This window comes from Mycolicibacterium arcueilense (assembly GCF_058536225.1).
In genome coordinates this window covers 1-54,756 of sequence record NZ_JBZTYL010000011.1, presented here as the reverse complement: position 1 = coordinate 54,756, position 54,756 = coordinate 1, and the positions used below count along the sequence as shown (strand labels likewise).

At 65.8% G+C, this 54,756-nt stretch carries 59 protein-coding genes and 1 pseudogene (1 of these 60 only partly in view); 31 read left to right on the top strand and 29 right to left on the bottom strand.

What is annotated here, in order from left to right:
* On the bottom strand, nt 1-226 hold the 5' end (the start) of the coding sequence (locus tag AC4LGL_RS16810) for an alpha/beta hydrolase (protein WP_491839768.1). The gene continues 572 nt to the left of window position 1, outside the view; 226 of the gene's 798 nt are visible here — the first part of the coding sequence; the start codon lies at nt 224-226; the stop codon falls past the left edge of the window.
* A gap of 124 nt (nt 227-350) precedes the next feature.
* On the opposite strand from AC4LGL_RS16810, the gene AC4LGL_RS16805 reads away from it, so the two are divergent.
* Nucleotides 351-809 (top strand): lipoprotein LpqH, encoded by a 459-nt coding sequence (locus tag AC4LGL_RS16805; RefSeq protein WP_491839767.1) that lies wholly within the window; start codon nt 351-353, stop codon nt 807-809.
* An 83-nt stretch (nt 810-892) separates the two neighbouring features.
* The gene (locus AC4LGL_RS16800) at nt 893-2,317 is read left to right on the top strand and encodes a serine/threonine-protein kinase (protein ID WP_491839766.1); all 1,425 of its coding nucleotides are present in this window, start codon (nt 893-895) and stop codon (nt 2,315-2,317) included.
* Here the strand turns inward: AC4LGL_RS16800 and AC4LGL_RS16795 are convergent.
* Nucleotides 2,305-3,150, bottom strand: a complete 846-nt coding sequence (locus AC4LGL_RS16795) for a serine hydrolase (protein ID WP_491839765.1) — start codon at nt 3,148-3,150, stop codon at nt 2,305-2,307. The genes AC4LGL_RS16800 and AC4LGL_RS16795 overlap by 13 nt on opposite strands.
* A 5-nt stretch (nt 3,151-3,155) precedes the next feature.
* The gene (locus AC4LGL_RS16790; protein ID WP_491839764.1) at nt 3,156-4,289 is read right to left on the bottom strand and encodes an AfsR/SARP family transcriptional regulator; all 1,134 of its coding nucleotides are present in this window, start codon (nt 4,287-4,289) and stop codon (nt 3,156-3,158) included.
* Between the two features lie 110 nt (nt 4,290-4,399).
* On the opposite strand from AC4LGL_RS16790, the gene AC4LGL_RS16785 reads away from it, so the two are divergent.
* From AC4LGL_RS16785 to AC4LGL_RS16775, 3 genes are read left to right on the top strand one after another with little or no spacing between them, the layout of a single operon-like run.
* Entirely contained in the window at nt 4,400-6,328 is a 1,929-nt protein-coding gene (locus AC4LGL_RS16785; RefSeq protein ID WP_491839763.1) for a methyltransferase domain-containing protein, read from the top strand.
* Entirely contained in the window at nt 6,325-7,113 is a 789-nt protein-coding gene (locus AC4LGL_RS16780) for a glutamate racemase (RefSeq protein ID WP_491839762.1), read from the top strand. The genes AC4LGL_RS16785 and AC4LGL_RS16780 overlap by 4 nt, the downstream gene beginning before the upstream one ends.
* Before the next feature lie 35 nt (nt 7,114-7,148).
* Nucleotides 7,149-7,592 (top strand): DUF6636 domain-containing protein, encoded by a 444-nt coding sequence (locus tag AC4LGL_RS16775; RefSeq protein WP_491839761.1) that lies wholly within the window; start codon nt 7,149-7,151, stop codon nt 7,590-7,592.
* Here AC4LGL_RS16775 and AC4LGL_RS16770 read toward each other — a convergent pair.
* Both AC4LGL_RS16770 and AC4LGL_RS16765 read right to left on the bottom strand, forming a co-directional pair.
* Nucleotides 7,589-8,317, bottom strand: coding sequence for a hypothetical protein (locus AC4LGL_RS16770; protein WP_491839760.1), 729 nt, complete (start codon nt 8,315-8,317; stop codon nt 7,589-7,591). The genes AC4LGL_RS16775 and AC4LGL_RS16770 overlap by 4 nt on opposite strands.
* Nucleotides 8,318-8,328: 11 nt before the next feature.
* Complete coding sequence (locus AC4LGL_RS16765; protein ID WP_491839759.1) at nt 8,329-10,470, bottom strand: M64 family metallopeptidase; 2,142 nt, start codon at nt 10,468-10,470, stop codon at nt 8,329-8,331.
* 174 nt (nt 10,471-10,644) lie between these two features.
* On the opposite strand from AC4LGL_RS16765, the gene AC4LGL_RS16760 reads away from it, so the two are divergent.
* Nucleotides 10,645-12,507 carry a hypothetical protein gene (locus AC4LGL_RS16760; RefSeq protein WP_491839758.1) on the top strand — a complete coding sequence of 621 codons (1,863 nt, stop codon included), beginning with the start codon at nt 10,645-10,647 and terminating at the stop codon, nt 12,505-12,507.
* Between the two features lie 6 nt (nt 12,508-12,513).
* Here AC4LGL_RS16760 and AC4LGL_RS16755 read toward each other — a convergent pair whose 3' ends face one another.
* From AC4LGL_RS16755 to AC4LGL_RS16745, 3 genes are all read right to left on the bottom strand, one after another.
* Nucleotides 12,514-13,299, bottom strand: coding sequence for a hypothetical protein (locus AC4LGL_RS16755; RefSeq protein ID WP_491839757.1), 786 nt, complete (start codon nt 13,297-13,299; stop codon nt 12,514-12,516).
* A 317-nt stretch (nt 13,300-13,616) separates the two neighbouring features.
* Nucleotides 13,617-14,537: a hypothetical protein gene (locus AC4LGL_RS16750; RefSeq protein ID WP_491839756.1), complete on the bottom strand. Its 921-nt coding sequence runs from the start codon at nt 14,535-14,537 to the stop codon at nt 13,617-13,619.
* A 113-nt stretch (nt 14,538-14,650) separates the two neighbouring features.
* The gene (locus tag AC4LGL_RS16745) at nt 14,651-14,956 is read right to left on the bottom strand and encodes a hypothetical protein (RefSeq protein ID WP_491839755.1); all 306 of its coding nucleotides are present in this window, start codon (nt 14,954-14,956) and stop codon (nt 14,651-14,653) included.
* Nucleotides 14,957-15,194: 238 nt separating this feature from the next.
* Between AC4LGL_RS16745 and AC4LGL_RS16740 the strand changes: the two genes are divergently transcribed.
* Nucleotides 15,195-16,337, top strand: coding sequence for a zinc-binding dehydrogenase (locus tag AC4LGL_RS16740; RefSeq protein WP_491839754.1), 1,143 nt, complete (start codon nt 15,195-15,197; stop codon nt 16,335-16,337).
* On the opposite strand, the gene AC4LGL_RS16735 is transcribed toward AC4LGL_RS16740, so the two are convergent.
* The gene (locus AC4LGL_RS16735; RefSeq protein ID WP_491839753.1) at nt 16,328-17,536 is read right to left on the bottom strand and encodes an alpha/beta hydrolase family protein; all 1,209 of its coding nucleotides are present in this window, start codon (nt 17,534-17,536) and stop codon (nt 16,328-16,330) included. The two genes, AC4LGL_RS16740 and AC4LGL_RS16735, sit on opposite strands and share 10 nt — an antisense overlap.
* A gap of 93 nt (nt 17,537-17,629) precedes the next feature.
* On the opposite strand from AC4LGL_RS16735, the gene AC4LGL_RS16730 reads away from it, so the two are divergent.
* Nucleotides 17,630-18,244 (top strand): TetR/AcrR family transcriptional regulator, encoded by a 615-nt coding sequence (locus tag AC4LGL_RS16730; RefSeq protein ID WP_491839752.1) that lies wholly within the window; start codon nt 17,630-17,632, stop codon nt 18,242-18,244.
* Nucleotides 18,245-18,253: 9 nt separating this feature from the next.
* Here the strand turns inward: AC4LGL_RS16730 and AC4LGL_RS16725 are convergent, their stop codons facing one another.
* Complete coding sequence (locus AC4LGL_RS16725; protein WP_491839751.1) at nt 18,254-18,562, bottom strand: GNAT family N-acetyltransferase; 309 nt, start codon at nt 18,560-18,562, stop codon at nt 18,254-18,256.
* 102 nt (nt 18,563-18,664) lie between these two features.
* On the opposite strand from AC4LGL_RS16725, the gene AC4LGL_RS16720 reads away from it, so the two are divergent.
* A complete protein-coding gene (locus tag AC4LGL_RS16720; protein WP_491839750.1) occupies nt 18,665-19,279 on the top strand; it encodes an LGFP repeat-containing protein in 615 nt (204 codons plus the stop codon).
* A 17-nt stretch (nt 19,280-19,296) separates the two neighbouring features.
* On the opposite strand, the gene AC4LGL_RS16715 is transcribed toward AC4LGL_RS16720, so the two are convergent.
* Nucleotides 19,297-20,136 (bottom strand): glycoside hydrolase family 16 protein, encoded by an 840-nt coding sequence (locus AC4LGL_RS16715; RefSeq protein WP_064879518.1) that lies wholly within the window; start codon nt 20,134-20,136, stop codon nt 19,297-19,299.
* Between the two features lie 320 nt (nt 20,137-20,456).
* Here AC4LGL_RS16715 and AC4LGL_RS16710 point away from each other — a divergent pair, with 320 nt between their 5' ends.
* The 5 genes from AC4LGL_RS16710 to AC4LGL_RS16690 all read left to right on the top strand — a co-directional run bounded on the left by AC4LGL_RS16710 (nt 20,457) and on the right by AC4LGL_RS16690 (nt 25,708).
* Nucleotides 20,457-21,713, top strand: coding sequence for an RNA-guided endonuclease InsQ/TnpB family protein (locus tag AC4LGL_RS16710; protein ID WP_491839749.1), 1,257 nt, complete (start codon nt 20,457-20,459; stop codon nt 21,711-21,713).
* A 120-nt stretch (nt 21,714-21,833) separates the two neighbouring features.
* Nucleotides 21,834-22,088 (top strand): hypothetical protein, encoded by a 255-nt coding sequence (locus AC4LGL_RS16705; RefSeq protein WP_491839748.1) that lies wholly within the window; start codon nt 21,834-21,836, stop codon nt 22,086-22,088.
* Nucleotides 22,089-22,245: 157 nt separating this feature from the next.
* Nucleotides 22,246-22,668 carry a hypothetical protein gene (locus AC4LGL_RS16700; RefSeq protein ID WP_491839747.1) on the top strand — a complete coding sequence of 141 codons (423 nt, stop codon included), beginning with the start codon at nt 22,246-22,248 and terminating at the stop codon, nt 22,666-22,668.
* A 59-nt stretch (nt 22,669-22,727) separates the two neighbouring features.
* Nucleotides 22,728-23,405 carry a YczE/YyaS/YitT family protein gene (locus tag AC4LGL_RS16695; RefSeq protein ID WP_491839746.1) on the top strand — a complete coding sequence of 226 codons (678 nt, stop codon included), beginning with the start codon at nt 22,728-22,730 and terminating at the stop codon, nt 23,403-23,405.
* Between the two features lie 38 nt (nt 23,406-23,443).
* Entirely contained in the window at nt 23,444-25,708 is a 2,265-nt protein-coding gene (locus AC4LGL_RS16690) for a winged helix-turn-helix domain-containing protein (RefSeq protein ID WP_491839745.1), read from the top strand.
* Here AC4LGL_RS16690 and AC4LGL_RS16685 read toward each other — a convergent pair.
* The 11 genes and pseudogenes from AC4LGL_RS16685 to AC4LGL_RS16635 all read right to left on the bottom strand — a co-directional run bounded on the left by AC4LGL_RS16685 (nt 25,638) and on the right by AC4LGL_RS16635 (nt 34,037).
* Nucleotides 25,638-26,468, bottom strand: a complete 831-nt coding sequence (locus AC4LGL_RS16685; RefSeq protein WP_491839744.1) for a bile acid:sodium symporter family protein — start codon at nt 26,466-26,468, stop codon at nt 25,638-25,640. The two genes, AC4LGL_RS16690 and AC4LGL_RS16685, sit on opposite strands and share 71 nt — an antisense overlap.
* Nucleotides 26,469-26,479: 11 nt before the next feature.
* On the bottom strand, nt 26,480-27,496 hold the full coding sequence (locus AC4LGL_RS16680; protein WP_491839743.1) for a hypothetical protein: 1,017 nt from the start codon (nt 27,494-27,496) through the stop codon (nt 26,480-26,482).
* A complete protein-coding gene (locus tag AC4LGL_RS16675; RefSeq protein ID WP_491839742.1) occupies nt 27,493-28,839 on the bottom strand; it encodes a Dyp-type peroxidase in 1,347 nt (448 codons plus the stop codon). Before AC4LGL_RS16675 ends, AC4LGL_RS16680 begins: the two co-directional genes overlap by 4 nt.
* A gap of 2 nt (nt 28,840-28,841) precedes the next feature.
* Complete coding sequence (locus AC4LGL_RS16670) at nt 28,842-29,405, bottom strand: hypothetical protein (RefSeq protein WP_491839741.1); 564 nt, start codon at nt 29,403-29,405, stop codon at nt 28,842-28,844.
* 175 nt (nt 29,406-29,580) lie between these two features.
* Nucleotides 29,581-29,871: a cupin domain-containing protein gene (locus tag AC4LGL_RS16665; RefSeq protein WP_491839740.1), complete on the bottom strand. Its 291-nt coding sequence runs from the start codon at nt 29,869-29,871 to the stop codon at nt 29,581-29,583.
* A gap of 8 nt (nt 29,872-29,879) precedes the next feature.
* On the bottom strand, nt 29,880-30,182 hold the full coding sequence (locus AC4LGL_RS16660; protein ID WP_491839739.1) for a hypothetical protein: 303 nt from the start codon (nt 30,180-30,182) through the stop codon (nt 29,880-29,882).
* A 29-nt stretch (nt 30,183-30,211) separates the two neighbouring features.
* On the bottom strand, nt 30,212-31,573 hold the full coding sequence (locus AC4LGL_RS16655; RefSeq protein WP_491839738.1) for a cytochrome P450: 1,362 nt from the start codon (nt 31,571-31,573) through the stop codon (nt 30,212-30,214).
* Nucleotides 31,574-31,651: 78 nt separating this feature from the next.
* Entirely contained in the window at nt 31,652-32,074 is a 423-nt protein-coding gene (locus AC4LGL_RS16650; protein WP_491839737.1) for a YybH family protein, read from the bottom strand.
* 42 nt (nt 32,075-32,116) lie between these two features.
* Nucleotides 32,117-32,518 (bottom strand): annotated as a pseudogene (locus AC4LGL_RS16645) (arsenate reductase ArsC); the annotation flags it as partial.
* A gap of 14 nt (nt 32,519-32,532) precedes the next feature.
* Nucleotides 32,533-33,609, bottom strand: a complete 1,077-nt coding sequence (gene arsB / locus AC4LGL_RS16640) for an ACR3 family arsenite efflux transporter (RefSeq protein WP_491839736.1) — start codon at nt 33,607-33,609, stop codon at nt 32,533-32,535.
* Nucleotides 33,606-34,037: an ArsI/CadI family heavy metal resistance metalloenzyme gene (locus tag AC4LGL_RS16635; protein WP_491839735.1), complete on the bottom strand. Its 432-nt coding sequence runs from the start codon at nt 34,035-34,037 to the stop codon at nt 33,606-33,608. The genes arsB and AC4LGL_RS16635 overlap by 4 nt, the downstream gene beginning before the upstream one ends.
* 100 nt (nt 34,038-34,137) lie before the next feature.
* Between AC4LGL_RS16635 and AC4LGL_RS16630 the strand changes: the two genes are divergently transcribed.
* On the top strand, nt 34,138-34,497 hold the full coding sequence (locus AC4LGL_RS16630) for an Rv2640c family ArsR-like transcriptional regulator (RefSeq protein ID WP_135361842.1): 360 nt from the start codon (nt 34,138-34,140) through the stop codon (nt 34,495-34,497).
* A 37-nt stretch (nt 34,498-34,534) separates the two neighbouring features.
* On the opposite strand, the gene AC4LGL_RS16625 is transcribed toward AC4LGL_RS16630, so the two are convergent.
* Nucleotides 34,535-34,828: a DUF4193 domain-containing protein gene (locus tag AC4LGL_RS16625; protein WP_064931836.1), complete on the bottom strand. Its 294-nt coding sequence runs from the start codon at nt 34,826-34,828 to the stop codon at nt 34,535-34,537.
* A 158-nt stretch (nt 34,829-34,986) separates the two neighbouring features.
* Between AC4LGL_RS16625 and AC4LGL_RS16620 the strand changes: the two genes are divergently transcribed.
* Together AC4LGL_RS16620 and AC4LGL_RS16615 are read left to right on the top strand one after the other, a co-directional pair.
* Entirely contained in the window at nt 34,987-35,301 is a 315-nt protein-coding gene (locus AC4LGL_RS16620; protein ID WP_236734649.1) for a hypothetical protein, read from the top strand.
* 72 nt (nt 35,302-35,373) lie between these two features.
* A complete protein-coding gene (locus AC4LGL_RS16615) occupies nt 35,374-36,303 on the top strand; it encodes a TauD/TfdA dioxygenase family protein (RefSeq protein ID WP_491839925.1) in 930 nt (309 codons plus the stop codon).
* Nucleotides 36,304-36,316: 13 nt separating this feature from the next.
* Here the strand turns inward: AC4LGL_RS16615 and AC4LGL_RS16610 are convergent, their stop codons facing one another.
* Nucleotides 36,317-36,601 carry a hypothetical protein gene (locus AC4LGL_RS16610; protein ID WP_491839734.1) on the bottom strand — a complete coding sequence of 95 codons (285 nt, stop codon included), beginning with the start codon at nt 36,599-36,601 and terminating at the stop codon, nt 36,317-36,319.
* Nucleotides 36,602-37,077: 476 nt separating this feature from the next.
* Here AC4LGL_RS16610 and AC4LGL_RS16605 point away from each other — a divergent pair, with 476 nt between their 5' ends.
* Both AC4LGL_RS16605 and AC4LGL_RS16600 read left to right on the top strand, forming a co-directional pair.
* Nucleotides 37,078-38,562 (top strand): amino acid ABC transporter substrate-binding protein/permease, encoded by a 1,485-nt coding sequence (locus AC4LGL_RS16605; RefSeq protein ID WP_491839733.1) that lies wholly within the window; start codon nt 37,078-37,080, stop codon nt 38,560-38,562.
* Nucleotides 38,559-39,332 carry an amino acid ABC transporter ATP-binding protein gene (locus tag AC4LGL_RS16600; RefSeq protein ID WP_491839732.1) on the top strand — a complete coding sequence of 258 codons (774 nt, stop codon included), beginning with the start codon at nt 38,559-38,561 and terminating at the stop codon, nt 39,330-39,332. The genes AC4LGL_RS16605 and AC4LGL_RS16600 overlap by 4 nt, the downstream gene beginning before the upstream one ends.
* A gap of 1 nt (nt 39,333) precedes the next feature.
* Here the strand turns inward: AC4LGL_RS16600 and AC4LGL_RS16595 are convergent, their stop codons facing one another.
* Entirely contained in the window at nt 39,334-39,936 is a 603-nt protein-coding gene (locus AC4LGL_RS16595) for a TetR/AcrR family transcriptional regulator (RefSeq protein ID WP_491839731.1), read from the bottom strand.
* Nucleotides 39,937-40,041: 105 nt separating this feature from the next.
* Between AC4LGL_RS16595 and AC4LGL_RS16590 the strand changes: the two genes are divergently transcribed.
* On the top strand, nt 40,042-40,929 hold the full coding sequence (locus tag AC4LGL_RS16590; protein WP_491839730.1) for an alpha/beta fold hydrolase: 888 nt from the start codon (nt 40,042-40,044) through the stop codon (nt 40,927-40,929).
* On the opposite strand, the gene AC4LGL_RS16585 is transcribed toward AC4LGL_RS16590, so the two are convergent.
* On the bottom strand, nt 40,902-41,606 hold the full coding sequence (locus AC4LGL_RS16585; RefSeq protein ID WP_491839729.1) for a DUF3060 domain-containing protein: 705 nt from the start codon (nt 41,604-41,606) through the stop codon (nt 40,902-40,904). The two genes, AC4LGL_RS16590 and AC4LGL_RS16585, sit on opposite strands and share 28 nt — an antisense overlap.
* A gap of 243 nt (nt 41,607-41,849) precedes the next feature.
* Here AC4LGL_RS16585 and AC4LGL_RS16580 point away from each other — a divergent pair, with 243 nt between their 5' ends.
* The 7 genes from AC4LGL_RS16580 to AC4LGL_RS16550 all read left to right on the top strand — a co-directional run bounded on the left by AC4LGL_RS16580 (nt 41,850) and on the right by AC4LGL_RS16550 (nt 47,860).
* Nucleotides 41,850-42,689 carry a peptidoglycan recognition protein family protein gene (locus AC4LGL_RS16580; protein WP_491839728.1) on the top strand — a complete coding sequence of 280 codons (840 nt, stop codon included), beginning with the start codon at nt 41,850-41,852 and terminating at the stop codon, nt 42,687-42,689.
* Between the two features lie 111 nt (nt 42,690-42,800).
* Complete coding sequence (locus AC4LGL_RS16575) at nt 42,801-43,256, top strand: MTB12 C-terminal domain-containing protein (RefSeq protein ID WP_491839727.1); 456 nt, start codon at nt 42,801-42,803, stop codon at nt 43,254-43,256.
* Between the two features lie 7 nt (nt 43,257-43,263).
* Nucleotides 43,264-43,977, top strand: a complete 714-nt coding sequence (locus AC4LGL_RS16570; RefSeq protein ID WP_491839726.1) for an ABC transporter ATP-binding protein — start codon at nt 43,264-43,266, stop codon at nt 43,975-43,977.
* Nucleotides 43,974-44,762: an ABC transporter permease gene (locus AC4LGL_RS16565; RefSeq protein WP_491839725.1), complete on the top strand. Its 789-nt coding sequence runs from the start codon at nt 43,974-43,976 to the stop codon at nt 44,760-44,762. Before AC4LGL_RS16570 ends, AC4LGL_RS16565 begins: the two co-directional genes overlap by 4 nt.
* Nucleotides 44,759-45,571 carry a methyltransferase domain-containing protein gene (locus AC4LGL_RS16560; protein ID WP_491839724.1) on the top strand — a complete coding sequence of 271 codons (813 nt, stop codon included), beginning with the start codon at nt 44,759-44,761 and terminating at the stop codon, nt 45,569-45,571. The genes AC4LGL_RS16565 and AC4LGL_RS16560 overlap by 4 nt, the downstream gene beginning before the upstream one ends.
* A gap of 74 nt (nt 45,572-45,645) precedes the next feature.
* Nucleotides 45,646-46,320: a helix-turn-helix transcriptional regulator gene (locus AC4LGL_RS16555; protein ID WP_491839723.1), complete on the top strand. Its 675-nt coding sequence runs from the start codon at nt 45,646-45,648 to the stop codon at nt 46,318-46,320.
* 448 nt (nt 46,321-46,768) lie between these two features.
* On the top strand, nt 46,769-47,860 hold the full coding sequence (locus AC4LGL_RS16550; RefSeq protein ID WP_491839722.1) for an MmpL3/TtfA transport complex stabilizer: 1,092 nt from the start codon (nt 46,769-46,771) through the stop codon (nt 47,858-47,860).
* A 1-nt stretch (nt 47,861) separates the two neighbouring features.
* Here AC4LGL_RS16550 and AC4LGL_RS16545 read toward each other — a convergent pair whose 3' ends face one another.
* On the bottom strand, nt 47,862-48,557 hold the full coding sequence (locus tag AC4LGL_RS16545) for a response regulator (protein WP_491839721.1): 696 nt from the start codon (nt 48,555-48,557) through the stop codon (nt 47,862-47,864).
* Between the two features lie 31 nt (nt 48,558-48,588).
* Nucleotides 48,589-50,145 (bottom strand): sensor histidine kinase, encoded by a 1,557-nt coding sequence (locus tag AC4LGL_RS16540; RefSeq protein WP_491839720.1) that lies wholly within the window; start codon nt 50,143-50,145, stop codon nt 48,589-48,591.
* A 184-nt stretch (nt 50,146-50,329) separates the two neighbouring features.
* On the opposite strand from AC4LGL_RS16540, the gene AC4LGL_RS16535 reads away from it, so the two are divergent.
* From AC4LGL_RS16535 to AC4LGL_RS16525, 3 genes are all read left to right on the top strand, one after another.
* Nucleotides 50,330-50,596 carry a hypothetical protein gene (locus AC4LGL_RS16535; protein WP_491839719.1) on the top strand — a complete coding sequence of 89 codons (267 nt, stop codon included), beginning with the start codon at nt 50,330-50,332 and terminating at the stop codon, nt 50,594-50,596.
* 148 nt (nt 50,597-50,744) lie between these two features.
* Nucleotides 50,745-52,106 (top strand): cation:dicarboxylate symporter family transporter, encoded by a 1,362-nt coding sequence (locus tag AC4LGL_RS16530; RefSeq protein ID WP_491839718.1) that lies wholly within the window; start codon nt 50,745-50,747, stop codon nt 52,104-52,106.
* 129 nt (nt 52,107-52,235) lie between these two features.
* Nucleotides 52,236-52,550 (top strand): hypothetical protein, encoded by a 315-nt coding sequence (locus AC4LGL_RS16525; protein ID WP_491839717.1) that lies wholly within the window; start codon nt 52,236-52,238, stop codon nt 52,548-52,550.
* Between the two features lie 3 nt (nt 52,551-52,553).
* Here the strand turns inward: AC4LGL_RS16525 and AC4LGL_RS16520 are convergent, their stop codons facing one another.
* Nucleotides 52,554-52,865, bottom strand: a complete 312-nt coding sequence (locus AC4LGL_RS16520; protein WP_088305606.1) for a hypothetical protein — start codon at nt 52,863-52,865, stop codon at nt 52,554-52,556.
* A 108-nt stretch (nt 52,866-52,973) separates the two neighbouring features.
* Here AC4LGL_RS16520 and AC4LGL_RS16515 point away from each other — a divergent pair, with 108 nt between their 5' ends.
* Nucleotides 52,974-54,596: a long-chain fatty acid--CoA ligase gene (locus tag AC4LGL_RS16515; protein ID WP_491839716.1), complete on the top strand. Its 1,623-nt coding sequence runs from the start codon at nt 52,974-52,976 to the stop codon at nt 54,594-54,596.
* The last annotated feature ends 160 nt before the right edge of the window (nt 54,597-54,756 follow it).

Here is a 54,756-nt window from a genome sequence, read left to right as displayed (position 1 = left end):
GGACGTCGTCGGCATAATCGGAAATCGAACAGGAATTGAGAGGCTTGGACAGGCTGCTGGCCCCGTGGCCACGAAGGCTCAGCGCGACGGCGCGGTAACCCCTGTCGGCAAAGTAGTCCAGGAAATGCTCGTCCCAGCACCACGCTGCGCTACACGCACCGTGAACGAAGAGCAGCGGCACGGGATGCGCTTCCGTGGTTGACCCTCTGTCGATCACTTCGATCATGCGGCATCCCATCGCCCAGGTAGCGCCATCGGCGGGGTCAGTTTCTCAAGCGCGGTGTGCCATACCGGCTGAAATCGGCAGATTCATCCAGCGCGCTCGCTCGTGACCCGTTCATACTGCACAGATGCGTGCCCGGGTCGGTATCGCAGCGCCGACGGCCGCGATCGCACTCTTGGCCGGGTGTGCGCCTGGAGCAGGGCTGTCCGACGTGAAGATCGTGATCGACGGCGACGTCCACACCCTGGCCGCGCAGGTCACCTGCACCAGATTCCCTGACGGCAACCTGCTGATCTACGCCTCGCCGTCGGCGACGAATCACCGACAAAGCGTCCGGGTGATGCTGGCGACGACACACCGCCTGGTCGTCACGGCGGCGGGATTCCATATCCCCGAGGGCAGTGGATTCACCAAGGACTCTCAAGAGATGACGGCCATCAAGGTCGACGACGTCTACACGATCAGTGGCCGGATGCCTGCCGGGGAAGGGCCGGGGTGGCGCCAGGTCAAGATCGAGATAGCCTGCCCGGGGTACCAACAGCCGAAAGGTCGACCCGACACCGTGCCGGCGATCGGGAGCCCTTGACCAGACATGGTCGGCAATCATCTGCATCCCGTGCCCTCACAGGCGATACTGCGTCTATAGCGAACGATCAGGGGAGATTGGAAGTGGATTCGCGCGTCGGTACGACGTTCGGCAAGTACTCGATCACGCGCCTGCTGGGTAGAGGCGGGATGGGGGAGGTGTACGAGGCCTTCGATGCGGACAAGAACCGGACCGTGGCCTTGAAGATCCTTGCCGATCAGTACTCCAACGACGCCATCTTCCGTACCCGCTTCCAGCGGGAATCGCATGCGGCGGCGGTCTTGCAGGAACCGCACGTCATCCCGATCCATGACTGGGGCGAGATCGACGGCAGCCTCTACATCGACATGCGGTTGGTGCAGGGTGCGACGCTGTCGGACCTGATCTCCGATGGTCCGCTGGAACCGGCGCGGGTGGTGGCCATCATCAGCCAGATCGCCGCGGCCTTGGACGCGGCGCACGCGGCGGGGTTGATCCACCGCGACATCAAGCCGCAGAACATCATCGTCACGCCGGCCGATTTCGCCTACCTCGTCGACTTCGGCATCGCCGAGAGCCAGGGCGACAGTCGGCTGACCACCGAGGGATCGCGTATCGGCACCATGAATTACATGGCGCCCGAACGGTTCACGGGCCAGACGGTGACGCCGGCGGTCGACTCCTACTCGCTGGCCTGTGTGTTGTACGAGGCGTTGACCGGTCACCCCCCGTTCGCCGGCGACAACCTGGAAAATCTGCTCGCAGCACACATTTCCGCACCGCCTCCGCGTGCGAGCGTCACGAATCCCACGGTGCCCTCGACTCTCGACGATGTGGTGGCCCGGGGTATGGCCAAGGACCCCGACGACCGGTACGGATCCGCGGGCGCGTTGGGCCGGGCGGCCCAACGCGCGCTGCAGGCCGGCTCGGCGCCGACGACCCTGCCGCATCAGGCGTCGACGCTTGCCGCCCCCACGGTCGGTCCACCGCCGGTCCAACGTGCGGAGCCCGCCCATTCCGAGCCGCGCCGTCGGGGCTGGGTGCTGCCAACCGTCATCGCCGTGGCGGCCGCGCTGATTCTCGGCGGCCTCGGCGTCGTGATCGGCATGCTTGCCACCGACGCCGGCCAGCCTGCGGACACCCCGCCGTCCGCGTCTGGCAAGGATGCGGGGCAGGACGGAGGTACGCTGCCGCCGCTGGTCACCGGTCCCGATCAGAGCAGCCTGCACCAGACGTGCGACGACGGTTTCGCAGCCACCACGGCCAGCGGGTTCGGCAGCCGCGCTGGACGCGGAACACCGGAAACCTCATGCCTTTTCACCAACAGCGTGCTGACGTCGTACTGGGCCGAATACGGCAACGCGAGCCCGCTGCCGCGCGCGGTGTCGGCCCCAGGTGCCGTGGACTGCGGCCGGGTACCCGGGGCACTGTGCGACGGCTCCAATTTCCTGATGCACTGCCAGCAGTCCCCGGGCGACAACTGGATCACCTGCACGGGCGGCAAGAACGCCCGCGTCTATCTCTGGTGAGCCGGGCAGTCACCGGCGGGCAGCGCCCCCAGCCGTTGTTGCAGCCAGTTGGCCATCGTGGTGAGCGCGGCGGTGCCGTCCTCGAATTTCCCGGAGAACGGCAGGGCGGCGAGCGCCACGGCCACCGTCCCGGACGGGGTGGTCAGCACCCCGATCTGACGCACCAGGTAGCCGCCGGTGGGTGTGGGGCCCCAGCCGCCCTTGAACCGGCTGCCGCCGATGGTGCCGAGGCCCCATCGTTGATCGGCCTCGACCCGGCCCATCAGGTCGAACACCGGAGCATTTGCCTTGTCGCACACTGCCACCGAGATGAACCGTGCCTGATCCTCCAGTGGCCAGTCGGTCTGCCCTGACGCGCTGAACTCGGGCCGTACTCGTTGTGATTGGACGATCGTCGGGTCACCGGTCTGCCGCAGGACCGCTTCGACTTTATTGGCAGCTTCGGCGGGGGTGCCCAGGCTCTCCCAGATCGTTTCGGCTGCCGCATTGTCGGATTGGGTGATGGCGGCCGTCATCGCTTCTGTGATCTGTGGCGGCACCTGTGCGCGCAGCGCGGCGATGATCAACGGCACCTTGATGGTCGACCAGGCGGGACCGCTCTGCCACTGCCCCAATGACATTGGTTCCTGCCCCGGCCCGACACCGCTGAGCGCGATCCCCGCCGTGGCGTGCAGGTCACCTTCCAATTGGGCGAACTCCGCCGCCAGCGGCGCGATGGGGGAGGAGTCCCGCGGGTGCGGCCGCCCGCCGAGCTGGGTCCCGATGATGACTCCCGCGGCGAGCGCGATCGCCGCGAAGACCGCGATCAGTGCCCACAACCGGCCGCTGCGCATCGATGTCACGGTGCAGCGCTTTGAAGTTCGAAGGTGAACTTGCGTCCGCCGATGCGGATGGGGTCGCCATCGCCGACGGTGGCGCTGGGGTGGATGCGTTCCTGCCGCACCTGCACACCATTGGCCGACTGCAGGTCGGTGATGACGAAACTGCTTCCGGTGTCGATGATCACGGCATGGTGGCGGCTGATCTCGGCGTCGTCGAGCACGATGTCGTTGTCGGGCAACCGGCCGATCCGGGTGACGTTCGGCTTCAACGGGTATCGGTGTCCGGCGGCATCACGCAGCGCGGCAGATGTCGCACCTCGGCTGGTGGCGGTGCGTCCGGCACTGACGGTACGTGCCGCGGTGGCCATGGCGACCTGCCGGATGTCGAGGCGCTCCTGACGCAGGATCCGCGCATGCAGAGCGCTGAGCGTGGGCCCGGGGTCGATGCCGAGTTCCTCGGCCAGTACCGATTTGACGCGCCGGTAGGCTTCCAGCGCATCGGACTGTCGCTCCGCTTGGTAGTAGGCGGTGATCAGTTGAGCCCATAAGGGTTCGCGGTACGGATGCCTGGCGACGAGGTCTTCGAGGTCGGCGATGACGGTTGCGGCGCGCCCGCAGGCGATCTCGGCCTCGGCGCGACTGGTGTGTACCAGCACGTGGTCCTCGGTCAGGGCCGCGGCAAAGGTGTCGGCGAATCGGAATCCGCGGAGATCCTCGAGGACGTCGCCGCGCCATTGCGCCAGAGCCGCGGCCAGGTGTGTGCCGGCTGACTCGAACCGTCCGGCCGCGGCGGCGTTGATCCCCGCGGACTTCTCGGCGATGAACCGGTCCAGATCGCAACTGCCGGCGGCCACGTTGAGCCGATAACCGGGAGCCGCTTTGACGAGCGCCGCGGGCGCCTCCGGCTCACCAACCCCGAGCAGACGGCGCAAATTGGACACGTGGGTGTGGATTGTGGCGCGGGCCGCGGGTACCGGTTCCCCGTCCCAGACGGCGTCGATCAGCGATTCGGTGCTGACCGCCCGATTGCGATTGATGAGCAGGAATGCCAACACCGCACGCTGTTTGGGCGTACCCAGCGCGACAGTCGCGTGGTCCACGGTGACCTGCAGCGGGCCCAACAGGCCGAACCCGACACGAGGTTCACCCATCGCTTGCCTTCCCGGTGTTCGGCGCGGTCCGCATCCCATTGTGACGCCAGGCGGCGCTACCGCAAGGATCCGTTGAGAATCCTGCAAGGTGTCGGCGTCATCGTTTCGGCATGACCACGATTTCGCACCTCCCCGCCCGGTACGACGACGCTGCCGGGCTGGATTCGCTGCTCGACGACTTGGCCGGCGTCGCGGTCAGGGGCGAGGTCCCGGGGCCGGACCTGCTGACCAGGGTCGCCGATGTGCGGCCGGCGTTGGCCGCGATGGCGGCCGTCCCCAACGATGGTGAGCCCTACTCCCGGACGATCCTGCGCGTCGATGACGCGGTCGAGATCATGCTGGCCCGGTGGCGACCCGGACGACGCTGCGCACCCCACGACCATGGCGGGGCAGGCGGTTTCGTCATCGTCCTGCAGGGCCGGTTCGAGGAGCGGCGGTTCGACTGGGACGGTCCACGGCTGTCCGTCGTCAGCAGTACCGAGCACCACACCGGCGACGTCACGAGCATCACCCGCGACGTGATCCACGATATGGCCGGCTTGGATGGGGGATTGACCCTGCATTTCTACAGTCCGCCCGCGACCAGCATGCGGGTGTTCGATCTGGATCGTTCCGAGATGTTGGAGTTGGTCGGCAACTATGGAGCCTGGATTCCGCGAGAGCCGCACCCACGCGTCCCGTTCGCCCGGATATCCCCCGAAACACCGGCTGCACCGGTGATCTGGGTGGCCCACACCACGCACTACCGGGGTGGATCAGCAGAGTTCGCGGTGGCCGCGGCGACCATGGCGCGTGAGCTGACCGCCGCCCATCCCGATGCCGAGATCATCGTGTCCGGCCTGCATCACAAGGCCGACTTCACCGCGCAGCTCACCCGACTGACCGAGGCAGGCCGCGTCATCGACCAGTTGCACCTCATCAGCCATTCCGGAATGTACGGCCCGATGTTCGGATCGACCGACTGGCCCGAGCAGTTCTCACCGCACGAATGGCGGTCGATGACAATCCCGTTCACCGCCACGGGCCGCGCCTACTTTCATGCCTGCCGCACCGCACGCTGGTTCGCGCCGTTCTTCGCCAACGTGTTCGGTGTACCCGCGTTCGGAAACCGCAACTACACCACGGTGTCGACGCGCAAGGACCGGTTCTCCTGGGCGGGCCGTCGCCCGTCGTCGCGCTCCGACCTCTATCTGATCGACGCGCCGGGACGGAAGTCGCATGGGCCATTGGGAGCCGCTCGCAAGTACCTCGGAGCCGCAGCACAGCCACCGGTGCTCAGCATGCCCGAACCCGCCGGTGCTGTCGGCTCGTACGATCCGGTGGCCGAGCTCTATGACCGCGCCTACGCCGATATCAGGGTGCGCGGCACCGAGTGGCGGTGGATATCCGAACGCGCCGCCCTTGCCCGGGCCGAACTCGGCCGGGGACTGCGGATACTTGAAATCGGCTGCGGCACTGGTGCGTTGTTGCGTGCCTTGGACGACGACGGCGTACTCGACTTCGGCATCGGCGTGGACATCTCCTCGGGCATGCTCGCCCAGGCGCGCACCCGCGGTAGGCAGCGCTCCCGGCTGCGGTTCACAGCTGTCGACGGTCCGCAGCTCGACCTCCCCGACGATCACGTCGACGTGGTGATCTGCTTTCTGTCGTTCCGGTACCTGGATTGGGATCCGGTGATGGCCGAGATCCGCCGGGTACTGGCGCCCGGCGGACGGCTCTGGGTGGTCGACATGGTGGAGCACCCGATGCGGGTTCGCGAACTCCCGGTGCTGGCCCGGTCGGCGCTCGAGCACGTGCGCACCCGTCGGGCCCGACCGCAGTTCGCCGCCGATCTGACCGCCTTGACCAGCCATCCCGCATGGCGGGAGATGCTGCGGCACAATCCGATCCGCGCTGAGCACGAGTACCGCTGGTACTTCGCCAGTCGGTTCCCCGGCACACAGCTGCGGCTGCTGACCGCGACGCCGTCACAACGGGTGATGGCCTTCGACTCCGGACCCCTCGACAAGGGGCTCACGGCCCCGCTCACCTACCCATGACGCCGCCTGCGTGCCTCGGCATCGTCGACTGGGGCATCGGAGGCATCGGGCTGGTGCGCGAACTGGACCGGCAAGTGCCCGGATTGCCGGTGCTGTACTGGTCGGACGCCGGAGTCACGCCCTACGGCCGGATGCGCAGCGCGGACCTGACGGCCCGGCTCCACGCCGTGGTCTCCGAGCTCGCCGGCCGCGGGGCCACCGAAGTGGTGCTTGCCTGTAATGCGGCGAGCACGGTGGCTCCGCGCCTGAGCCGGGCGCCGGTTCCGGTGGAGGGCATCATCGGTCACGGCCTGGCGTCGGTGCCCGACCACGTCCGAGGACCCGTCGGCGTGGTCGGCGGGCGACGCACCATCGCCAGCGGCTGCTATCGGCGCGGGCTGGCCCGGCCCGGCCGCGAGGTGCTGTCCCGGGTGGCGCAACCGCTGTCGGCCCACATCGAGGCGGGCAGCACCGGCTCACCGGGGTTCGTCGCCGACCTGCGCCGGATCGTGGGCCCGCTGCAGCGGGCCCACGCGGTGGTCTTGGCGTGCACCCACTATCCTGCCGTGAGCGACTGGTTCGCCGACGCCTTGCCCGACGCCACGCTGATCGACCCGGCCCAGCGACTGGCCGCCGCGATCGCCGCGCGCCATCCCTCCGCACAGGCTGGCCCAATGGCCGCAAGGGCGTATCTGACCAGCGGCGATGCCGCAGCCATGCGGCGAGGTGCGGCGCTGGCCTGGGGAGTGGAACTCGTCGCCGAACCGGCCGCAACCGCCGACGAACTCAGCACGAGATTCCATTGAGAATTCCGCAAGACGGTCCCCGCATGCTCAATGCCATGAGCACACAACCGCGTCACCTCATCCCGTTCGTCACCGCGGCGGCGGCCCTCATCGCCCTCCCTGCCACCGCGAACGCCTGCCCTGCGCCACCCAAGTTCGTCACCCCGTCGGGCAACATCTGGTGCCTGGTCCCGAACGGCTTCGATGGCAGCAACGGCGTCGTCTGCGAGATCCGGGACCACACCTACAACCCGCCGGCCAAACCGGCGGACTGCCACCTGGACTGGGGCGACCGCGTCAGCCTGAAACCGGGTAGCGCGCCCGAGGTGCACTGCCACGGCGACACCATCTTCGACAACGGAATGCCGACGCTGGCGTACGGTCAGACGCGCTCGGCCGGACCGATGAAGTGCGAGTCGCAACCCGCAGGCGTCACCTGCACCGACACCGGCAGTGGACATTATTTCCGGATGTCGCGAGATTCGCTCGAACTCGGTTAGGACTCTCGCGAAGGTCGTTTGCGCCCGGATCCACCGAACACCCCGTCGGGGAGATCCCGGGCCCGCAGCTGTGAACTGCGCGCCAACTCCGTTGTGGCCCGCACCCGCGAGGCGACCGACCGCGACGAGCGTGCGTCGAGCACCAGGTGTTCGGGTACTTCGAATATCGAGATCGACAGATCGCTCGGGGCGAAGGTGGCGAGTGCCTCGAGGGGGACGCGAATCGCAGTCTCCCAGCTGGATTCACGCACGACCCGGTGCCCGCGGAAGTCATCGGCCGAATCCGCCGGGTCGGGAATGCCGATGCTGAGCCCGGGGTCGATCAACGGCTGCAGCGCGATCACCTGATCGCCGACGCGCACCTCGAGAAACGTCGAGCCGCGCACCTCAGCCTCATTCGGAGCAGGGGCCTCGACAACGGCACTGTCCAGCACGGTGATTCGGCCGCGGCGGACCTGCAGACGAAGGCGGACACTGCGGGTCTGATCGCCCGCTTCGGGTTCCGGTGCCACCTGCGGACCCCATTTCCTCTTCGCGGTGGTGCCACGGCCGTACAGCGCCTGCGACGCTGTCACCGAGGGCTTGCTACGGCCAGTCTGCTCCCTGCGCAGCGCCGACAGCGTTCCGCCGTCTTTGGCCTGACCGCGGGCGAACCCGTCGATGGTGGTGCCCAACGGCCGTCGCCGGCGCAGGTTCTTCGAAGGCCGTTCAGTCGAATCAGTCATCTTGGTCTCCATCACCAGTTTCTGCCGTACCGGTAGTTGTGCACCCATTTGTTGTAGATGCAGTTCAGCCTCAGCGGCTGGACGCCGCGGAATGTGCCCAGCCAGTCACGGTTGTGCACCAGCACACGGTCTGGACCGCGCAGGATGATCGGGCCGGGCAGTATCTGGCGTCCTTCGCCCACCGGTGGACGGAACCGCTCATAGGTGGGTACCCGGTTGAAGACGTTCGATGCGCCCAGGTGCCACTCGCCGATCCAGTCCTCCCGGAAGTCTGCCGACAGGTTGGCGCCGCTGGAGATCATCCGCCCGGCGTAGGTGTGCGACCAGTCGACCATGTTCCAGGCGAACAGCCCGACCTTCCCGCTGCCGGTGAGGTCGGCGGCCAGGAACTGGTCACCCTGACGCATCCCGCCCCAGCCGGGGACGTCGCCGTCGAACATTCGGCTCCGGGTGAAATCGCTTCCCGTGGAGCGGAACATCGCCAGGTACGGGTTCGCCCAGTCAGAACCGTTGAAGAGGTACAGGTCGTCCTTCCCATCACCGTTGAAGTCTCCGACGATGAATCGGTCGTGCTCGGCGAATCCACCCCAGCCTGGAATGTCGTCCTCCCACAACCGGATGCAGCTGAACGCTCCACGCCTCATCCGGAACAGGCCCAGGTACCTGCTGCTCCAGTCCTTCGCGTTCCAGATGAGCAGGTCGTCGTGGTTGGTGCCCCCGAAATCGCCGACGAAGATCTGGTCGTGGCGGGCCAGCCCGCCCCACCCGGGGATGTCGCCGTCGTAGCGGCGGCTCTGGATGAATCCGGTGCCGGTCGACATCAACGTCGCCACATAGGGCGTCGACCAGTCGTCGAAGTTGTAGATCAGGAGGTCGACCTTTCCGTCGCCGTTGAAGTCACCGGCGATCAGCCGATCGTTGCGCGCGAACCCACCCCACCCGGGGATGTCCCCGTCGTAGCGGGCCAGCACGCGCATCGTGCCGTCGGTGTTCACCTTGATCAACGCCAGATACGGGAAAACCCAGTCGGTGGAGTTGAACACAACCAGCTCGTCGCGGCCGTCACCGTCGAAGTCCGCCGCGAGGTAGGTATCGCCGGGGCGGATGGCCCAGATGCCGGGGACCGCTGCGGCGGTGGTCTTCTTGTGTTCCCACCGGTTGCCGTCGGCTCGGTACACGGTCAACGCACGATTCTCGTGGACGATGAATTCCGAACCGACAGCGGAGGTGAACCGCCCCGGGACCGCCTTGCGGAAGTCGTGGTCGGCGGCGAAGCGATAGTTCTTCTTGAGTTCGGTGTAGCAGACCGGGCAGAAATCCGGGACGTTGCTGTTCATGCGGCAGTCGATCACCGGACGGTAGATCCCGGTCTCGAACGTGTGGCCGCCCTCGAACAAGCCGGCGTCGGAGGCGTCATCCCACCCGGCGGGCTTGGTGCCGACGGTCCACCCGGCGGCCGCTCCCACACCGGTGGGCACCGGCGTCGAGGGATTGACGAAGTTGTTCCATTTGAGTTTGGAACGCTTGGTTTCGAGCGTGACGTTCACCCTGCCCGGATCGGAATCGGTGAAGGCCCCCTTACCATTGGCGCTGTACTCGTCAGCGAGATTGCCGAAGCCGTGCCCGAATTCGTGGGCGATGGTTGACCAACCCTCGTTCAGCGTGACTTTGAGGGTGGTGCCGGTGCGCAATCCGCCCGGCTTCTTCGAGTTGACGATGATCAGGGTGAAATCCGCCCCCGGGGCCCACTTGTTGATCGCGTTGCTGATCCGGGTACTGGTGCCGGTCCCGTCCTCGAACCAGTTGTGCCACCACGCGCCGTTGGCGATGATGTTCAGCGCGGTGTCGAAGATGCTGTCCGTGGAGGTGTCATCGGAGATGTCGGTCGGCGTCCCTGCGTCGTTCCACGTGCGTTCGCTCGCACCTGAGTGTTTCGATTCGAGGTTGACGCGCCGGATGTTCCACGCGGCGGCGTCTTCGTTGTAGTAGCTGGCCGCCCCGAAAACTCGCTTCATCACGACGTCACGCACGTAGTTGTTGTAGATCGTCTGGTCGGCGCCCGCCGCGAAGCCGTCGCCGAGAATCGCCAGCGTCTTCTTGAAACTGAACAACCCTGTCCCAACGTCCTGCAGGACGGTCACGCTGTCAGCCATCTCGGCCCCCACTCATCCGGTGAAGTTCCAACGATGCGCCGTGGTGGGCGGAAGGGAACGCGTAGTGCGCTACTCGACTATTGCCCAGTTCAACTGCGTCGCCGAATCGCATCCGTGAACCGGGGGCCTCCCGCTAGCGTGACAGAGGTCGGCGTCGATGTAACGGGGGGAAGAATGACGCGAGTAGTGGTGTGGGTTGGTGCCGGGGTGTTCACGGCGGGATTTTCGGCGGCTGTGCTCGCCGGGGCGGGTGCCGCTCACGCCGACGACGACGGCGGGTCGAAGCAGGACAGAAAGCCATCGGCGAGCCAGACCAATTCCGCCAAACAGACTCACCAGCGGACCGTGCGCGCGGCGAAACAGCGGCCGACGGCCGACACCAGAAAACGCGCGGCCCACACCGACGAGTCGGGCCAGTCTTCGCGCCAGTCCGCTGATTCCGTCCGGACCAAGGCGCGCACCCTACTTCGGGACTCGGCCCGCGACGCTCGGAAGGCGGTGCACGACCTAGGTGCCGCCACCCGCGACGCCGCTGAGGACGTGAGCCGCGAAGTCACCGGGAAGGTGCCGGGCACCGCAGAGGTCCGAGCCCGGCCGCCGATCAAGATTCGACCGGCACTCGCCGCCGCGCCGGAGGGTGCGACCACGCCGGAATGGCGGCTGAGGCAGCCAACGCAACTGCGCGACAAGCAGATCGGTCCGGCACTGCGCGCCTCCGAGGAATCAGCGACTCCAGCGCGACCGGACCCCATCGAGGCGATCCACGATGTGATCCGCAGCCTCGGCGCCCTGACGCTCAATCCCGAACCGCAGAACTATCCCAAGCCGCTGTCGGTGATCACCGGCGTCGTGTTCGATACCGTCGCCGCCTTGGAGCGAATCGTCGGTGGCGACCCGGTGGTCCCGCCGGGTCTGCGTGACTCGGTCGAGGTCAGCACCTCGACCCTGGTCATCTCCGAAGGCCATGAAGTCGAATCCAACTGGTATTTCCCCACATCCGCCAACGGTGAGCCACCGACCCGGTTGATCTACCTGCAGCACGGCTTCCTGGCCAATGGGCCGCTCTACAGCTACACGGCCTCCTATCTGGCTCAGTCGACCAACAGCATCGTCGTCACCACCACGTTCACGTCGAACCCGTTCGAGGCCGACGGCATGTGGCTCGGTGGCGACAACCTGCATGAGGCGGTCGCCCAGCTGTTCCTCGATCCTGACCGCACCGCGCTCAACGCCAGCATGGACACGGCCGAGCTGAAGGCCGGCCGCACCGAGAATCTCGATGTGCCGATGCAGTTCGTCCTCGTCGGGCACTCGCTGGGCGGCGGGTTCGCCCCTGGGGTCGCCGGGTACTACGCCGAGGGTTTGACCCGACGGCGCGATCAGGGGCTGGATGCGCCCAACGACCTTGCCGGCGTGGTGATCTACGACGCGGTGCCGATGGGCTCGATCATTCCCGACGCCATGGAGCGGCTCGACGAGCTGGAGACGAACGGGACCGCTGACCCCAGCGACGACGATCCCAACGACTACATCCCGATCTACGAGATCGGTGCGCCGCTGAACTTCCTGAACGTGTTCAGCGACGTCAACGACCAGCTCACGGAAGCCAGACCGGGACAGTTCACCGGCGTCGTGCTCGAAGGCGGCGTGCACATGGACCCCATGCAGGGCGGCAATCCGTTGATCCAAGCCGCCGCGTACCTCATTGCCGGTTTCCCGCAGCCGCAGAACCCGCTGGCCGTGCGTGAGCTGTCCGCCGGGTGGATCAACGACATGTTCGACGAGAAGATCGACCCCACCACCGGGACGTGCCACACCGACTGTGCCGGGCAGTACGGCGACGGCGACGACTCGTTCACCATCTCCACCGACAAGGGCGACGCCGTGGCGGTGCTGATCGGCACGCAAAAGGCCACTGATCTCACGTCATTGCGCGCCGTCAGCGCCACTGACTTCATCTCCGCGATCCCCGCCGGCGTACTCAACGGCCTACAGACGACTTGTGATCTGTTCACCGGGGACAAATGCTCGGTGTAGCCGGCGCTACTCACCGCAGATTGTGCGCATCGATGTGCGGTCGCGTTCGGCGACATCGGCTGGGTTCAGCCAACCCTGGCCTTCGAAGTAGTAGGTATCGGAGGGATGTTGCGCGGACTCGCTGATCGGGACGGCGAGTTGGGTGGACTTGCTCCACACGAGTTGGTTGCTTCGGTTGGTTGCCCTGTCGGTTTCTACAAGTCGGAACAGCACCGACTTGGCTGTGCGCCAGTCGAAGTCCGATGGCAGCGGATGCGTCACGGTGAATTCCGGATCGTTGCCACCCAAGCTGAGGTATTCGACGTCCTCGATGGAATGCTCGGTTTTCCGCAGTATCGCCTCGGCCTGTCCTGGTTGGAAAGTGAGAATCACCCCGGAGTCGAACGGACATGGGGAGCCGGTCCAGAATCGGAGAGTGCCGTCAGTGACGCGGACTCCGACGGCCGCCTTGATGCCCTCACCCCTGCCGGGATCAGCTGTGCAGACTGTCAGGAACTCCTTGCCGTCTCTCGCGGCGACCTCGGTCGGGTTGAGCCACCCGAGGTCGGGAAAGTAATAGGTGTCCTCGGGGTGTTCGGCTGAATGCTCGGTGATCTCAGTGGCGATTGGTGTGAACTGCAACCCGCCGATCCCCCGGGCATAGGGAGGGCCGGCAACTTCAAAATCGATGAATTCCGCTCTGCGCCAATCGAACCCCGGTGGCAAGGAGTCTTTCACGTTGAAGCCGGGATACGGACCATCAAGGGTGAGGTGGTCGAACTCGACTCCAGGTGTCAGCCCGTCGTCGTCCATATAGCTGGGCGTATTGAGCCGCAATTGTTTGTCGCCGGTGCCCTGAGAGTTGAATCTGACGACGACCTGGGTAGTACCTTCACATTTCGATCCGGTCCAGAGGTGTAGCTGTCCATCGGTGACGCGCACCCCGAATTTCGCTGATGGCAACGACGTTTCGAACGGACTTTTACCGTGGTAGCTCTCGCATCCGGATAACGCCATGGTGACAGCAATGATTGCCACGATCGAACTCAGGAAGCGCAACACTGTCGGCCTCGGATGCGGGTATCGAACATGGCCGGTTGCACTTGGTGTGGCGCTGGTAGACAGGTCGTTCACGGGTTCCTGCCACAGATCGTCTGCATCGAGATGCCGTCGCGGGCAGCGACGTCGGCTGGGTTCAGCCAGCCTTGTCCTTCGAAGTAATAGGTGTCAGGAGGATGTTGCGCGGACTCGGCGATCGGAATGGCGAGTTGGGTGGACTTGCTCCACACGAGGTTGCGGTCGTGGACGCGCAGTTTCTCGGTGTCGAACAGTCGCAGGAGCACTGATTGGGCTGTGCGCCAGTCGAAATCGTGGGGAAGTGGACGGGTGACGGTGAATTCGGGATCCGGCCGGTCGAGGGAGATGCGCTCGATGTCGGTGCGCGGAGAGCCCTTTTTCTGCACGATGGTTTCGGCTTGTCCCGGTTGGAAGGTGATGACTACCCCGTCGTCGACGGGGCAGGGCGCGCCTGTCCAGAATCGGAGAGCGCCGTCGGTGACGCGCACTCCGACGACCGACTCTTCGGACTCCCGCTTCGCGGGGTCAGGGGTACAGACTGTCAGAAACTCCTTGCCGTCCTTCGCTGCGACTTGGGCAGGGTTGAGCCAGCCGATCCTGGGGAAGTAGTAGGTGTCTTGGGGGTGCTCTGCCGAGTGTTCGCTGATCTCAGCGGCGATCGGAGCGAAATCCACCGTGCCGAGCCCCCGGGCGACTGGCGGGCCATCGACCTGGAAAGAGAATCTCTGTGCTGTGCGCCAGTCGAATCCCGATGGCAGGGAGTCTTTGACGCTGAAGCCGGGGTAGGGGCCGCCAAGGGTGAAGTACTCGAAGTTGACACCGGGCACGAGCCCGGCCGCCTCCGCAACACTGGGCGTGTACAACACCAACTCGGGCGCATCGCTTTCCGCAGCGGTGAACCTGACGACGACCCGAGTGGTCCCTGCGCACGGCGTTCCGGTCCAGACGCGCAGCTTCCCGTCCGTGACGCGCAATCCCAAATTTGACGACGGGAGCGACGTCGCGAACGGATCCCCATGGAAGGCCCAGCATGCGCTGAGTGGCAGAGCGAGAGCCATTATCGTCAGGACACAGAACAGGCGGCGCATTAGTGGTACCCGCCGTCGCTGCCGCCGGCGTTGGTCTCGAAAGGGTTGGGGTCGGCGTCGGTTGGCGTGAAGTACTCCTGGAGGAATTTGGCGAAACCTTTGTCGGCCCACTGCTGAGAGTGCCGCTTGACCGCGGCATCGACCTTCGCCTTGTAGTCGACGAGCTTGGGGCCGTGTTTGTTCAGTGTCTCCTGCAAAGTCGCCAACATCTCGCGGTAGGCCTGTTGATACCCGATGAGCTCGCCGTACTGTTTGCCGGCGGCGTCCGACGCCGTACCGATCCAGTCCTCGCGAAGTGTGTTCATCTGCTCCGGCCTTGGCTGATCTGGGCATTGACGCGTTGCGCTGAAGTCTCGGCATCGCTGGCCGCTGTGCTCAGGACGTCGGGCTTTGAATCGCGAATCCTCGAAACCGTATACGCCACGCCGCCCCCAATCTGCCGACTCCATTCTCACCCGGGTCACCGAAGCTCAGCTGCACCAAATCTCGAGGAACTCAACGCGGACACGGCCGCGAGGGCGGCGCCGGACGTAGTGTTCAACCATGACCGAAGCCCTGCCCAAGACTGCTCTGGAACTCCGGTCGCTGGTGACCGAGGGCGGCACACTCGAGTTGTCGCTGCACGAGGTTGCAGTGCCCACTCCGGCGCAGGACGAAGTGGTGGTCCGGGTCGAGGCCTCGCCGATCAACCCGTCGGATCTGGGTCTGCTGATTCCCAGCGCAGCCGACATGTCGGCGGCCACGGTCGCTGGCACCTCGGACCGTCCTGTCGTCACCGCGCCGCTGCGCGACGGGGCACTGGCCGGGATGGCGGCACGCGTCGGCATCTCGCTTCCGGTAGGGAACGAAGGCGCGGGCACGGTGGTGGCGGCGGGGGAGTCGGCGCAGGCACAAGCGCTCCTCGGCAAGACGGTCGGGATCGCCGGTGGCGCGATGTACGCGCAGTACCGGGTGGTCAAGGCCGAGGCGTGTCTGGTGCTGCCCGAGGGGGCCAGCGCCAAAGACGGCGCGTCGTCCTTCGTCAACCCGCTGACGGCGCTGGGCATGCTGGAAACCATGCGCCGTGAAGGACATTCGGCTCTGGTGCACACGGCCGCGGCGTCGAACCTCGGCCAGATGCTCGTCAAGGCGTGCCTGGCCGACGGGGTGCCGCTGGTCAACATCGTCCGCAAGGCCGAGCAGGAAGAGATCCTGCGCGGCGTCGGCGCGGTCCATGTCTGCAATTCGTCGTCGCCGTCGTTCGAGACGGATCTCGTCGAGGCGCTCAAGGCGACATCGGCGACGCTGGCCTTCGACGCCACCGGCGGTGGCACGTTGGCCAGCCAGATCCTCAACGGCATGGAGCGGGCCGCCAACGCGACTGCCGCGCAGTACTCCCGCTACGGGTCGAGCGTCCACAAGCAGGTGTACATCTACGGCAGCCTTGACACGGGCCCCACCGTGCTGACCCGAAACTTCGGGATGGCTTGGGGCGTCGGGGGTTGGCTGCTCACCCCGTTCCTCGCCGGCGCCGGTCCGGAGACCATCGCCCGGCTGCGCGCCCGCGTCGCCGCGGAACTGACCACGACGTTCGCGAGCGCGTACACCCAAGAGGTCTCATTGGCCGGCATGCTCAAACCCGAGGCGTTCAACAGCTACCTGCAGAAGGCCACCGGCGAGAAATATTTGGTGACCCCTCAAGCTTGAGTGCCCAACTGCTCGTCGAGCCAGTCGAACATGACCTGATTCGCGCGCGATGCGGCACCCATATGGCAGTGCTCACCTGCACCGTCGGCCTCGTAGAGCGTCACCAGGGTGGTCTTCGCCTTGACCATCGCCTCGGCCGCCCGCACCGGCTCACCCTTGAAAAACTGGTCGTTCTCGGCGTCGAGCACCAGCACCGGTGAGGTGATGCGGTCGGCCACGTCGGCGATCGTGTAGGCCTTGAAAGCCCGGGCCAGCTCGGCGGGTGAGTCGATTCCCAACGCCCACAGCCCGTTTCGCACCGCCCAGCGGGTCTGGGTATTGACGGCCATCAGCAGTCCGATTACCGCCTCGGCGGCCTCGTCATTGCCCTCATCGACCCACTTGGACAGGAACGGCGGCATCATATTGGTCAAGGCCGAGTGGAAGTCGTAGACACCGTCGTTGAGGATGACGGCGGCGAGCCTGTTCTCGAAGGCTGCTGCGCGGGCCACCAGATAGCCGCCGAGGCTGTAGCCGAAGACACTGATCGCTTCTGGCGCGATCTCGGGGCGGCTGAGGGTGAAGTCGACCACCGGAGTCAGCACGGCCTCCCAGTCGGACCGGAACGTCAGGCCCTGCTCACGCAACGTGGCGCCCTGGCCGGGTCCGTCGAATGCCAGCACGTTGTACCCGCGCACCAGGGCTCCGGCCGCGAGCGCGACGTAGGACTCTTCGAGGGTGGAGTCGTACCCACCGTTGAAGATAACCGTGGGGCGGGGCACTCCGGAGTCGTCGACCAGATACAGGTACCCGGGCAGCATGGTGTCCTGGTAGGGGATGGCGATGCGTTCGAAACCGAAGTCGAACAACGACATTGATTCTAGGAATGTCTCGCGTGAGCGGTTGAACAGTTCCTCGGCCTCAGGGTCATGGGCGGGGTTCTCGCGCAGGTAGAACTCGGCGGTGCGGTAGTAGTTCGACGCTCGCAGCAGCGCCTCACGTGCGCTGACCGTGTGACCGGCGGCCAACGATTGGCGGCCGAGGGCCTCGACCCGCTGCGCGGTTGCCTTCCATTCGCGATGCCAGGCGGCCTCGTCACCCTCGGGGATGGCTCGGGCAGTTACCAGGATCTCGCCCAGATCGGCGCCGCCGGCATTGGCGTATCCGGCTGCACGGAGCGTTTCGAACGAGAACGACTCGTCGGCGAACAGGAATTTCATGGCTCCTCCTTAACGAAACGGAACTGCATCGTCTCGATTAGAGTAGATCGCGATTAAACGGAACGCAACCGTTCCGTCTCGTAGAATCGACCCGTGGCCACAGCAGCGCGCCGGACCTCCGGCGGTCCCGTTCTTCTTGACGACGTGACCGCCGCGATCGAGTCGGCGTTCTTCGAGGAGCTGGCCGCCGTCGGCTACGGCAGGCTGTCCGTCGACGCGGTGGCCAAGCGGGCCGGCGTCGGTAAGGCCGCCATCTACCGGCGCTGGAAGTCGAAGCAGGACCTGGCCGCCGACCTGGTCACCAAGGTGGCGGTCGCGGCGATCGATGTTCCTGATACGGGGACGCTGCGGGGCGACATCAGGGCCTATCTGGAGAACGGCCGGGCGGCCCTCACACATCGCCTGGCCCGCACCATCATCCCGGACCTGCTCGCCGAGGTGGCGCGTGATCCTGACTACGGCGCCACGATGGCCCCGCGGATCCGAGAACCCCGCCGCCTCAAGGCCGCTCAGCTGTTCGAGAGGGCCCGTGTGCGCGGCGAGATCGCCGATGACGCCGACATCGATGTCGCGCTCGACATGATCGGGGGAGCGCTGTACTGGCGTCAATCGGTCATGCAGGTCGACGCCGACGACAACTACCTGGACCGGCTGACCGAAGCCATCATGACTCTGGTCGGCACCGACTCACGGTCCGCGCAGCGCTGAACAGCATTCTCACCGGTCGGTGATGTCGGCGTACTCCGGATGCTTGTCGATGTACTCGGCCACCATCCAGCACGTGGGCACGATGCGCAGCCCCGCGGCGCGCGTCGAACGTAGGGCTTCGGCGATGAGGATCGTTGCCAGCCCGCGGCCGCGGTACTGCGGGTCGACCTCGGTGTGCGGAAAGATTCGCTGCCCGTCACGGTCGTGGAAATCGGCGAGCCCGACCGTCCTGCCGTCGACGTCGATCGTGAAGCGGTCAGCGTGTTCGGTCACGCTGGTCGCAGCACCGGTGCGGTCGAGTTGGGTCCCCGAGCTCATCTGCCCTCCGTTCGCCGTTACCCCACGATAGCCGCGGCCTGCGATGTCCAAGGATCCCGGCGTTTGCTGATGAGGCGCCCACAGCGGTGTTACGTTCGGGAAATGAATCCAAAGCTGATCAAACGCACAGGTGCGCTAGCTGCAGCTTTCGCCATCACGGGGGCGGCTGCCATCGCATGCTCAGAGGAATCAAAAGACCAGACCAAGGACGCGCTGTCCAGCGCGACGAGTGCCGCGTCGTCGGCCGTCGATGCCGGTACGAGTAAGGCCAAGGAGGGCGCCAGCTCCGCTTCGAGCGCGGTCTCGTCGGCTGTCGAAGGCGCACCCAGCACGGTGAATGCGCCCGGTGTCGGCGAGGTGGTACTCGACGCTCCCATCGCCGAGGAGTACTCCGATGCCGGCGGCGAAGCCAAGCTGGGGCTACCGACAGCGCAACCGGAGAAGGTGGGCGACGGCACCGTGCAGGCATTCGCCAACGGCACCATCTTCTCGTCGCCGTCGACCGGCGCGCACGTGGTGCAGGGCGAGATCCTGCGGGTCTACACCGCAAACGGTGGCCCGGCGGGGCAGTTGGGCTTCCCGACCGGCGACGAAGACGAGACCGGCGGCGGACCGGATGGGGCCAACGGCGGTTGGATCACCGAATTTCAGCACGGCACCATCAGCTGGCTGAACAAAGGTGACGGCACGTTCGCGGAGACCATCACGCCGAAGTAGCGGTTGCGCTACGGCGGTTACCAGACGCGGACGTAGTCCACGAGCATGTCAGCCGGGTAGGTGCCGCCGCTGGGGTCTTCGCCGCCCGAACCTGCGACCGCGAGGTTCAAGACGACGAACATCGTGTAGCCGGGCTGGCTGAACGGCCAGTCGGGCAGCTGGCTCGCCGACACCTCGAAGTAGGGCTTCGCGCCTTCGGTGTAGTCCTGCCAGAACCGGGCGCCGTTCGCGTCCCACTGGGTGCGCCACGTGTGCCAGCCGGTGTCGACAGCGATGTTGTGGGTCTCCCACTCGCCGCCGTTCGACTTGGCGTGCACAGTGGTGGCCGACGGCCACTTGCCGTTGCCGTACCACTCGACGATGTCGAGTTCACCCTCGCCCAGGGTGCCCAGCCAGAAGGCCGGCCAGGCTCCCGCGGTCAGGCAATTGAACTTGATCCGGGCTTCCCACGTGTGCCCGGCGCCGCCCTCCCACACGCTCGCCAGCTTGGCGCCGTAGTAGGTATCGCCTTCCTTCGTGGCGCGGATGACGAGATTCCCTTTGCCGTCGAGGAAGGCGTTCTTGCGGTCATCGCGGTATTGCCCGATCCGGCCGGGCACCTCCCAGTAGGTGGGGTCCTTGATGGTCTCGCGGGCCTTCGCGATGGTCCACTTCGACGTATTCGGCGACGAGCCGGCAGCCCCGTCGAATTCGTCCGCGAACACGTAGTTGACCGTGGCCTGTGGCGCCGACGGCGCGGGAACAGGCGGTGTCAGGGGCTTGGTCGGGAGGGCCTGGGCTTGCGGGGCGGGTATTGCCGCTGCCATCACGCCCAGACCTGACAACATCATCATTTTTCGGCGATCCAAGTTGGCCATGGTGGACCACCCTAGCCGTGCTGCGTGCGCGAGTGCGGAATCAAGGGTTTTGCCGGCGGGAAGTTCAGTTCAGCGGACTTCTTGCGAACCCTGTTGAACATGTACCCGGGTGACTGACCACCGCGGTCACTGAACACATACTCCGGACAGGGCTGCCCACAGGCTGGCTCCAACTTCCGAACACAGACACCGCTCGACCAGGCGCCGAGTCCAGAGACGATCATTCAAGATTCAGGGATCACTACGCGTTCCGGTTGGATGTTTGCCCCCGCGGGCCCACTCAAAGGCTAAATGTCGGTAGCTGGGGTTAGCGTGCCGGTATGAAGCAGGTGGTGCAGGTTCGACTGGAGGTTGATGCTGCCCAGTTGGATGTGTTGGCCCGCACCCTGATCGCATGTAACGAGACAGCGAATCTGGTGTCGACGATCGCGCATCGAGAAAAAACCTTTCGGCGCCGGGATTTGCGGGCAATTACGTACGCCGCGGCACGCGCGCATGCTGGGCTGGGTGCCCAGGTAGCACAGGCATGTATCCGGAAGGTCGCCGATTCGTATGTCTCGTTGCGCGCGAATCTCCGTAACGGTCGGTACGGGCAACCGGGCAGCAGACGCCGACGGAAGGTGGAAGCGAATCCGATCCGGTTCGGGGCGTTGTCGGCCCAGCCGTTCGATGATCGTTGCCTGTCCTGGGCTCATGACTCCGACAGCGCTACCGGTGGTGTGGTGTCGATCTGGACCGTCGAGGGCCGGTTGAAGAACCTGCGATTTGTCGGCGAACCGGCCCACATCGCCCTGCTGCGTGCGTATCGCAGGGGCGAAACCGATCTGGTGATCCGCCGCCGCCGACGCGGTGGCGGCAGGTTGGTGGCGTATCTGATCGCGACTGTCGATGTGCCGGAACCGGCGGTGCGCGCCGGTGGGCATCTAGGCACCGCCGAGGGCTGGATCGGGGTGGATATGGGGATTGAGAACATTGCAGTTACTAGTGACCGGCCCCTGGCACATGAGTTGATGGGCGCATATGGTGCTGAGGCTCCGGACGGTGCGGCCGGCCGCGGCAGTGTGAAAGACCGCCGCACCCGTAACCGCGAACTGCGCCACAAACTGCAGAAGACGAACACCAAGTCGGCGAAACGGCTTCTGCGCAAACGCGCCCGCAAGGAGGCGCGTTTCGCTGCGGATGTGAATCACCAGATTTCGAAGAGGATCGTGGCCGAGGCTGAACGCACCGGACGCGGGATCGCGGTTGAAGAATTGACCGGCATCCGCGAACGGGTACGGCTTCGCAAGCCCCAACGCGCCACACATGCCAGCTGGGCCTTCGCCCAACTCGGGCTGTTCCTCACCTACAAAGCAGCCCGCGCCGGCGTGCCGATAGTCCGAGTGGACCCGGCCCATACCAGCCAGCGCTGCACGGCCTGCGGCCATATCGATAGACGAAACCGGACCAGCCAGGCCCAGTTTCTCTGCCGGACCTGCGGATACATCGCAGAACACGCAGATATCCTCGGAGCCGACAACATCGCGCGCCGAGCCCCGACCACCTGGGCCCAGTCAACGGCCCCCGGCGCGGCGTGAAGCGTGACAGCCAGTCACGAATAACGACTGCAAGCCTGGCCAATCATGGCCAGGCAGTTGACAAGGTTTCCATAGGAAACGCTTCATCCCTGCTCAGTCAGCCCGGGCACAGTGGGTTGCATGACACTGATCGATTCTTTGCGCCGGGCCACATGGGGGCGCAGTGCGCTGACCGCCGGGCTGGTACTCGCTGGAGCGTTCGTCGCGCTCCTGCTCAGTGTCGCCACCAGCGGGGAATGGGCCACGGTGCTGGCCTCACTGGCCGGCTTCGCGACGGCCATCACGGTGATCGCGGCCGTGGCGACGAGTTGGGAACACGTCGTCGTCAACGCCCGCAGCGCCGGGTTGGTCGAATCCGAGGTCGAATCCCGCTGACCCGCGGCTGGTTTGCCAGCTAAGGCGATCCCTGCTCAACCGCGCCGACTCGAGTCGCCGCAGTGCCAATTCTGCTGTGCCGGAGGCACCTTCGTGTGAGATGCTCTCCGCGTCAATTTTGGGCACCGGGTCGGGGCGACTTCAGGGGAGTGCGATCGTGAGACTTGTCATGGGCTTTATTCCGGCGATGGTTCTTGCCGGAACGGCTGTCGGTTTCGCGAGCCCGGCTTTCGCCGAGGAACTCAACGGCACCTACCGCTACGACCACGATGGCCCGTCGACGTGGAGCACCTGGACCGTGACGTCGTGTGGCCAGGGTTGCGCCGACGTGGCGGCCACCGGCGGTGCGACCTGGGCACCGTATGGCGGGCGGGCCCACCTGGACGGTGGACGGTGGACGATGGTGAGCCCGTGGACCGACGCGGGGACCTGTGAGGGCACCCCGCTGACTGCCTCACGCACACTCTCGTGGGACGACGCGACACTGGCCGGCACCGGCTACGCCACCTGGGAAGCGAGCGATTGTGGCCCGGCCGAGCGCAGCGAGCGGTTCTCGTTCACATTGACCAAGCAGTCCTAGAACGGACTCCCGTCGCGTCGACCGTGAATGACCACCTCGCTCTGCGATAGTCGTGGATTGTGGGTAGTCAGAACATGCACTACTGGCGGCGGTCGTTCTGGGCCCTGGTGGGCGTGGCCATCCTCGGATTCGGGTCGGCCGTGTTGCGTGTCGCTCAGGTCGGCGTGGATCCCTACACCGCGGCCAACATCGGCATCAGCAACACGATCGGTCTCGACCTCGGTACCTACCAGCTGATCAGCAACGCCGTGCTGCTGATCCCGGTCCTCTTCTTCGGCCGCATGTACATCGGGATCGGCTCGATCATCAACATGGTCATGACCGGCTACTTCATCCAGTGGTTCTCGGCGCTGCTTGGCCCACTGGTTCCCGCCGATCCCGGACGCGTGCTGCAGACCGCGATGTTCCTCGTCGGCATCACGTTGTTCGCGGCCGGTGCGTCGATGTACATGACCGCCGCGCTGGGCAACGCGCCCTACGACGCCATCGCCCCGATCATCGTCGACCACACCCGCCTTCCGTACCGGGCGGTGCGCGTGGCCCAGGACCTCGCGTTCGTCGGATTGGCGTTGGCGTTCCACGGACAGGTCGGCGTCGGGACAGTCATGACCGCGTTCTTCGCCGGCCCGCTGATCGACTTCTTCACCGAGAAGGTCAACAAGCCGCTGATGAAGAAGGACCTGGCGGCGCTCGAGGCGTTCCAGCAGCGGGTCAAGACCACCCGCTGGCATTTCTGATCGTGTAGCCAGTCGACGCTCTGACCTAGGATGCCCAGGTGGGAGCAGGATCCTGGCCGGCGCACGTTCCGGTGGCGACCGTGGGACGGCCTGCCACGGCACGCGCCGGTGTTCCGCGCCCGGAAATCAACCGCTTACTGCAGAACCGCACCGGTCTGGTGTCGGTCGCCGCCCCAGCGGGATACGGCAAGACCACCGCGATGGAGCAGTGGGACGACGCCGATGAGCGTCCCTTCGCATGGGTGCGGCTCGACAACCTCGACAACGACCCCGCGCACCTGCTGCTGCACCTGGCGACGGCACTGAACGAGGTAGAACCCGTCGACCCGGCAGTGCTGCACTACCTGCAGGGCGCGGGCCGCGCCGAAAACCAGCTGGTGCCGGCGTTCATCCAGGCACTCGAAAACGCGGGGCCTGTGGTTCTGGTGCTCGACGACGTTCACGAGTTGTCGGCGCCCGCAGCCGTCGACGCCCTGCGCGCCGTGGTGGACCTGGCCCCGAAATCGACGACTCTGGCGCTGATCGGCCGGCAGATCCCGGCACTGGACCTGGCCCGGCGTCGGCTACAGGGCTATCTCTTCGAGATCGGAATCCCGGAACTGAAGCTGTCCGGCACCGAAGGTGCGGCCGCGTTTGCCGCCGTCGGCGGTGATGCTGACAAGACCACGATCGCGCGGGTACTAGACCAATGCGAAGGCTGGGCAGCCGGCGTGGTCATGGCCGCGTTGGCGCTGCGCGACGGCGCCCCTGCCGAGGCGGTGACCGGCCGGCACCGGCTGGTGGCCGACTACCTGGTGGAGGAGGTGCTCAGTGCGCTGGACCCCGAAACCGCCACATTCCTGACGGAATCGGCGACGCTGGACCGCTTCTCCGCTGACGAACTCGACGCGCTGCTGGGCCGGACCGATTCGGCTGCGATGCTCGACGCGATCACTCGATCCGGCAACCTGTTTCTGATTTCCCTGGATGCTCAAGGCGTCTGGTACCGCTATCACCAATTGTTCGGTGACCTGTTGCGTGCGCGCCTCCGTGACCGGGATCCAGACCGGTTCCGGGAATTGGCAGCTCGCGCGGCTGACCGGCTCGCGCAAGCCGGTGACGTCGACGGGGCGCTGCTGCAGGCCCTGGCCGCCGGCGACCGGGCCCATGCCGCCGCGCTCGTGGGAATCGACGCCGTGCGACTGGGTTTCGACGGCCGGGCTGGGGTCCTGGCCCGGCGGCTCAGTCTGATCGACGAGCAGACCTTCACCGAATACCCCGACGCCGCGATCGCGCGGGCCTGGCTGGGTGTGATGACCGGTGACGCAGAGCTGATCCAGCGGTCGCTGGTGACTGCGAGCGCGGCTGACACCGGTAAACCGCTCTCCGATGGCACTCCATCGGTCGAGGTGGCTGCGGCGCTGATCGGTTCTCTGATCGGTATCGGCGGCATAGGGGAGGTGATCCGTTATTCCGAAACCGTCTGTGATGCAGGTGATCACCTGGTCAACCCCTGGTGGGGTGCGGCCACCACGATGAAAGGTACGGCCCTGGCCATGCTCGGGGAATCTGAGCAGGCCCGCAGCACCCTGGAATCTGCGTTGCCGGTGATCGAAGACCTACCTGGATTCCAGGCCGCCGCGCTGGCGCATCTCGCCGCGTTGGATCTCGGCGACGGTGATCTGTCGGCCGCCGTCGCACACACCAACGCCGCTCGCTCGATCGTCGACTCCCGCGACCTGTCCGACATGGTCCCGATGGTGGTGGTCTACGCGGTCGACGCGTTGGTCCGGGCCCGGCGCGGGGACGTGGCCGGAGTGCGCTCGGCGGTGCGAGCGACCGAGCGGCTCCTCGAGCGGCTGGGTGATCTGTCCGCCCGCACCGCCCTGATGGCCCATGTGCTGGTCGCGGGCGCCGCCGTCGATATCGACGACACCGAACTTTGCGAGCGTCACCTGGCCGAGGCGCAACGCACACATCGGCGCGAACCTGAGGCCGTCGGCATCGGTCAATGGCTCGGCCGTCTCCGGGCTGTGTCGTCTGCACGCGCCGCCCGTGGGACTCGGCCGTCGCTGACGACAGCCGAGCTCAGGCTGCTCCCACATCTGGCCACGCATCTGTCTCTGCAGCGCATCGCTGATGAGCTCGTCATCGGCCGGGAAACCGTGAAGAGCCAGGCCAAGTCGATCTACCGCAAGCTGGGCGTCTCTTCGCGCGCTGCCGCGGTGGCCGAGGCCGACCGACTCGGTTTGCTCAGCGAGACCGCGCGAGCCGCCGCGAGAACGGTAACAGCATCAGAAACTCCGCGATCAACACCACGGTGATCATCACGACCACCTTCGGATCGTCGAAGTTCTGCCCGGCGACCACGAACGCCGCGGCGGCGTTGCGCTGAGCGGTCCCCAGCGCCAGCACTTCCCGTGTCCCGGGACCGCCCATGAGCCAACCGATCCCGGCGCAGATCACGGTATAGATGACCGCCGCCAAGATGCCGAACGTGCCGAAAACCGATAGCACGCTGTTGAAATGGGCGGCGATCGTGAACGTGATCACCAGAATCATGCTGACGGTGGAGATCTTCGCGATCACGGGCTGGAGTCGGCCGGCCACCCCGGGACCGCGGGCCCGCAGCAGCAGGCCCGCAGCCAGCGGGATGAGCATCAGGACCACGAGAGACAACGCGATCTGTGCGGGGTTGACGGCGGTGCCCGAGACGAAGATCGGGAGGATCAACGGCACATAGCCCACGGTCACCACCATCAACAGCACCATCAGGCCCACCGCGAAGGCCATGTCGGCCTTCGCGAACTCGGCGAGCTTGATCAGAAACGGCGCGCCGGCCGCGAGCCCGCACAACAACAGCCCGATCCCGAGCGGGTCGTCCAGATCGAACACCCGCCACAGCCCGAACGCGGCCAGCGGCGCCAGCACGAAGTTGGCCGCGAGAGCAAGCGCAACGACACGAATGTTCTTGAGCGGGGCCAGGATCTGGCCGACGGTCAAGCCGAGACCGACGGCCAGAGTGCTGGAGACGACGAAGAAGACGACGGCGATATTCGACCCCTGCAAGAGGAGATCGTTCATGCCGGACTTCATCAGGCCATCGTGACCAGGTTGCGCCAGAAGGACTTCAGGCTGTCACTGGCGCCGAACAGCGTCGTGAAGTGGGTGGAGTCGACCAGCACGATGTCACCGGCGCGGTCGCCCGACGGCGGCATGTGGACGATCGCGTTGAACTCGGTGTTCCCCGCCAAGGTGAACGGATGCGGCCGGGTCATGTCGATCGGCTGCCGGCCCAGCACTCGCAGGTCAGGCCCTTCGGGCGCGGTCAGCTCGTAGTGCGGCAGGTGCGGATGCAAGGCCAGTGTGCTGACGTCGCGCAGCAGCCCCGCGGAATCCAGATCGCGGAACGTGGTCAGCGGCACAATCTGTCGGGTGCCCTCGACCGTGGCCGGGCGCAGGCCCCAGGTGTTGTGCACCGGGATGTTCAATCCGGTCAGCAGCGACCGCGCGAATCCGCTGAACCGCTGGACGCGCGGAGTCAGCGGGTCACCGTGGTGCAGATACTCCATCTGCTGCTGTTCCTTGTCGTCGATGAACCCGACGTCATGGTGCGGCGCCAGCATCAGGCAGGTGCCCTCACGCTTCAACCACTGCTGGATCGCGGCGATCTCTTCTTCGGTGGCGGCCTCGTCGCCGAGCAGGTGGTCCAGGCCGAAGATCATCAGGGTGTCGGTGTCGTCGAGGATGCGTTCTTCGATCGGCAACCGGTACCCGGCCTGATCGACCCGCTGGAACACCGCCACCGGATGGCCGGTCGCTTCACCGGCCACCTCCTGAAAATTCAGGGACGACCGGTGGAACAGTTCCAGCGTCCCGTCGATGCCCTGCAGGAACTCCTTGGGGCTGTACTCGGGCGTCTCGTAGGCCGGCCAGGTGGCCAGGCGCACCTCGGTGACCGTGGAGAACCGGTTGTACAGTTCCGCGGGGTCGCGCTGGACCTCCCACGGGTAGCTCCACGACCAGTAGATGCTGACGCGTCGTTTGCCGTTGTGCGGCCGGGCGACGTGGGCCTGGTTGTAGGTCCGGGCGTATGAACGGGGAGTGGTCATGCTGTCTCCTTTGTTTCGAGGTCTGTGAGGTAACGCAGCGCGCTCAGGCCGGGCAGGAAGAAGTACGCCCCGCCGCGCAGCGTGGTGAATGCAGGTAACCCCTTGTGTACCTTGCGGATCGGCCGCTTAGGAATCTTGAAGTCCAACGTGCCGTCCTGGGTGCCGCAGATGGGATCGTGTTCGTTGCCGAGGTCTTTGAATGCCGAGTCGTTGATCCAGACGTTCTGGGCGAACTCGAACTGGCGCACCAGGCTGGCACAGATCAGGAACATCCCGACCCCGCGTTCGACTCCGTCGTCGGCCACCCCGTCGGGTAGCGCCGGCCCGTAGGTGCCGCTGCGCCGGATCATCCTGCGCCGATTCGGGTTCGGCTCGGTATCGCGTGGGTTCAGCCTGCGGGCGTGGGCGCCGATCGGGCAGGCATAGCCGTGCGGATCCATCGTTCCGTAATCGAAATCGTTGTTGCGCATCGGATCCGCACCGAGCTCCGGATCGTCGTGCTCAGGTGCGAGCACCAGCGGCGCACCGCTGCGCCACCGGCCCATGAACTTGGCAGCCAGTAGCTCCTCGCCCTCGGTCCCGTCGGCATTCTGCTTCAGGTAGTCGCGGAAGACCCCGACATGTTCCTCCAATCGGCGGTACGCCAGGTAGCTGCCATTGCGTGAAAGCAACTCGGGGGTGGGCTGGTTCGCCACCAACCCTTCCTCATCCGGATAACCGAGGATGAACTCACCGGGTGCCAGGTACCCACCTGCACCGGGTATCAACTCCTCGCCCGAACCTTTCATCTGCGGCTGGGACACCGGATCGCGGTACCCGAAGTGGTCGTGGTCGTACTCGAACGGTGCCGTGGCGGCCAGATCCAGATGCGACAGTGACCGCACTCCGGGGCAGCGGGCCAGCAGGGCGTCGTGTTCGCCCACGCACCGCACGCGTTCGGCCTCGTCCCGGGCGAACAGGATGACGATGGCATGCAGATCGTCGCCGGCGAGCCCGCCCAGCCAGTGTTCGGGTGCGGCCGCACCGGTGTCCCCGAGTATGTCGGCCCGCGAGGCCATGCCTTCGCGGAACTCGTCCGGGAACGATGCCAGTGAATCCTCGTCCAGACCCAACGCGCGCAACCCATTCCAGGTGAAGGCCAGGTTGACCCAACGCTTGAAGACGTTGACCGTCTCACGGACATCGGTGGCCGACTGCACGAGCGGCACCATCTCGGTCAGCCAGGCTCGCCCGGCCTCGGGGCTGTCGAAGGACAGGAACTCATACCGGCCAGTCAGGTGGGGCGTGCCGGTCAGCATGATGTGCTGGATGTCGTCGAATTCGAGGTCCGTCAGTGCATCCATGGTCACTGCATCTGATCCAACATGTCCGCGAACGCGGCCTTGAGCCGCAACGCCTTCTTGACCTCTTCGGAGGTGACGTAGGGGTACTCGCCGTACTCCAGGAAGCTCGGCACCTGATGGTCGCGGACGAACATGATGAAGGCTTCCGGGTTGGTCTTCCAGTCCTCCGGGAAGCCCTCGAGGTTGACGAAGGCCGTGGTGATGCCGGTCGAGCTGAACAGTTTGACGGCGTCCTCGGTGTACTTGTCGAAGTCGGTGTCGAAGATGCCCTGGTACTGGAAGTGCAGACCGGAGCCGACGTCGAACAGGTTCCAACGCAGGTAGTGGAGCTTCAGCGGGGCAAGCACATCGGGCTGCGCGGCGACCGCCGCTTCGAGTTGCTTGCCGTAGGCGCGGATCGCGTCCTCGCGGCCTTCCTTCACCTTGGCGATGATGTTGAATCCGTAGCAGGCGGGAGTCCGGGGAAAGACCGGTCCGTAGCGCCCCCGGGTCAGTTCGAAGTAGCCCTCCTTGGGGATGGCTAGTGCTGCTGGTTGGGTCCAATCGTTGTTTCCGTTGTTCGCCATGGCACCGAGATTATGGTCGCGCGGACCTCTCGTCGTCCCCCGATTCGGGGGAAAACCGCCTGTCAGGGCGCAATGTTGCTGATGCGTGCGTCACATGGACTCAGCGGACAAATGAGGTAGCCCGGGAATCACGTTCCCGTGCCTGCCTTGGTGCATATGAGTGCGGGGCGACGCGTCAGGCGAGTCGCTCAACTTCGACGAAGATGATCGGATCGCGCTCGCCGCGGTTCTCGACGGTGTGCTCGGAGCCCGCGGGACGTGAATAGCTCTGCCCGGCTACAAGTTCCGCGACGATCTCCGTGCCGTCGGCAGTGACAACGTGCATGGTGTCGGTGACCATGGGAACTACCACGTACTCGTGATCGTGCCGGTGCATCGGTATCGCGCCGCCCGGGTCGATCGTCCACTTGGTGACCCGGAACCAGTCATTCTCGAGCTGGATGTCACCGTGGGATCCGGTTGTCATGATGGCCGTCAGAAGTCGGGCGTGCTCACGTCTTCGAGCCCCTGCTCTGGGCCTGTCGGAGCGACCGGCGCAGTTGGGGTCGTCTGGATCTCTGCCGAACCGCATTCCGTGCCGCTGACCCCGGGCGGACAAAGGCTGTTGCGGTTCGGTGAGTTCGGCACCAGATAGGGGACACAGTTCTGGGTGTAGGTGTCGTTGTCCTCGCCGTTCGGGCAGGCCGCCAGCGCGGTCGACGGGGCGGGCAGGGCGGCGACCGCAGTCGCCGCCACCATCGCGAGCGCGGAACAGGCGGAGATGATCAGGTGTCGCATAGGGATCAAGGCTGTCATGTCGTTCGCTTTCAGTCGATGACCGCAGTGGCCTTGTGCACGGTGATCGGCGCGGCCAACTGCTGCTCATCGCAGATCCGTTGCAGCTTCTCCAGTGTCTCGGCCAGATCCGGTCCGGTCCGCCGACCTGGGGTGAAAGTCGCGGGCAGGTGTTGCATGCCCTGGATCACGCCGATGGTCTCGTAGTGGACGGCGCCGGCCGGATCGCACCGGTAGTCCGGCATCCGGTCGAGCACGCCGGTCAGCATCGACTTGAACACCGTCCGGGCCACGTTCGAGCCGATGCAGCGGTGCACGCCCAAACCGAAACTGAAGTGGCGGTTACCCGTTCGGCCCATCCTGAGCTCGTTTGGATTCTCGAAAACACGCGGGTCGCGGTTGGCCATCGCCCACGAAAGCCACAGCCGCTCACCTTCCTTGAGCGGTACCCCGTCCACCTCGATGTCCTCGGAGATCGTGCGGCCGTCCCCGGGCGCCGGGGTGAAGAAGCGCAGAAACTCCTCGGTGGCCGAATCGAGCAGCGCAGCGCGGTCCCGGCTCAACTGCTCACGCTGATCCGGGTGCTGGGAGAGCCATTCGAGCGAGTGCGCCGTCAGCGCCGTCGTGGTGTCGAAACCGCCGCCGATCAGGAGCATGAGCATGCCCAGGATCTCCGAATCGGGTGCCGGTTCGCCGTCTATCCGCATCTGCACCATGGCATCGATCAATCCCGGGCGCGGATCTTCGCGGATCACGGCGACGTGGCCCATCATGTGCACTGCCGAGGCCACGGACAGGTCGAAGACGCGTTTCGCGTCGGGAGAGTCGGCGCGCGTGTACACCGACGCGTGCGCGGGCTCGCAGTAGATCTCCCATTCGGCGAGCGGAACACCGAGCAGGCCCAGCGTCAACACCGCCGGGACGATGTTCGCCAGATCGTCGACGAAATCGATACTGCCGTCTTCGATCTTCTCGTCCAGGCAGGCCCTGACGAGCTCGTCGACCACCGGCTTCCACCGCGCGACCGCGGCCGGTGACAGGTATCCGTTGAGCGGTGTCCGATAGGCGCGGTGTTCGGGATCATCCATCTCCAACATGCCGCCGCGGAACTGCGTGCTCACCTCGGCGCGCGGAATGTTGATGCCCCGGTAGCCTTTTCGATCTCCGATGACGTCGTTGTCGTTCGAGATGTGTGGGCAACGGGCCAGTTCGAAAACCTCGCTGCTGCCGGCGGCCACCCAATGCCCGCCGTACGTGTCGGTCCAGGCGAGCGGACAGGAGCCCAGCATCTCCGCGGTGATCGGCTCGAACTGGTCGCGATACTGCGGGGTGTGCCGGTCGAAGTGGTAGCTGTGCTCGGTATGTCGAGCTTCCGCCGTCGCGCCCTCGGTCATCTGCGCCTCCAACGTCGTTGTCGGTCTGCAGGTCTGAGGATAGGAACTATGCGCGCCGGTGGGGCCGGTTCTGGTGGATCACGGGGTGAGATTCAGAATTGCCTTGCCGTACTCCAGGTCCGCGGGGACCGAGACGTGGTCGTGAAAGACGCGCCAGACGCCGTCGACGCACCGCAGACATGCCGTCCATCGCACCCACATGTCGATGTCGCGGCCACTGGCCAGGGTGCCGCGGACGTGGTTGAGGCTGTGCACGAACGCGATGTCGCCTTCAGTGGTGACGGTCAGCTCGTGTACGTCGTAGCCGATCGGCCCGGTGTACGCGGTGAAGACCTCCTGCCAGGCCCTTCGCTTGTTGTCGTCACCTGCGTACCGCAGCGGTGCCCCGAGATCGAAGGACACGACATCGGGTGCGTAGAGGGCCGTGAGCGTGTCCAGATCGCGCGCACGGATCGCATCCACACCCTCGGCGATGCGTTGACGAATGGCCGCTTCAGTCACGAATGTCACGGTAGGCCACCAGCGTGACCGGACACGGGAAAATCAATCGGTGGAATCGAGTCCCAGTTCCCCGAGCAGGACGCCAACGCGTCGTGCGATGTCGTCCCGGATCGGACGGACCGCTTCGACTCCGAGACCGGCCGGATCGGCCAACTCCCAGTTCTCGTAGCGCTTGCCGGGGAAGTACGGGCAGGTGTCCCCGCACCCCATCGTGATCACGACATCGCTCGCCTCGACGATGTCGTCGGTCCATCGCTGTGGCTGTTCGTGTGCGATGTCGATACCGACTTCGGCCATGGCGGCGATCGCGGCGGGATTCACCTTGTCAGCGGGCTCCGAACCGCCTGAAAACACGGATGCTCGGTCTCCGGCGAGGTGAGCGAAGAAGCCCATCGCCATCTGGGACCGGCCGGCGTTGTGCGTGCACAGGAACAGCACGCTGGGGCGGTCGCGCGCCGTCATCGAGTGTTCCTCGCGGGTCGGTCGTCTCCTACGGCGTCGAACCGGCGCCGCAATCCCAGTGACACGTAGACCAGCGCGACGAGCACGGGCACTTCGATGAGCGGGCCGACCACGCCTGCCAGGGCTTGGCCCGAGGTTGCGCCATACGTCGCGATCGCCACCGCGATCGCCAGTTCGAAGTTGTTGCCTGCGGCCGTGAACGCCAGGGTGGTGGTGCGCTCATAGCCCAGCCCCAGCGCTGCGCCCAGTGCATAGCCGCCGCCCCACATGATCGCGAAGTACGCCAGCAGCGGCAGCGCGATTCGCGCGACGTCCCAGGGACGAGTGGCGATCTGGTCACCCTGAAGTGCGAACAGCACCACGATGGTGAACAGCAGTCCGTATAGGGCCCACGGTCCGATACGTGGCAGGAACGTCGACTCGTACCAGTCCCTGCCCTTCGCGGATTCACCGATGCGACGTGACAGGTACCCGGCCAGCAGCGGGATACCCAGGAAGATGATCACCGACTTCGCGATCTGCCATGGCGATGTGTCGATACTCGTCTGTTCCAACCCGAGCCAGCCCGGCAGCACTGACAGGTAGAACCAGCCGAGTACGGCGAACATGAGCACTTGGAAGATCGAATTCAGGGCGACCAGCACCGCCGCCGCTTCCCGGTCGCCGCAGGCCAGGTCGTTCCAGATGATGACCATGGCGATGCAGCGAGCCAGCCCGACGATGATGAGGCCGGTTCGGTACTCGGGCAGATCGGGCAGAAACAGCCAGGCCAGCGCGAACATCAGGGCAGGGCCAACCACCCAGTTGAGGATCAGCGAGCTGATCAACAGCTTGCGATCTCCGGTAACTCGATCGAGCCGGTCGTAGCGCACCTTCGCCAGGACCGGATACATCATGATGAGCAGGCCTAGCGCGATGGGCAACGAGATGCCGTCGACCTGAACGTGATTCAGTGCGGTGTTGACTCCGGGAACGAGCCTTCCGAGCAGTAGGCCCACGGCCATCGCGAACGCGATCCACACCGGGAGCAGCCGGTCCAGCGTGGAAAGCCGCGCGGGGGCAACCTGGCTCACGACGCGCAGCAGGTGCCGCCGGATTCGGTGGCATCGAGTGCGGGTGAGTCGGTGCCGAAGGTCTCGGAGTCAGCGAGAACCGTGTAGACCTCCCACTTTTCGCCGGCGGGACCGGTCACCCAAACCTTGTCCTGGGTGGCGAAGCAACAGGTGGTGCCGATCTCCTCCTCGGTGAACATGCCCTCGTCCGTGAGGCGGGCGATCTCCGCGTGCACCTGGTCGCTGGACTCGACCTCGACACCGAGGTGGTTGAGTGTCCCGCCGTGCCCGGGGTTCTCGATGAGCACCAGTTTCAGCGGGGGAGCGGCGATGGCGAAGTTGGCATAGCCGGGCTTGACCTTCGCCGGCGCCGTGTTGAAGAGCTTCGAGTAGAACGTGATGGCCTCGTCGAGATCGTCGACGTTCAAGGCAAGTTGTGCGCGGGACATTACAGGCTCCCAACCTCTGCGACTTATGTCGAACTTTCGGACAGCATCGATGATGCCACCTCTTCGACGTATGTCAATATCCTCTGGCAGAATGGGGTGCATGCCCAAGGCGTTACCTGTGGTCGACACCACCGAACCGGTCTGCTGCCCACCAGTGGCGGCAGGCCCGATCGATGACGACGGTGCGTTGGAGATTGCCTTGCGGCTGAAAGCGCTGGCCGACCCGGTGCGGGTCAAGCTGGTGTCGCTGCTGTTCAGCGCCGAGGCGGGAGAAGTCTGCGGATGTGATCTCGCGGCTGCGGTCGGCCTGGCCGAATCCACCGTCAGCCACCATCTGTCCCAATTGCGGCGCGCGGGGATGGTCGAGTCCGAACGGCGCGGTATGAACGTCTACCACCGCCCGCGCCGGGACTCGCTCGTGGCGCTGTGTTCCGTGCTCGACCCCAACTGCTGCCGTTAAGGCCCGTCCGGCCGTCAGGCCGCGGTCCGGCTCTGTGTCAGACGCACTCGACGCAGAGCTGCTGCTCGCCCTTCTGCAGCGCCAACCGGTTGCGGTGCTGCACCAGGAAGCAGCTGGAACAGGTGAACTCGTCAGCCTGCTTCGGGATGACCCGCACGCTCAGCTCCTCGCCGGAGATGTCGGCGTCGGGCAGGTCGAACGAATCGACCACCTCGTCCTCGTCGATGACTGCCGTGTCGGCCGCGGTGCGCCGCGTGGCCAGCTGCTCCAGCGACTCCTCGGCAGGCTCGTCGGTCTCCTTGACGCGCGGGGCGTCGTAATCGGTAGCCATGAATGATCCTCCTAAGTTCAAGACCAATGTTTCTCGCCAACGCCGCAGCGGGACTCCTTGTTCCCCGGGCGAACAGCCTGTAAACGTCGGATGCACGTTAGCGGTTCAATCCGCCGGGGTCTGCATCGGTGGACGTGATGCTGAGTACAGTCGTCGGCGTGCATGACGATGTCAGAGGTTCGGACGCCGAGATCTTCGATGACGCTGAGCTTGATGAGTACCTCGATGACGACGATGCCGGGCTGGAGGATCTGGACTCCAACGGCCAGGTGATCTCGATCCGTCGCGCCGACGGCGAGGAGCTCCTCACCATCGTCGCCCAGGACGACGAGTGGAATGTCGACCTGCAGCCGGGCGGCTCCGTGCAGAGCGCGTTCCTCGGTTCGCGACGGGACACCCCGGTGTGGATCAATGCCCTCGACGGTCAGATCGAGCGCGACGACGACGGCACGTACGTCATCCGCATCGACTGACGTTCGACGGTCTTTGCGCTCGTAGTGAGCGCAACCGTGGTGCTGTTACACCCCATCGCCGATGGTGACGGGGTGTCCTCTCTGCGCGTAGTGAAGCTCGGTGCCCACATCGGGGCACGCATCGACGGAATCGACGTCAACGGCAACCTCGACGTCGCCACGGTGTCCGCGATCAACGATGCCCTTCTTGAACACAAGGTCATCTTCTTCCGCGGCCAACACCACCTCGACGACGACGGACAGTGGGCGTTCGCGCGGTTGCTCGGCACCCCGACCCGGGCGCATCCGACGGTCACCTCGCGCGGCGACCGGATCCTGCCCATCGACTCGCGGTATGACAAAGCGAACAGCTGGCACACCGATGTGACGTTCGTCGACCGCATCCCGAAGGCCTCGCTGCTGCGGGCGGTCACGCTCCCGGACTACGGCGGCACCACGACGTGGGCGTCGACCGAGGTCGCCTACGACCGTCTGCCCGAGCCGTTGCGTGCGCTGGTCGAGAACCTGTGGGCCGTGCACACCAACCAGTACGACTACACGGCCGGTGATCAGGCCGACCACGAGGGCCAGGCCGTTATTGCAGACGACCACCGCAAGTACCGCGAAGAGTTCGAGTCCTCGTACTACGAGACCGAGCATCCGGTGGTGCGGGTCCACCCCGAGACGGGCAGACGTGTGCTGTTGCTCGGGCACTTCATCAAACAGTTCGTGGGGCTCAGTCCCACCGAGTCGGCGACCCTCTTCCAACTGCTCCAGAACCGGGTCATCAAGTTGGAGAATACGATTCGATGGAACTGGGAGTTGGGGGACCTGGCGATCTGGGACAATCGGGCCACGCAGCACTACGCCGTGGCCGACTACGACGACCAGTTCCGCCGGCTCAGCCGGATCACCCTGGCCGGCGACATCCCCGTCGATGTCCACGGACGGCACAGCCGGGTGATCGCCGGCGACGCGTCGCGCTACTCCGAGGTCATCACGCCGGTCGCCCTGGCCGGATGACCGGGCCGGCCGGTCAGAGTCGGTCCATCTCCCGCGCCATCAGGCTGTTCTCCAGATAGCTGTAGTGCGACGGGTAATACGGGCGGGCGCGGTGCGCCCGCCAGCGGTCTGTCACCGAGGACACCGCATGCGACATCATCGTGATGACGTTGTGGTGCGCTTGTGTGCCCGCTGCCGCGGCGGTGCTGAACAGCACCTGCTGTTCGGTGATGAGCACCGGCGCGTGCGTGTGTCGGCGCGTCGTGATGTCTGTCGAGGCTTCGCGTCGGACGGCGGAAACCGGATGGAAAACGCTCATGTCGAAACTTCCTCTGAACCGAGCGCCTTACTCTCCAACGCTCTCATGAAAGAAACGTACGACTGACCGCAGTCATTCCTCACGCGTAGTCCACTACCTCAATAAGGGGCATCTGCGGCCGAACGTCCTTTTACAGAGCGGGTTCTCGCGGCGCAGGTATGGACAGGTCGGATGATTTGTAAAGCCCACCACGCGGGTTGCCATCGGACGGTGGCGCAAAGGGGACCTTCCCTGCGCAACTATCCTCGCGCACAGGACAATTCGACGACCCGTCGGCTCCTGTGGCTCACCCACCCGCCCCGGCGAGGCCGCGAACCACGCTGAGATGAGCTGCGCGCGCCGTCCCAGGCGGCACGCAGTCCGGCCGTGCGACTCCATCGAGTCGCCGAACCGTGCCCCGGTAAATCCCGCCCTAATCGCAGTGACGGCGATAGCGTGGGAACTCGTCGTTTCACACCTGGATAGGAGACTGGGCGATGAGATCCGAATCCGCGCCGGGTATCGCCGGAGTAATCCGGTTCCCGCACCGGCTGCTGGCCGCCGTCGTGGCGTTGTCGGTCGGACTGATCGGGGCCGCGATGCTGGCGCCGGCCCGAGCCGCCGCCGAGGGCGAGACCTACGTCGTCGCTACCGACATCACCTTCGCGCCGTTCGAATTCCAGGACGAGCAAGGAAAATTCGTCGGGATCGACATCGATCTCCTGAACGAGATCGCGGCGAACCAGAAGTTCAACGTGACCATCAAGCCGCTCGGCTTCGATGCCGCGCTGCAGGCCGTCCAGGCCAACCAGGCCGACGGCGTGATCGCGGGCATGTCGATCACCGACGAGCGCAAGAAAGTTTTCGACTTCTCCGACCCTTACTTCGAGTCCGGCGTGCAGATGGCGGTGCTGGAGGACAACCAGGACATCAAGTCCTACGCGGACCTCAAGGGCAAACGGGTCGCGGTGAAGAACGGCACCGAGGGTGCGGCGTTCGCCGAGTCGATCAAGGACAAGTACGGCTTCCAGATCGTCTCATTCGCGGATTCGTCGTCGATGTTCGAGGAGGTCAAGACGGGTAACTCCGTCGCGGTCTTCGAGGACTATCCGGTACTCAACTACAACATCCAACGGGGCAACGGGTTCAAGACCGTCACGCAAAAGGAGAAGGGTTCCAGTTACGGCTTCGCGGTCAACAAGGGTCGCAACGCCGAGTTGCTGGCGAAGTTCAACGCGGGCCTGAAGGAACTCAAGGACTCCGGCCGGTACGACCAGATCATCGAGAAATACCTCGGCGAAGGGGCCGGCGAGGCCGACAACTCGTTCATCGGACTGCTCAAGAGCACATTCCCGTTCCTGATGACCGGCCTGAAGATGACGCTGATCCTCACGGTGGTGTCGATCGCCATCGCGCTGGTGCTCGGTATCGTCTTCGGGCTGTTCCGGGTGTCGCGGTCGATCGTGCTGCGGGCAATCGGTACCACCTACGTCGATATTTTCCGAGGCACTCCGCTGCTGGTACAGGCGTTCTTCATCTACTTCGGTGTCCCGCCGGCACTGGGAATCCAGATGACCGCACTGACCGCGGGCATCATCACGCTCTCGCTCAATGCCGGGGCGTACATGACCGAGATCGTCCGCGGCGGGATCCAGTCGGTGGACAAGGGGCAGATGGAGGCGGCCCGCAGCCTGGGCATCGGTTATCTACCGACGATGCGCAAAGTGATTCTCCCGCAGGCTATTCGGACCATGATCCCGTCGTACGTCAATCAGTTCGTCATCACCCTCAAAGACACCTCGATCCTGTCGGTGATCGGCATCGCCGAACTGACCCAGACCGGGCGACTGATCATCGCCCGCAACCTTCAGTCGTTCACCATGTGGCTGATCATCGGCATCATCTACTTCATCGTCATCATGGCGCTCACCAAATTCTCTGACAGGATCGAGAGTCGGCTTGTAGGAGGCAGAGGGAAATGACCCAGCTGGTACCGGAAGCGGCGGCGGCCGAACCCGAGGGCACTGTCAAGATCCGCATCGAGGGCCTCAAGAAGTCATTCGGCGACCTGGTGGTGCTCGACGGGATCGACACCACGATCAGCAAGGGCGAGGTGGTCTGCGTCATCGGACCGTCCGGATCGGGAAAATCCACCTTTCTGCGGTGCCTCAACAAGCTCGAGGACATCACCGCAGGAAAGGTCACGGTCGACGATTTCGATCTCACCGACCGCAGGGTGGACCTCGACAAGGTCCGTCAGCACATCGGCATGGTCTTCCAGCACTTCAACCTCTTCCCGCACATGACCGTGATCGACAACGTCACGCTGGCGCCGCTGTTGACCAGGAAGATGGACAAGGCCACGGCGGAGAAGCGGGCCATCGAGCTCCTGACTCAGGTCGGGCTGGCGGAGAAGGCCCATGTCAAACCCGCCACGTTGTCGGGTGGCCAGAAGCAGCGCGTCGCGATCGCCCGCGCCCTGGCGATGAACCCGTCGATCATGTTGTTCGACGAGGCCACCAGCGCGCTGGACCCCGAGATGGTCGGCGACGTGCTGCAGGTGCTGCGTGATCTGGCCGAGGGCGGCATGACGATGGTGGTGGTGACCCACGAGATGGGTTTCGCCCGCGAGGTGGCCTCCCGGGTGATCTTCATGGCCGACGGCAACATCGTCGAGGACGATTCGCCGGCCGAGGTGTTCGACAACCCGAAACACCCTCGGCTGCAGGAGTTCTTGTCGAAGGTGCTGTAGTTCAGCCCACGAACAACCCGTCGACCAGCGCCCGGGCCACCACGCCGGCGTCGCGCCGGGCCGCGGCCGGATCGTCGGCGGTCGCGATCAGCAGGGCGGCCTCGTCCAGCGCCCCGACGATCATCGACGCCAGGGTCTCGACGGGAAGGTCGGGGAGTTCACCGGCCTCGACGGCGCTACGGATGCCGTCGCGGAGGGCTCCGAGGTAATTGCGGTTGTCGATCTCGCGCATCTGAGCGAATCCCAGCGCGGCGGGCGCCTGCAACACGCTGATCCGGGCCACGGTGGGGTCGAGGCAGCCGTCGAGGAACTCCTCGATGCCTGTCTCGAGTTGGCCGCGGCTGGTGGCCTGGGCCAGCGCTGCCGGGAGCACCCGCTGTGCCAACTGGCCTTCGACGTCCTCGTAGACCGCTCGGAACACCGCCTCCTTGGTGGGGAAGTGGTAGTACAGGGCGTTTCGGGTCACGGCGGCGACCCGCGCGATGTCCCCGGTGGAGACGCCCGCGTAGCCCCGCTCGACGAACAGTGATCGCGCCGCGGCGACGAGCGCCGAGCGGGTGGCCTCGCTGCGTTGTTCGCGGCCGTCGCGTGCGTCTTCACTCACGGGGAAATTTTAACAAGCTGTATGTATTGATGTTCTGCCAATGATGTGTTTGCATACAGTCTGTATTGATTTATGTCCCGATGCTCGCGGCGAGAGGACAGGTAGATGAACACACTCAGCTCCCGGCGGACGGTCCCGTTGCCCTGCGGCCCGGTCGGCGTGCGCGAATGCGGTGACGGCCGTCCGGTCGTCCTGCTGCACGGGCTCGTCGCCAACGGATTGGTCTGGCGTCACGTGGCTGACGGCCTCGGCAACGGAATCCGTTGCATCGCACCCGATCTGGCGCTCGGCTCGCACATCCCGGCGTTGCCCGACGCCGATCTCACCCTACCCGGGCTGGCCCGCACCGTCGTCGACCTGCTCGACGCGCTGGAGATCCCGCAGGCGGTGCTCGTCGGCAACGGCTACGGCGGCGACATCGCCCAGGTGGTCGCCGCGTGTCACCCGCAGCGGGTCGAGGCCCTGGTGCTCGTCGCCACCAACGCTTTCGACTCCGACCCGTGGCCGGTCAAACTGCTGTCCCGGCTCGCCTCGCTGCCCGGTGCCGGACTGTTGCAGTCGACGTTGATCGGTCTGAAGTCCGTGCAGCGTCTCCGGATCACCTACGGCGGTGCGACCAAGCGCCCCATCCCGGCCGACATCATGGCTTCCTACCTGCGGCCGTTGCGCAGTGATCCGTTGGTGCGAAACGATTTCCGGCGTTTCCTCAGTGGGTTGTCGCCGGCATACCTGGCGGAGTACTCACCCCGGCTGGCCGACTACGACCGACCCGCGCTCGTGGTCTGGCCACGCGAGGAACGTTATTTCCCCGCAGAAGGAGCTGCGCGTCTGGCGCAGACGCTGCCGCAGGCCGCACTCAAATTCATCGACGACTCCTATGCCTGGGTGCCAGAGGACAATCCGGCGCCACTGGTGGGTCTGCTCGACGAATTCCTCCGGCGCCTCGACCGCCCGGCGGAATCCGATCAGCCCGCCTCGACCACGTTGGACTGACCCGATTTGCTCACCTCGGGTTCCCCGCTGCGGTAGGTGACCCGGTTGTCGAATCCTGACACCCCGATGGTTTCGACGGATTCGACGGTGATGACGTTCTCGACGCCGGACACGGTCACCGCGATGCAGTGGCCGAGGATCTCGATCTCGTTCTCGATGCCGCTCACGATCACGGTGTTTTCCCGGCACTCGACGGTCCGGTGCTCCTTGATGCCCGAGACGATCACCGTTTCTCCCGCCGGAACCTCAGTGGGTGCAACGGATCCGGGCACTGGCACTCCGTTGATTGTTGTCTGCCGGATTGTCGTCGACTGGCTGTCGGTGACCGTGTCGGTGTCGGCTGCGTCTGTGGTGCGTGTGTCGGTATTGCTGAACATCACAGTGGCCGCGATACCGCCGGCGACCAGGATCACCGTCAGTGCGCCGAACAGGATGAAGAACGGCGTGGCGCCCGAAGTGCGTCGCGGTTGCGGCGGGGCGGGGTAGGGCTCGTAGCCCGGCCACGGAGCCGGGGGTCCCGGGGGCGGTGGCGGGAATGCGTTGGTCCACGGCTGGGTCGGCGGTGGACCGGAAGGGCCCGCGGCTTTACCGATGCCCAACTCGGATGCTTGGGCGGCGTCAGCCAACGGGCGCTCGAGCTCCCGAATGCGAGCCTCGGGGTCGTCCTTCGGATCCATGCGCAGATGCTCGCACATCTGACCGCCGATGCGGACGGAAAGACCGGCTGCAACCAGGTCGATATGTTTGCTTACCGTGCTGGGGGCGAATGTGCTTCCAGGGTGCGGCGCAGGTGGTATCGCCGTGGGAAAAGGTATTGACACATAACCGGTCTGACCGCGTCGGTGAGAGTGAGGCGCTGTCGGTCCCCGCGCGTAGGCTTGGTCCCACAGGTGGTTTGCTGCGTAAGAAAAGGAATCTCAGTGCCTCAGACAGGACGATGGACCGGGGATCCGGTCTGGCTGGCCGACGTGCTCCGCGCCGAAGGTATCGACCTTGTCGAGTACCCGGGCTGGCGCACCCGGGGGCACGGCGATTTCAAGGACATCCGCGGGGTGATGGTGCATCACACCGGGTCGGACACTGCCACCGCTGCATCGATTGCCAATGGGCGCCCAGACCTGCCCGGGCCGTTGTCGCAGTTGCACATCGCTCGCGACGGAACGGTGACGGTTGTGGCACTAGGGGTGGCCTGGCACGCCGGTGTCGGCATGTATCCGTGGTTGCCGACGAACATGGGCAACTGGCACATGATCGGTATCGAGTGCGCCAACAGCGGTACCAGCCCCACGGCGCCGCATCGCAAAAACTGGCCTGATGCACAGTATTTCGCTCTGGTGCGGTGCTGTGCCGCGATCAACCGCCGGTTGGCGCAGAGCGCAGAACGCACCATAGGGCACAAGGAATACGCCGGCCGCGCGCAAGGCAAGTGGGATCCGGGCGCCATCGACATGGACATCCTGCGCACCGACATCCAGGCGCAGATCGGCGATGTCGGCAAGCCGGCGCCGACACCTCGACCGCCTGTGCCCGTGGGGCAGTACACCGATGTGCTGCTGTATCGGCCCATGGAGGGGCCGGAGGTCGCCGCATTGCAGCGCCTGCTCAAGTCCGCCTACGCGGCATATGCGGGGGATCTCGAGGTCGACGGTGTCTTCGGACCGCAGACCGAGGCTGCGGTCAAGGAGTTCCAACGGCGCACCCGCGGGCTGAAGGTCGACGGCATCGTCGGCCCGGCCACCGCGGCCGCACTGCGGCTCTGACGCCTGCCGCGCAAACTTTCGCACCCTGCGTTCCCGACGAAGGTGTTGTCTTAGGCTAACCAAACTTCTATGGTTAACCGAATACTTCTCCTTCAAATTAAGGAACCGCTGATGAAGCGCCTGATCTGCCTGGTAGCCAGCGCTGTTGTCGTGCCCTTTTCAGTGGTGACAGCGCCCCTCGCCAGCGCCGAGGACTTCGCCATCACGGCGCCCGTCCCCACGCTGGAGGAACTCAATGCCCAGATCCAGCTACTCGTGGCGAGCCAGGCGCCGGATCACGTCAAGGCCGCACAACTAGAGGGCGGATCACGGGCGGTGATCGTGCCGAAGATGGTCTACCGGATCGGCATCTTTCGCGCCCCGAAAGGCTCGGCGGTGGTGACCGGGCCCGAAACCCACGACGGCAACAGTCACACCGCGGTGATCAACGGCAGCCGCGTCGGTCAGCCCACCCTGCAGATCCCCGCCGAATGGCGCTATATCGACGGGCAATGGAAGCTGGCGAGCAAGTCGATGTGCAACGGCATCTCGACCCTGGGCCTGCCCATTCCGTGCAATTTCCAGTGATCCGGCGATGATCGAGGTCCGCGGGCTGACCAAGGCGTTCGGGAACACGCCGGCGCTGACCGATGTCAGCGCTTCCTTCCCGGCCGGTACGGTCACCGGTCTGCTCGGACTCAACGGTGCCGGAAAAACCACGCTGCTCCGTGTGATCGCAGGCATGGAGCGGGCCGACAGCGGCTCAGTGACGTTGTGCGGGAATCCAATTGACGACTGCGCCGAACCCATGCGGATGCTGGGTGTGCACTTCGACCCGATGGCGATGGATCCGCGACACAGCGCCCAGCGCCATCTGTCGTGGCTGGCGGCGCTGGGCGACGTCGCCCGCGGACGTATCGACGATGTGCTGGAGCAGGTGGGGCTGGCCGAACTCCGGCACCGACGCGTCGCGCAACTGTCGATGGGCGCACGGCAGCGGCTCGCCATCGCCAGCGCCCTATTGGCCGAACCACAGGCGCTGATCTTCGACGAGCCCGTCAATGGCCTGGACGTCCCCGGCATCGTCTGGCTGCGGGAGTTGTTGCGGCAGTTGGCTGCCGAAGGGAGGACCGTGGTGGTGGCCAGCCATCTGCTCGGCGAGGTGGCGTTGACCGCGGACCGGCTGCTGGTGATGGACCGAGGTCGGGTGGCCGCCGCGGGCAGCCTTGACGAGATCCTGCCTGCCGATGCCGATGCCGATCCGCGTCAGCACCTTGAGGCCCTACTCCTGCGGATGGCCGCGGCGTGAGCGGGGCGGTGCTGCGCAGCATGCGCGGCGAGATGATCCGCACCGGCGGCCGCGGGCCGCTGTGGAGTGTCCTGGTCCCGGCCGCGGTGGTCCTTCCCACCGTGATCACGTTCCTGATCGCCTATGTCGCAGAGCGATTCGCCCGAATCCCGGGCCAGAGCTATGTCCAGCAGGTGTCGACCACGAACGCGGCGTACTGGGTGATCACGGTGACCGTCGTGCTGGCTGCGTTGGCGGCAGCCCACGGCCAGGCCCACGAATTCCGCTACGGAGCACACCAATACGTGCGGTTCGCACTGCCACGTGCATCGGCGGCCCTCGCCGGCAAGTGGTTGTTCTACGGACTGCTCGGGGCCTTGGTGGCGGCAGCCATGGTGGTGCTGGTGCTCGTCGCACTGCCCTGGGTGTCGGGGTCGGTCTACGGGCAGGTCTCGTTGACCGATCCGCACGGTGTGCGTCTGCTGTGGACGGTGCCCGTCTACGCGTTCTTCGCGGCGGGTCTCGGGCTCGGCGTGGGTGCGGTGATCAGAACACCGGCCGCAGCCGTCGGAGTGATCCTGTTGTGGGTGTACGTCATCGAAACTGCCGTCGGCTACCTGCCCGGCGGCTATTCGCTGCAACGGTTCATGCCGTTTCTCAACGGGGTCTTCTCCACCGGGCAGGACATCGTCCTGAACCCGCCATGGGGACCCGACCTGGCCCTGGCGTACACGTGCGCCTTGTTTTCCGTTGTCCCGCTGTGCAGTACGTGGTGCATGGCCCGCAGAGGAGGAATCACGAGATGACCGGCAAGAACGATCTGCCGCTGGCGCAACGGTCCGACGCCGATCTGCCCGGGCACTGGCTGCTGGCCCGGCTCGGCAAGAGGGTGCTCCGCCCCGGAGGGCTGGAGCTGACCACCCGACTGCTCGCTGCCGCCCGAATCAGCGGCGCCGACGTCGTCGAACTCGGGCCCGGGCTGGGCCGGACCGCCACCGACATCGCCGCATGCGGGCCCCGCTCGTACGTCGGCGTCGACGACAGCTCGACCACGTCGGCCCCGCTGCAGAAAGTGGTGGCCGACACCGGCGGCCGGTTGGTGGCTGCCGACGCCGCCAGCACCGGACTGGACGCCGGCTCGGCCGATGTGGTCGTCGGCGAGGCCATGCTGACCATGCAGGGCGACAAGGCCAAGCAGGCCATCGTCGACGAGGCCTTCCGGGTCCTGCGCCCCGGTGGGCGCTACGCCATCCACGAACTGGGCCTGATGCCCGACCAACTCGCCGACGAGATCAAGGACGACATCCGCCGCCAGATGGCCCGCGCCATCAAGGTCAACGCCCGGCCGCTGACCGTGGCCGAATGGACCGAGCTGCTGACCGGCGCGGGATTCGAGGTGGTCACTGTCGAACGTGCCCCGATGGCGCTGCTGGAACCGCGCCGGGTGATCGCCGACGAAGGCCTGTTCGGAGCGCTGCGCATCGTCGGCAACGTGCTGACGCACCCGGCCGCCCGCAAGCGGGTCCTCCACATGCGCAAGACCTTCAACCGCTACCGCGATCATCTGACCGCGGTGGCGATCGTCGCCACGGTGCCTGCCGCAGAATCGAAATGACTCCCGCCGCCGTGCCGAATGGGCGGCCCGCCGCCGTGCCCGATAGGCGGCCCGCCGCCGTGCATGATGTGGTCATGCCCCGGCACGGTCAACGCATCGAATCGGATCGGGCAGTCGGCCAGCAGCGGCAGCGGGTTCTCGACCTACTGCGCGCCGCAGACAGCCCGGTGGACGCCCGACAGATCTCCGAGACACTGCAGATCCACGTCACCACCGCCCGGTTTCACCTGAGCACCCTCGAAGACCAGGGCGTCATCCGCCGCGGCGGGGCGACATCCGGGGGTGGGCGCGTCGGACGACCGCGGCTGACCTATGAGATCGCCCCACGACTCGACTACGCCGACATCGTCGCGCTGTTCGCCGCGCACCTCGGCGGTACCCCCGCCGAACGGGAAGCTCGGGCACTGCGCATCGGTGCCGATCTGGCCCGTCGAGTACGCGTGGCGCGCCGGCGCAGTGAGACGTCGATCGCCGACCTGGTGGTGGCCACCCTGGGTGAGCTGGGATTTCAGGTCCGCTCGGTGCTCACCTCGTTCGGTGAGGTGGCCGTGGAGATCTGCACCTGCCCGCTGGCCGAGGTCGCGGTGGATTCTCCCGAGGTCGTGCGTGGCATCCAGCAGGGCCTGATCCAGGAAGTGATCGACTTGAACGCCGAGGTCATCGGCGGTCGGTACGCGGCGTCGGTGCGGCCCGACGCCCGGCACGGGTCGTGCGAAGTGAGCCTCGTCCTTCGGCCGGTGTCGGGGTAGTTGCTGCCGACAGCGAACTGCCGATTCGGCATGACTCATCTTTCACAGCAGTAACACATATCGGCCGTCACTGCAGGCTGCCCGGTGTTGACGCTCTGGAAAGTTTGCTGGCGTGTCGCAGTGTGATCTACCGCTCACTTTTGCCGGCGATGGTAAGAATTGCTATTGACGGTCCCGCTGCTCGTGAAATGCGCCACGTCTAACCCAGCCTGCGAAGTCCCTGGTAACAGGGTTTTAATCAAATGCGACCAAAAGGTAACGAGTCGATAACGAAGAATTTCCTAAGCGCATTCTGAGAGAGAATTGGCCTGTGCGACTTATTCGCTGTGAAGTCGTCCGGGACCTGTCGGTTTCGTCGCTAGACTCAATGCAACCGCGCCACTCCCGGCGCAGATCAACCTGGAATCTAGAGCCGGTGACATCCTTGCCGGCGGAGGTGCCGATAACGATGGCAAACAACTTCCTGCGCGCGCTGGTCGCAGCGCTGCGCGCTGGCCACGATAATCGCGCCACCGACGATTCGACTGCTCGCAGCGTCGCATTCGACGGTGCACTGGACGACATCGACGTGGCCGGTCTGGCCGCGGTCGGACGCGGGCCGATCGGCGACATCGCCATCGATCCCGAGCGTGACACCGTGGTGGTCACCAACACCGGCGCGCAGAGCCTGACCGTGATCAACCCTCACACCATGGGTGTTGTGGGTTCGGTCCGCCTCGCCGGAGACCCGTTCGCCGTCGTCGTCGCGGATGACCGCGCCTACGTCAGCGTCGCCACCCCCGGGCACGACGCGATCGTGGCGGTCGACACGATCACCGGTGCGGTGCTCAACGAGTACCCGCTGGCCTTCAGCGTCACCGCCCTGTCCATCAGCCCTGACGGCAAGCGGGTGTTCGCCGGCCGCGCGGGCCACGAGCGCATCGACATCGCGGTCATCGACACCACCGCCGAGCGCGTCGGCACCATCGACATCGCCACCGGTGCGGGTGTCAACCTCGACGCCCTGCAGATCGACTCGACCGGCAAGCGCCTGTACGTCGCCACCTCGGACTTCCGCGGCAGCCGGTTGGTCGTCGTCAACACCGAGACCGCTCAGGCGCAGGCCACGGTCTGGATCGGTGCTCCGATCCGTGACATCGCGATCGGCGACGGCGTTGCCTACGTGCTCACCTCCGACCTGGCGCATCGCGGTGTGGTGCACACCGTGGACCTGTCCGCGGGGACCGTGGTGGACGCTGTCGAGATCGGCGGGGCACCGACCCAGCTGGTGCTGAACCCTGATGCCACCCGCGCGTACGTGGTCGACTACGACCGTGTCATCGTCTGGTGCACGTTGACCAGCGAGATTCAAGGCAGCATCGACGTGCACGAACAGCCTGCGGCGGTTGCCTTGCAGGACAACGGCACCCGGCTCTACATCGCCGACTACGCCGGCCAGGTCAACGTCTTCGACGTCGCCGAATCGCTGTACTCGCAGCTGGTGTCGACGGATGCAGTCGAGATGCACCAACTGCCCGCGCTGGCGCCGGCCGGCGTCTGATTCAACGCCACCTGTAGCGGGTGCGCGGCCGCCCGGCCTTGCCGTACTCCGTGGCGCGGGTGACGGTACCTTCGTCGGCCAGGCGCTCGAGATAGCGCCACGCCGTCACCCGTGACACTCCGACCCGCTTGGCCGCCTCGTCGGCGGTCAGGCCGTCGGGTTCGTCGCGCACAGCCGCGGCAATCCCTTCTGTGGTCTGCGGCGCCGCACCCTTTGCCGAAGATCGGGCAGATTCGCTTGAGGCAACACGCAATTCGGCCAAAGCCCGGTCGACCTCGGACTGGCTGGCGGCATCGGTTCCCGACGGCAGCGCCGAACGGTATCGGCCGTAGCGCTCCAGCCGATCGCGAAAGGCCGCGAAGGTGAACGGTTTGAGCAGGTACGCCAGGGCGCCATGGGCCACTGCGGCGCGGACCATCTCCAGATCACGCTCGGAGGTGATCGCGATGATGTCGGGTGCCGGTCGCAACCCGGAAAGCCCGGATGCCAACGAGATTCCGCTGGCGTCAGGCAATCCGAGATCCAGCAGAACCAGGTCCACCGGATGCTCGGAGGCCGCGACTCCGGCTGCCGCGCGCATCGCGTCGCGGGCGGTGTGCGCCACCGCTGCCACCGAAAACCCTTCCAGGCGACCGAGATAGGTCTGGTGGGCCTCGGCGATCAACGGATCGTCCTCGACGATGAGCACATTGATCATGGGCTGTACCCTCGGCTGTTCGCGCAAGCGCTCATCGCGGCACCGTTGCCGTGACCACGGAGCCGTACGTGACGTCGGTGTGCAGCGTCCCGCCGTGCCGTTTGACCGTCTGCGCCACCAGAGCCAGGCCCAGGCCGTGGCCGGAGGCATCGGATTTCGTCGAATATCCGCGCTGCATAGCCCTTTCGAAGGTGTCCGGATCCATCCCGGGTCCGCTGTCGGCGACCCGGATCAACAACTCGCGATCGTCCTGGCTCACCGTGACCTCGATCCACGGATCCTCACGGTCACACGCATCCATGGCATTGTCGATCAGGTTACCCAGCACCGTCACCATCTCCTGTCCGGAGAGCACGGTGTCGGCGGACAACTGGGTGTCCTCCGTGACGGTCAGTGCGATCCCACGTTCGTCCGCCTGAGCCGTCTTGCCGAGAAGTAGTGCCACCAGAGCCGGTTCACCCACGGCCTGCGACAACCGGTCCACCAGGAGTTGGGACAACTCCAACTCGCTGGTGGCGAACCGGACGGCGTCCTCGGGCCGGCCCATCTCCACCATGGTGACCACCGTGTGCAGCTTGTTCGCCGACTCGTGCGCCTGTGCCCGCAACGAGTCGGTCAGGACCTGCAGCGAGCTGAGTTCACCCAGGGCACCCTGTAGTTCGGTGCGATCACGGATCGTGACGACCTCGGATCCGGAACCGGCGACGCGGGCCCGGTTGACCACGAGCACCCGGTCCCCGGTGACATGCAACTCGTCGCGCACCCCAGGGGCGGTGCTGCGCAGAAATTCCGGCAGGTCCTGTGTCCGCACCGGCCCAGGCCCGAGCCCCAGCAGTCGGCGGGCCTCGTCGTTCACCAGCGCCACACCGTCACGATCGAGCACGATGAGCCCCTCGGACACCGAATGCAGGATCGCGTCGTGGTGGTCGTACATGACCCGCAACTCGTCGGGTCGCAGCCCCCGCGTCTGACGCAGCAGCCTGCGCCGGATGGCCCACACCCCGACCAGCGAAATCCCCAGCGCGGCAGCGGTTACCGCAACGATCACCGGGATCTGCGCACGCCAGCGCTGCCCCAGGGTCTGCTGGGTGATCCCCGCCGACACCAGACCCACGATGCGGCCGTCGCGACCACGCACCGGTGCGATCGCGCGCACCGACGGGCCCAGCGTCCCGGTGTAGACCTCGCTGAAGGTGTCGCCGCGCAGCGCCGGCTCGACCGTGCCCAGGTAATGGCCGCCGATCTGGCTGGGATCGGTGTGGGTGAACCGGATGCCGTCCGGCGTCATGATCGTGATGAACGCGATGCCCGTCGCGGTACGCACCGCCTCGGTTACCGGCTGCAAAACCTGTGTCGCAGTGCCGGATTCGATGGCCGCGGCAGTCGACGGCGAATCGGCCAGGGCCGTGGCGATACCGATCACCTGTTGCCGGGCCGCATCCTCACCATCGCGGCGGGCATCGAGGAGGGCCAGCGCCGTGCCTGCCAGCACCACCACTGCGACCACGAGGACCTGCAGGGCGATGGCCTGCCCCGCCAATGAGCGCGGCCAGACCCGCCCCGACAGTCGTCGCCACCAACGCGTCACCGCACCTCCGATTGTGAAGGCAACAATCTTCCCAAATAGTGGCGCGGATATCCGCTGGTAGCGAGTTCGCGCCGGCAATTCTGCGACCTTCGCGACCGTCAATTCGGGGCTGCTGTTCGCGGGCGCGGAGTCGTAGAATCTGACCATGAGCAGGGGTCGAGGGTAGATCCAAGGGAGACCTGCGATGAGCGTGATTCATCGCTTGACGACCATCATCATGGCCGCGGTTGCGTCACTGGCAGTGGTGACGGCGATTTCCCCGGCGGTCGGTAACGCGACCGAGTGCGGGGTGGGCACCGTCTTCGACCCACCGTCGAACACCTGCGTGGCGGCGCCGTTGCCGCCGCCTCCGCCACCCCCGCCGCCGGCGTGGAACGGCGATATCACGCCCTACTTCTCGGTCGGCATCTGCGCACCGATCCCATTCGTCTCGCTCTGCACAGGCATCTGAGCAATCGATCGTCGATCCGGTCCCCGAAGCCGCTCGCGTAGGGGGCCGGATCGCTGCGTGAACGTAATGAACTAAAACGTGACGTGGCTCACCCTATGGTCGAAGGTGCTTGTTACAGCGCATTCGAAGTCAACTGGAGGTGGCACCGATGACCGTGTCCGTAGACCCGCAATCAGAGCCGGCGTCCCCGCAGCGTCGCGACCGCACCCACTGGCTCTACATTGCGGTGATCGCGGCCGTCGTCGTCGGCGTGGTGGTCGGTCTCGTCGCACCCGAGGTCGGTAAGAGCGTCGGTGTTCTCGGCACCATGTTCGTCAGCCTGATCAAGATGATGATCGGCCCCATCATCTTCTGCACGATCGTGTTGGGCATCGGCTCGGTGCGCAAGGCCGCCACCGTCGGGAAGGTCGGAGGTCTGGCCTTCGGCTACTTCCTGGTGATGTCCACGATCGCGTTGACCATCGGGCTGGTGGTCGGCAACCTGATCCACCCGGGCAGCGGCATGCACCTGTCGGAGAGCTCGGCAGGCAAGGGCGCCGAGCTCGCGGAGAAAGCGCACGAGGCCGGTGGGTTGATGGACTTCGTCCAGGGCATCATCCCCGAGACGCTGTTCTCCTCACTGACGGCCGGAAGCGTGCTGCAGGCCCTGTTCGTGGCGCTGCTGGTCGGATTCGCGCTGCAGGGCATGGGCAGCGCCGGCGAGCCGATCCTGCGCGGCATCGAGTACCTGCAGAAGCTCGTGTTCAAGGTGCTGATCATGATCCTGTGGCTCGCGCCGATCGGCGCGTTCGGCGCGATCGCCAACGTCGTCGGGCAGACCGGCTGGACTGCCGTCACGCAGCTGCTGACCCTGATGCTGGGCTTCTACGTGACCTGCGTGCTGTTCGTCTTCGGCGTGCTCGGTGTATTACTGCGTGCCGTGTCGGGCGTGTCCATCTTCAAACTGGTCCGGTACCTGGCCCGCGAATACCTGCTGATCTTCTCGACGTCGTCGTCGGAGTCGGCGCTGCCGCGCCTCATCGCCAAGATGGAGCACCTGGGCGTCGACCGCAGCACCGTCGGTGTCGTTGTGCCGACCGGGTATTCGTTCAACCTCGACGGCACCGCGATCTACCTGACCATGGCGGCGCTGTTCATCGCCGACGCGCTGAGCGCTCCGATGTCCGTCGGCCAGCAGATCGGCCTGCTGGTGTTCATGATCGTCGCGTCGAAGGGAGCCGCCGGGGTGACCGGCGCCGGACTGGCCACGCTGGCCGGCGGCCTGCAGGCGCACCGCCCGGATCTGCTCGACGGGGTCGGACTGATCGTCGGAATCGACCGGTTCATGTCCGAGGCCCGCGCCGTGACCAACTTCTCCGGCAATGCGGTGGCCACTCTGCTCGTCGGCTCGTGGACGCACACCGTGGACAAGACCAAGGTCGACGCGGTGCTGCGCGGGGACGACCCGTTCGACGAGCTCACCATGGTCGACGACCACTCCACGGCCGTCGCCGAACCCGCGCGCGTCTAGCCCCACGACAAAAGGCCCGGCCGGGACATCCGGCCGGGCCATTCGCGTTGAACCGGTGCCGAGCCTGGCCCGTAACAGCGGGCAGGACATCACCGAAAAGGTGTATGCGAGAAGAAAGAAGACACGACCATGCGAGCATCAATCATCATGCTCGCCGCGTCGGGGGCGGCAGTAAGCACGATTCTGGCGCCGGCAGTGCCGGCACATGCCGATTCCGCGGTCGAGACCATCGGACTGCTGGAAGCCCAGGGCTTCTACGTCAACATCGACCGGGTGGGTAGCGCCCCACTCGATCAGTGCACCGTCACGAGCATCCGCAACCCGCAGACCCAGACCAGGCTGATCCGGGTCGAACGGTTCGGCAAGAACGGCGCGAAGGATTTCGACCTTGTACCCGTGGTGGTGCGCCGAACCATCACGGTGTCACTGGACTGTTCCAGGTGAGCGTCAGCGCTGGCAGTTGAGCGACACCGACACGGTCCGGCTGGTGACCGACGGCACGAGGATCCGATCACCGCCCAGTCCCGGCCCGACGTAGGGCACCAACTGGCTGACCTGCTGTGGGTTGCGCACGCTGGTGACCGTGCACTGGTCCAGTGGCGCGGTCCCGATCTTGTCGATGGTGACGGTGTAGCCCTCCGACTGCAGGCGGTTGATCGTCTCCTGGGCCGTCTCCTCGGCCGAGGCCACCGCGGACGACGCGCCCGTCACGCCCAACACAGCCAGCCCGACTGCCGCCAGCAGCGACTTCGTGCGCATCGGACCCGTCCTTCCGTCGTTGTCCGTCCATCTTCCCCTAAGTACATCGTTCGGGAAATTCGAATCGTTCCCGCCGGCACCGATGAAAGACCGCATACCATCGCGCCCGTGAAGAGCACGATGCAGAACTGGCCGTTGACGATCACCGCGATCCTGCGGCACGCCTGCGGGGTCAACGGCGACCGGACCGTGACCACCGCATGCGGCGAGGGCCGCTATCGCACGATCAACTACCGCGAGCTGGGCGGACAGGCGGCCCAACTGGCGCATGCCCTGCGTGGGCTCGGGATCGACGGGGACCAGCGCGTCGGCACCTTCATGTGGAACAACACCGAGCACCTTGCCGCCTACCTCGCCGTGCCCGCGATGGGCGCTGTCCTGCACACCCTGAACATCCGGTTGTCGGCCGAGCAGATCGCCTACATCGCCAACGAGGCGGCCGATCAGGTCGTCATCGCCGACGCCTCCGTGGTGCCCCTGCTCGCCCCCGTGCTGCCACTACTGGAGACCGTGCACACCGTGGTCGTGGTGGGTGAGGGCGACGTGGAGGCGTTGAAGGGCGTGACGGTCGTGCGCTGGGACGATCTGCTGGCCGGGCAGCCAGAAGAATTCGACTGGCCGGAGATCGACGAAAACTCTGCGGCGGCAATGTGTTACACGAGCGGCACGACCGGAAATCCGAAAGGTGTGGTGTACAGCCACCGGTCGAGCTACCTGCATGCGCTGAACACCTGCACCGCCAATGCGCTCGACGTCAGCTGCGGTGACACCGTGCTGCCCATCGTCCCGATGTTCCACGCCAACGCGTGGGGCCTGCCGTATGCGGCGCTGATGGCCGGCGCCAACGTGGTGATGCCCGACCGGTTCATGGACGGTGCCTCGCTGATCAACCTGATCGAAACGCAGCGCCCGACGCTGGCCGGGGCCGTGCCCACCATCTGGAACGACGTCATGCACTGTCTGGAAAAGAATCCCGGACATGACATTTCGTCGCTGCGGCTGGTCGCCTGCGGCGGTTCGGCCGTGCCGCTCTCCCTGATGAAGACCTTCCAGGAGACCTACGGTGTGCACATCCAGCAGGCGTGGGGGATGACCGAGACCTCGCCACTGGCCACGGTGGCCAAGCCGCTGCCCGGGGTGTCCGAGGAGCGGCAGTGGGAGATGCGGGTCAGCCAGGGCAGGCCGATGTGCGGCGTGGAGGTGCGCGTCGTCGACGACGAGGGTGCCGCGCTGCCCAGCGACGGTTCCGCGGTCGGCGAACTGGAGGTACGCGGCCCGTGGATCACCGGGGCCTACTACCTGGGCCGTGACGCCGAGAAGTTCGACACCGGCTGGCTGCGCACCGGAGACGTCGGCGTGATCGATCCGCAGGGCTACGTGACGCTGACCGACCGCGCCAAGGACGTCATCAAGTCCGGCGGCGAGTGGATCTCCTCGGTGGAGTTGGAGAACCATCTCATCGCCCACCCCGCGGTGCTCGAGGCGGCCGTGGTCGGGGTGCCCGACGAGCGCTGGCAGGAACGCCCGCTGGCCGTCGTGGTCTTGAACGAGGGCGCTTCAGCGGAAGCGGCTGAACTGCGGGAGTTCCTGGCGGACAAGGTGGTTCGCTGGTGGCTGCCCGAGCGGTGGACGTTCATCGAGCAGGTGCCACGCACCAGCGTCGGCAAGTACGACAAGAAGACGATCCGGGCCCGGCACGCCGACGGAGCGTACGAGGTGGTCACGCTCTAGTTCGCCGTTGGTCCGCCGTCCCCGCCTTGTCCGTCCCCGCCATTCGCACCCATTAGTGTGACAACGGGTGGCAGGCGGCGGGGCGGGACTCGCTAGACATCCCAGGACCGCAAGTTGTCAAGCGGCCTCGGTGTCCCGGGTGGTGTGACGGTGTGCCCAG

Excerpts from the sequence above, each read along its gene's own strand:
- AC4LGL_RS16805 (WP_491839767.1), top strand. The coding sequence starts at position 351 with ATGCGTGCCCGGGTCGGTATCGCAGCGCCGACGGCCGCGATCGCACTC.
- AC4LGL_RS16795 (WP_491839765.1), bottom strand. The coding sequence starts at position 3,150 with ATGCGCAGCGGCCGGTTGTGGGCACTGATCGCGGTCTTCGCGGCGATC.
- AC4LGL_RS16790 (WP_491839764.1), bottom strand. The coding sequence starts at position 4,289 with ATGGGTGAACCTCGTGTCGGGTTCGGCCTGTTGGGCCCGCTGCAGGTC.
- AC4LGL_RS16785 (WP_491839763.1), top strand. The coding sequence starts at position 4,400 with ATGACCACGATTTCGCACCTCCCCGCCCGGTACGACGACGCTGCCGGG.
- AC4LGL_RS16780 (WP_491839762.1), top strand. The coding sequence starts at position 6,325 with ATGACGCCGCCTGCGTGCCTCGGCATCGTCGACTGGGGCATCGGAGGC.
- AC4LGL_RS16775 (WP_491839761.1), top strand. The coding sequence starts at position 7,149 with ATGAGCACACAACCGCGTCACCTCATCCCGTTCGTCACCGCGGCGGCG.
- AC4LGL_RS16770 (WP_491839760.1), bottom strand. The coding sequence starts at position 8,317 with ATGACTGATTCGACTGAACGGCCTTCGAAGAACCTGCGCCGGCGACGG.
- AC4LGL_RS16765 (WP_491839759.1), bottom strand. The coding sequence starts at position 10,470 with ATGGCTGACAGCGTGACCGTCCTGCAGGACGTTGGGACAGGGTTGTTC.
- AC4LGL_RS16760 (WP_491839758.1), top strand. The coding sequence starts at position 10,645 with ATGACGCGAGTAGTGGTGTGGGTTGGTGCCGGGGTGTTCACGGCGGGA.
- AC4LGL_RS16755 (WP_491839757.1), bottom strand. The coding sequence starts at position 13,299 with ATGGACGACGACGGGCTGACACCTGGAGTCGAGTTCGACCACCTCACC.
- AC4LGL_RS16745 (WP_491839755.1), bottom strand. The coding sequence starts at position 14,956 with ATGAACACACTTCGCGAGGACTGGATCGGTACGGCGTCGGACGCCGCC.
- AC4LGL_RS16740 (WP_491839754.1), top strand. The coding sequence starts at position 15,195 with ATGACCGAAGCCCTGCCCAAGACTGCTCTGGAACTCCGGTCGCTGGTG.
- AC4LGL_RS16735 (WP_491839753.1), bottom strand. The coding sequence starts at position 17,536 with ATGAAATTCCTGTTCGCCGACGAGTCGTTCTCGTTCGAAACGCTCCGT.
- AC4LGL_RS16725 (WP_491839751.1), bottom strand. The coding sequence starts at position 18,562 with ATGAGCTCGGGGACCCAACTCGACCGCACCGGTGCTGCGACCAGCGTG.
- AC4LGL_RS16720 (WP_491839750.1), top strand. The coding sequence starts at position 18,665 with ATGAATCCAAAGCTGATCAAACGCACAGGTGCGCTAGCTGCAGCTTTC.
- AC4LGL_RS16715 (WP_064879518.1), bottom strand. The coding sequence starts at position 20,136 with ATGGCCAACTTGGATCGCCGAAAAATGATGATGTTGTCAGGTCTGGGC.
- AC4LGL_RS16710 (WP_491839749.1), top strand. The coding sequence starts at position 20,457 with ATGAAGCAGGTGGTGCAGGTTCGACTGGAGGTTGATGCTGCCCAGTTG.
- AC4LGL_RS16705 (WP_491839748.1), top strand. The coding sequence starts at position 21,834 with ATGACACTGATCGATTCTTTGCGCCGGGCCACATGGGGGCGCAGTGCG.
- AC4LGL_RS16685 (WP_491839744.1), bottom strand. The coding sequence starts at position 26,468 with ATGAACGATCTCCTCTTGCAGGGGTCGAATATCGCCGTCGTCTTCTTC.
- AC4LGL_RS16680 (WP_491839743.1), bottom strand. The coding sequence starts at position 27,496 with ATGACCACTCCCCGTTCATACGCCCGGACCTACAACCAGGCCCACGTC.
- AC4LGL_RS16675 (WP_491839742.1), bottom strand. The coding sequence starts at position 28,839 with ATGGATGCACTGACGGACCTCGAATTCGACGACATCCAGCACATCATG.
- AC4LGL_RS16670 (WP_491839741.1), bottom strand. The coding sequence starts at position 29,405 with ATGGCGAACAACGGAAACAACGATTGGACCCAACCAGCAGCACTAGCC.
- AC4LGL_RS16665 (WP_491839740.1), bottom strand. The coding sequence starts at position 29,871 with ATGACAACCGGATCCCACGGTGACATCCAGCTCGAGAATGACTGGTTC.
- AC4LGL_RS16660 (WP_491839739.1), bottom strand. The coding sequence starts at position 30,182 with ATGCGACACCTGATCATCTCCGCCTGTTCCGCGCTCGCGATGGTGGCG.
- AC4LGL_RS16655 (WP_491839738.1), bottom strand. The coding sequence starts at position 31,573 with ATGACCGAGGGCGCGACGGCGGAAGCTCGACATACCGAGCACAGCTAC.
- AC4LGL_RS16635 (WP_491839735.1), bottom strand. The coding sequence starts at position 34,037 with ATGTCCCGCGCACAACTTGCCTTGAACGTCGACGATCTCGACGAGGCC.
- AC4LGL_RS16630 (WP_135361842.1), top strand. The coding sequence starts at position 34,138 with ATGCCCAAGGCGTTACCTGTGGTCGACACCACCGAACCGGTCTGCTGC.
- AC4LGL_RS16625 (WP_064931836.1), bottom strand. The coding sequence starts at position 34,828 with ATGGCTACCGATTACGACGCCCCGCGCGTCAAGGAGACCGACGAGCCT.
- AC4LGL_RS16610 (WP_491839734.1), bottom strand. The coding sequence starts at position 36,601 with ATGAGCGTTTTCCATCCGGTTTCCGCCGTCCGACGCGAAGCCTCGACA.
- AC4LGL_RS16605 (WP_491839733.1), top strand. The coding sequence starts at position 37,078 with ATGAGATCCGAATCCGCGCCGGGTATCGCCGGAGTAATCCGGTTCCCG.
- AC4LGL_RS16600 (WP_491839732.1), top strand. The coding sequence starts at position 38,559 with ATGACCCAGCTGGTACCGGAAGCGGCGGCGGCCGAACCCGAGGGCACT.
- AC4LGL_RS16590 (WP_491839730.1), top strand. The coding sequence starts at position 40,042 with ATGAACACACTCAGCTCCCGGCGGACGGTCCCGTTGCCCTGCGGCCCG.
- AC4LGL_RS16585 (WP_491839729.1), bottom strand. The coding sequence starts at position 41,606 with ATGGATCCGAAGGACGACCCCGAGGCTCGCATTCGGGAGCTCGAGCGC.
- AC4LGL_RS16575 (WP_491839727.1), top strand. The coding sequence starts at position 42,801 with ATGAAGCGCCTGATCTGCCTGGTAGCCAGCGCTGTTGTCGTGCCCTTT.
- AC4LGL_RS16570 (WP_491839726.1), top strand. The coding sequence starts at position 43,264 with ATGATCGAGGTCCGCGGGCTGACCAAGGCGTTCGGGAACACGCCGGCG.
- AC4LGL_RS16560 (WP_491839724.1), top strand. The coding sequence starts at position 44,759 with ATGACCGGCAAGAACGATCTGCCGCTGGCGCAACGGTCCGACGCCGAT.
- AC4LGL_RS16555 (WP_491839723.1), top strand. The coding sequence starts at position 45,646 with ATGCCCCGGCACGGTCAACGCATCGAATCGGATCGGGCAGTCGGCCAG.
- AC4LGL_RS16550 (WP_491839722.1), top strand. The coding sequence starts at position 46,769 with ATGGCAAACAACTTCCTGCGCGCGCTGGTCGCAGCGCTGCGCGCTGGC.
- AC4LGL_RS16545 (WP_491839721.1), bottom strand. The coding sequence starts at position 48,557 with ATGATCAATGTGCTCATCGTCGAGGACGATCCGTTGATCGCCGAGGCC.
- AC4LGL_RS16535 (WP_491839719.1), top strand. The coding sequence starts at position 50,330 with ATGAGCGTGATTCATCGCTTGACGACCATCATCATGGCCGCGGTTGCG.
- AC4LGL_RS16530 (WP_491839718.1), top strand. The coding sequence starts at position 50,745 with ATGACCGTGTCCGTAGACCCGCAATCAGAGCCGGCGTCCCCGCAGCGT.
- AC4LGL_RS16525 (WP_491839717.1), top strand. The coding sequence starts at position 52,236 with ATGCGAGCATCAATCATCATGCTCGCCGCGTCGGGGGCGGCAGTAAGC.
- AC4LGL_RS16520 (WP_088305606.1), bottom strand. The coding sequence starts at position 52,865 with ATGCGCACGAAGTCGCTGCTGGCGGCAGTCGGGCTGGCTGTGTTGGGC.